Annotated in this window: 32 protein-coding genes and 1 pseudogene; 14 read left to right on the forward strand and 19 right to left on the reverse strand. The window is 72.3% G+C overall.

What is annotated here, in order from left to right; translation table 11 throughout:
* Nucleotides 1-138: 138 nt before the first annotated feature.
* The gene (locus DPA01S_RS11030) at nt 139-1,506 is read right to left on the reverse strand and encodes a polysaccharide pyruvyl transferase family protein (protein WP_061229487.1); all 1,368 of its coding nucleotides are present in this window, start codon (nt 1,504-1,506) and stop codon (nt 139-141) included.
* Nucleotides 1,507-1,598: 92 nt separating this feature from the next.
* Entirely contained in the window at nt 1,599-2,615 is a 1,017-nt protein-coding gene (locus DPA01S_RS11035; protein ID WP_061916225.1) for an NADP-dependent oxidoreductase, read from the reverse strand.
* A 66-nt stretch (nt 2,616-2,681) separates the two neighbouring features.
* Here DPA01S_RS11035 and wzm point away from each other — a divergent pair, with 66 nt between their 5' ends.
* The 4 genes from wzm (at nt 2,682) to DPA01S_RS11055 (ending at nt 6,105) form a co-directional block, all read left to right on the forward strand.
* A complete protein-coding gene (gene wzm / locus DPA01S_RS11040) occupies nt 2,682-3,569 on the forward strand; it encodes a galactan export ABC transporter permease subunit Wzm/RfbD (protein WP_061916228.1) in 888 nt (295 codons plus the stop codon).
* Between the two features lie 12 nt (nt 3,570-3,581).
* Nucleotides 3,582-4,400, forward strand: a complete 819-nt coding sequence (wzt, locus tag DPA01S_RS11045) for a galactan export ABC transporter ATP-binding subunit Wzt/RfbE (protein WP_061229490.1) — start codon at nt 3,582-3,584, stop codon at nt 4,398-4,400.
* On the forward strand, nt 4,390-5,367 hold the full coding sequence (gene glfT1, locus DPA01S_RS11050) for a galactofuranosyltransferase GlfT1 (protein ID WP_061229491.1): 978 nt from the start codon (nt 4,390-4,392) through the stop codon (nt 5,365-5,367). The genes wzt and glfT1 overlap by 11 nt, the downstream gene beginning before the upstream one ends.
* 129 nt (nt 5,368-5,496) lie before the next feature.
* Nucleotides 5,497-6,105 carry a TIGR03086 family metal-binding protein gene (locus tag DPA01S_RS11055; protein ID WP_061916231.1) on the forward strand — a complete coding sequence of 203 codons (609 nt, stop codon included), beginning with the start codon at nt 5,497-5,499 and terminating at the stop codon, nt 6,103-6,105.
* A 26-nt stretch (nt 6,106-6,131) separates the two neighbouring features.
* Here DPA01S_RS11055 and DPA01S_RS11060 read toward each other — a convergent pair whose 3' ends face one another.
* Complete coding sequence (locus tag DPA01S_RS11060; RefSeq protein ID WP_061229493.1) at nt 6,132-6,323, reverse strand: ferredoxin; 192 nt, start codon at nt 6,321-6,323, stop codon at nt 6,132-6,134.
* A 141-nt stretch (nt 6,324-6,464) separates the two neighbouring features.
* Between DPA01S_RS11060 and DPA01S_RS11065 the strand changes: the two genes are divergently transcribed.
* Complete coding sequence (locus tag DPA01S_RS11065) at nt 6,465-6,938, forward strand: PaaI family thioesterase (RefSeq protein ID WP_061229494.1); 474 nt, start codon at nt 6,465-6,467, stop codon at nt 6,936-6,938.
* A gap of 121 nt (nt 6,939-7,059) precedes the next feature.
* Entirely contained in the window at nt 7,060-8,262 is a 1,203-nt protein-coding gene (locus tag DPA01S_RS11070; RefSeq protein WP_007633392.1) for a TerC family protein, read from the forward strand.
* A gap of 33 nt (nt 8,263-8,295) precedes the next feature.
* Here DPA01S_RS11070 and DPA01S_RS11075 read toward each other — a convergent pair whose 3' ends face one another.
* On the reverse strand, nt 8,296-9,297 hold the full coding sequence (locus tag DPA01S_RS11075) for a hypothetical protein (RefSeq protein ID WP_061916234.1): 1,002 nt from the start codon (nt 9,295-9,297) through the stop codon (nt 8,296-8,298).
* A 141-nt stretch (nt 9,298-9,438) separates the two neighbouring features.
* Here DPA01S_RS11075 and DPA01S_RS11080 point away from each other — a divergent pair, with 141 nt between their 5' ends.
* The gene (locus DPA01S_RS11080) at nt 9,439-9,984 is read left to right on the forward strand and encodes a CPBP family intramembrane glutamic endopeptidase (protein ID WP_061916237.1); all 546 of its coding nucleotides are present in this window, start codon (nt 9,439-9,441) and stop codon (nt 9,982-9,984) included.
* Nucleotides 9,985-9,998: 14 nt separating this feature from the next.
* Here DPA01S_RS11080 and DPA01S_RS11085 read toward each other — a convergent pair whose 3' ends face one another.
* The 3 genes from DPA01S_RS11085 to DPA01S_RS11095 form a co-directional block, all read right to left on the reverse strand.
* Entirely contained in the window at nt 9,999-11,870 is a 1,872-nt protein-coding gene (locus DPA01S_RS11085; protein ID WP_061916240.1) for a glycosyltransferase, read from the reverse strand.
* Between the two features lie 69 nt (nt 11,871-11,939).
* The gene (locus DPA01S_RS11090; RefSeq protein WP_061916243.1) at nt 11,940-13,835 is read right to left on the reverse strand and encodes a DUF6541 family protein; all 1,896 of its coding nucleotides are present in this window, start codon (nt 13,833-13,835) and stop codon (nt 11,940-11,942) included.
* Nucleotides 13,836-14,010: 175 nt separating this feature from the next.
* Nucleotides 14,011-14,577, reverse strand: a complete 567-nt coding sequence (locus DPA01S_RS11095) for a GtrA family protein (protein WP_369691785.1) — start codon at nt 14,575-14,577, stop codon at nt 14,011-14,013.
* Between the two features lie 334 nt (nt 14,578-14,911).
* Between DPA01S_RS11095 and DPA01S_RS11100 the strand changes: the two genes are divergently transcribed.
* The 7 genes from DPA01S_RS11100 to DPA01S_RS11130 all read left to right on the forward strand — a co-directional run bounded on the left by DPA01S_RS11100 (nt 14,912) and on the right by DPA01S_RS11130 (nt 27,722).
* A complete protein-coding gene (locus DPA01S_RS11100) occupies nt 14,912-15,094 on the forward strand; it encodes a hypothetical protein (RefSeq protein WP_061916246.1) in 183 nt (60 codons plus the stop codon).
* Nucleotides 15,095-15,189: 95 nt separating this feature from the next.
* Entirely contained in the window at nt 15,190-16,587 is a 1,398-nt protein-coding gene (locus DPA01S_RS11105) for a lipase family protein (RefSeq protein WP_061916249.1), read from the forward strand.
* Nucleotides 16,588-16,732: 145 nt separating this feature from the next.
* A complete protein-coding gene (gene dprE1 / locus DPA01S_RS11110) occupies nt 16,733-18,181 on the forward strand; it encodes a decaprenylphosphoryl-beta-D-ribose oxidase (protein WP_061916252.1) in 1,449 nt (482 codons plus the stop codon).
* A gap of 50 nt (nt 18,182-18,231) precedes the next feature.
* Nucleotides 18,232-18,993 carry a decaprenylphospho-beta-D-erythro-pentofuranosid-2-ulose 2-reductase gene (gene dprE2, locus DPA01S_RS11115; protein WP_061916255.1) on the forward strand — a complete coding sequence of 254 codons (762 nt, stop codon included), beginning with the start codon at nt 18,232-18,234 and terminating at the stop codon, nt 18,991-18,993.
* Between the two features lie 2 nt (nt 18,994-18,995).
* The gene (locus DPA01S_RS11120; protein WP_061916258.1) at nt 18,996-20,939 is read left to right on the forward strand and encodes an arabinofuranosyltransferase; all 1,944 of its coding nucleotides are present in this window, start codon (nt 18,996-18,998) and stop codon (nt 20,937-20,939) included.
* Nucleotides 20,940-20,962: 23 nt separating this feature from the next.
* Complete coding sequence (locus DPA01S_RS11125) at nt 20,963-24,340, forward strand: arabinosyltransferase domain-containing protein (protein WP_061227888.1); 3,378 nt, start codon at nt 20,963-20,965, stop codon at nt 24,338-24,340.
* A gap of 22 nt (nt 24,341-24,362) precedes the next feature.
* Nucleotides 24,363-27,722, forward strand: coding sequence for an arabinosyltransferase domain-containing protein (locus tag DPA01S_RS11130; protein ID WP_061916261.1), 3,360 nt, complete (start codon nt 24,363-24,365; stop codon nt 27,720-27,722).
* Between the two features lie 363 nt (nt 27,723-28,085).
* On the opposite strand, the gene DPA01S_RS11135 is transcribed toward DPA01S_RS11130, so the two are convergent.
* The 12 genes and pseudogenes from DPA01S_RS11135 to DPA01S_RS11185 all read right to left on the reverse strand — a co-directional run bounded on the left by DPA01S_RS11135 (nt 28,086) and on the right by DPA01S_RS11185 (nt 47,833).
* Nucleotides 28,086-29,579, reverse strand: coding sequence for an acyl-CoA carboxylase subunit beta (locus tag DPA01S_RS11135; RefSeq protein ID WP_061916281.1), 1,494 nt, complete (start codon nt 29,577-29,579; stop codon nt 28,086-28,088).
* A gap of 56 nt (nt 29,580-29,635) precedes the next feature.
* On the reverse strand, nt 29,636-34,717 hold the full coding sequence (gene pks13, locus DPA01S_RS11140) for a polyketide synthase Pks13 (RefSeq protein ID WP_061916264.1): 5,082 nt from the start codon (nt 34,715-34,717) through the stop codon (nt 29,636-29,638).
* Nucleotides 34,718-34,802: 85 nt separating this feature from the next.
* The gene (gene fadD32, locus DPA01S_RS11145) at nt 34,803-36,749 is read right to left on the reverse strand and encodes a long-chain-fatty-acid--AMP ligase FadD32 (RefSeq protein ID WP_061227885.1); all 1,947 of its coding nucleotides are present in this window, start codon (nt 36,747-36,749) and stop codon (nt 34,803-34,805) included.
* A gap of 174 nt (nt 36,750-36,923) precedes the next feature.
* Nucleotides 36,924-37,889, reverse strand: coding sequence for a cutinase family protein (locus DPA01S_RS11150; protein ID WP_061227884.1), 966 nt, complete (start codon nt 37,887-37,889; stop codon nt 36,924-36,926).
* 191 nt (nt 37,890-38,080) lie between these two features.
* Nucleotides 38,081-38,572 (reverse strand): DUF732 domain-containing protein, encoded by a 492-nt coding sequence (locus DPA01S_RS11155; protein WP_061227883.1) that lies wholly within the window; start codon nt 38,570-38,572, stop codon nt 38,081-38,083.
* Nucleotides 38,569-39,339, reverse strand: coding sequence for an LGFP repeat-containing protein (locus tag DPA01S_RS17670; protein ID WP_371441673.1), 771 nt, complete (start codon nt 39,337-39,339; stop codon nt 38,569-38,571). The genes DPA01S_RS11155 and DPA01S_RS17670 overlap by 4 nt, the downstream gene beginning before the upstream one ends.
* Nucleotides 39,340-39,468: 129 nt before the next feature.
* A pseudogene (locus DPA01S_RS17675) lies at nt 39,469-40,530 on the reverse strand (alpha/beta hydrolase); the annotation flags it as partial.
* A 241-nt stretch (nt 40,531-40,771) separates the two neighbouring features.
* Complete coding sequence (locus tag DPA01S_RS11165) at nt 40,772-41,896, reverse strand: alpha/beta hydrolase (RefSeq protein WP_061916266.1); 1,125 nt, start codon at nt 41,894-41,896, stop codon at nt 40,772-40,774.
* Between the two features lie 194 nt (nt 41,897-42,090).
* Nucleotides 42,091-44,172: an arabinofuranosyltransferase AftB family protein gene (locus DPA01S_RS11170; protein WP_083324402.1), complete on the reverse strand. Its 2,082-nt coding sequence runs from the start codon at nt 44,170-44,172 to the stop codon at nt 42,091-42,093.
* Nucleotides 44,173-44,188: 16 nt separating this feature from the next.
* Nucleotides 44,189-45,226, reverse strand: coding sequence for a decaprenyl-phosphate phosphoribosyltransferase (locus DPA01S_RS11175; RefSeq protein ID WP_061916269.1), 1,038 nt, complete (start codon nt 45,224-45,226; stop codon nt 44,189-44,191).
* A complete protein-coding gene (locus DPA01S_RS11180; protein ID WP_061916272.1) occupies nt 45,223-45,840 on the reverse strand; it encodes a phosphatase PAP2 family protein in 618 nt (205 codons plus the stop codon). Before DPA01S_RS11180 ends, DPA01S_RS11175 begins: the two co-directional genes overlap by 4 nt.
* Nucleotides 45,833-47,833, reverse strand: a complete 2,001-nt coding sequence (locus tag DPA01S_RS11185) for a glycosyltransferase (RefSeq protein WP_061916275.1) — start codon at nt 47,831-47,833, stop codon at nt 45,833-45,835. The genes DPA01S_RS11180 and DPA01S_RS11185 overlap by 8 nt, the downstream gene beginning before the upstream one ends.
* Nucleotides 47,834-48,084: the final 251 nt, after the last annotated feature.

Raw genomic sequence — 48,084 nt, forward strand, 5'->3', positions numbered from 1 at the left:
GGACTCAACGTCGCCCAGCCCGCCCACCGCCGCATCACAGACGGTGACACCCGCCCATACGCAGTCACGAGGTCAGACAGTAGACCTCGGCGCCCCCGATGAACAGTAGGTGTTCGCGCCCGGTGATCCGCCTGCGTATCACCGCAGCGTGCGGCCCACGACCCCCGCGTAGATCTCCTGCGCCAACCGCTCCGCGCCCTCCACGAGCGCGGCGACGGCGGCCGGATCGACGCCACCCGCCGCGGGCACCCCGGAGACGACGGAGCGCGGGTCCTCGTCCGCCGCCACAGAACTCCACCGCGACCCGGCGGCGAGCAGCGACCCGTGCTTGACGTCGTAGTAGGCCGACCCCGACCGCAATGCCACCCCGGAGGCCCCGCGGGCCGCCGCGAAGAGATGCGGATGGAAACGGGTGGTCAGCCAGACTTGCCCAGGCCGGGCGGGCAGACCCGTAGCCCACAGTTCCTGGAACGGTACGAAACGCGCACGGGCCAACCGCAGGTCAGCCAGGGCGCGGCCCACCTCGTCGTCGTCGCTGTCTCCGCCCCGTCCACCGTCGGCACCGGACGCGGCCGCGGCGCGCGCACACACCCTGTCCCACACCACCCGGTCCCCACCGGGGATCGACTCGACGACGGTGATCCGCTCGCCCGGCACCGCCCACGCGGCGAGGATCCGCGCGACGGTGGCGGCGAGGACCTCCGGCTCCACCAGGTCGGACTGGGCGCAGAGCACCAGGTCGCGGCACGCGTCCGGGTCGGGCGAGTAGACGGGGTGGTCGCCGGCCTCGACGACACCCGCCGCCGACAGGGCGAGCCAGCCGTCGTCGGCCACGTGGCGGACCGGCACCCCCGTGCCCGCGAGGAGCTCGAACGAGTCGGCGTCACGGACGGTGACCAGGTCGTAGTCGCGCAACGCCCCCGCCAACCGTCCGGCGTCCCCGCACGGCACGAACCCCTGACCGGTGGCCACCACGCGCGCGCCCGCCGCCCGGCCGGCCTCCCCCGCCGCCGCGACCACGCCCAGGTGATGCGGCCACAGGTCGTTGACGAAGCCGCCGCCGATGAGGTGGACCACAGACGCGCTGCGTAGCAGGTCGATTCCCGTGGCCAGCGCCGGACGCAGCCCGGGGTCGCCCATCGCGGCGCGGCAGAACCCGATCGCCTCGTCGGCGCCGGTGTGCTCGGAGGCCAGGCGCCACAGGGTGTCGGTGAAGAGCACGTCCGGGTGCTCGGAATGGTGCAGGACCGCCGCCTGGCCGGGCGTGTGGCAGTCCACCACGACGGGCGTCCCCGGCAGTGCGTGCCGCAGGTAGCGCAGCCACCCCGCCAACAGCTGCTCGTCGCCGTGGTTGGGGTGGCCGGCCGGAGCGACGAGGTACACGGGCCGGTGGCCCTCCCGCGGCCGGCCCCACCGCGCGTCCGCGGTGGCGCGCACGGCGTCGAGCCGGCGTCGGGCCCGTCGTCTCAGGCGGGCGGCGGGCGCGGCTCGGCGAGTCGGCGTCATGACGTCAACCCTGCCGCACCCCCGTGGGGCCCCGCCGCCCGGGTCAGACCGCCGCCGGCCGCCGGACCGGACTGGGGGTCAGATCGGTGGGATCAGATCCGCACGAGCATCTTGCCCACGTTCGCGCCCTTCATCAGATCGAGGAACGCGTCGACCGAGTTGTCGATGCCGTCGACGACGGTCTCGTCGAACACGATCTCGCCCGAGGCGACCCACGGGCCGACCTTCTCCGCGAACTCCTTGAACAGATGCATGTACTTGTTCACCGTGAAGCCCTGCAGGGTGAGGCCGCGGGTGATGGCCTGCCACATGTTGTCCGGCCCCGGCGCACGCTCGGTGGCGTTGTACGAACTGATCGCGCCGCACAGGGCCAGTCGGCCCCCGTCGTTCATCAGGTCGAGCGCGGCCTCGAGGTGGTCACCGCCCACGTTGTCGAAGTAGACGTCGATCCCCTCGCCGTTCTCGCTGCCGAAGTGCTCGCGCAGGAGCTTCCGGACCGGGCCTTCCTTGTAGTTGATCGCCGCGTCGAACCCGTAGCGCTCGACGCACGTGGCCACCTTCTCCGGGCTGCCGGCCGAGCCGACGACCTTCGAGGCGCCCATCAGCGTGGCGATCTGCCCCACCGCCGAACCGACCGACCCGGCCGCGCCGGAGACGAACACGCTCTCGCCGGCCTGGAACCGGCCGATGTGCAACAGCCCGACGTACGCGGTGAGGCCCGTGGTCCCCAGGACGCCGAGATACGCCGAGATCGGCACCCCGTCCATCTCCTGCACCACGCGGAACTGCCGGGCGTCGCCCTGGGCGACGTCGCGCCACCCGTCGTTGTGCAGGACCACCGCGCCGACCGGGTGGTCGTCCGAGCGGGACTCGACGATCCTGCCCACGGCCGCGCCGGTCATGGTCTCGTCGAGCTCGAACGGCGGGATGTACGAGCGTCCCTCGTTCATCCGGCCCCGCATGTAGGGATCCACCGAGATGAACTCGTTGGCCACCCGGACCTCGCCCTCGGCGAGCTCGGGGAGGTCGACGGTGACCGTGCGGAAATTGTCGTGGGTCGGCCATCCGGTGGGACGGCTCGCGAGCTGGATCTGCGTACTGGTCGTCATCTCTCCTGTCTACGCGCCCTCGCGGCGGGGCTGCCACCGGCGGAACCTCTAGTACGCTGAGCCCTCGTGCAGGACCAGTCCCTTCCCGATCCGACCTCGGCGACGCTCCCCGACGAGCGCGTGCGGGGCGAGATCGTCAACGACTCCCACACCTTCCGCCGGGCCGTGGCCGACCTGCGCCAGGGGCTGAGCCAGCGCGAACTGTGGCTGTCCCTGGGCTGGCAGGACATCAAGCAGCGCTACCGCCGCTCTACCCTCGGCCCGCTGTGGATCACCATCGCCACCGGCGTCATGGCCGTGGCGCTCGGCCTGCTGTACTCGATCCTCTTCCAGATCCCGCTCGCCGACTTTCTCCCGCACGTCACCGTGGGCCTCATCATGTGGGGCTTCATCTCCGGCTGCATCAAGGAGGGCGCCGAGGTCTTCATCGCCAACGAGGGCCTCATCAAGCAGCTCCCCAGCGCCCTGAGCGTGCACGTCTACCGGCTGGTGTGGCGGCAGTTCCTGTTCCTGTGCCACAACCTGGTCATCTGGGTGGTGCTCATGGTGGTCTTCCCGCGGCCGCTGGGCTGGGAGCTCCTGCTGTCCGTGCTGGGGCTGGCGGTGCTCATGGTCAACGGTGTGTGGGTGTCCATGCTTTTCGGCATCCTCGCCACCCGGTTCCGGGACATCGCCCCTCTGCTGGACTCGATGGTGCAGCTGCTGTTCTACATGACCCCCATCGTGTGGACCACGCAGACGCTGTACGAGCAGGGCGGGCAGATCGCCGACCGCGCCCGCATCGCCGAGATCAACCCGCTCTACCACTACCTGGAGATCGTCCGCGCGCCCATGCTCGGCCAGTCCGTCGACGCCTACCACTGGTGGATCGTCCTGGCCTGCACGGCCGTCGGGTTGCTGCTGGCGTTCGTGGCGCTGCGCCGGTTCCGCTCCCGAGTCCCGTACTGGGTGTAGGAGGTACATCCCATGAGCTCCGTCGCGCCCACCCCCGGCGGCGTGTCCATCGACTGCGTGGACGCGTGCGTGGATTTCCCGATCTTCGACGCCAAATCGCGCTCCCTCAAGAAGGCGGTCCTCGGCTCCGCGGGGGGCGCGATCGGCCGGAACGCGTCCAACGTCGTCGTCGTCGAGGCCCTCAAGGACATCACCCTCTCCCTCCGCGAGGGGGACCGCGTGGGCCTGGTCGGGCACAACGGTGCCGGCAAGTCAACGCTGCTGCGGCTGCTGTCCGGCATCTACGAACCCACCCGCGGCGCGGCGCGGATCCGCGGCCGCGTGGCGCCCGTGTTCGACCTGGGCGTGGGCATGGACCCCGAGATCTCGGGGTACGAGAACATCATCATCCGCGGACTGTTCCTCGGCCAGACGCGCAAGCAGATGAAGGCCAAGGTCGACGAGATCGCCGACTTCACCGAGCTCGGCGACTACCTGGACATGCCGCTGCGCACCTACTCCACCGGCATGCGCGTGCGGCTGGCCATGGGCGTGGTGACCTCGATCGACCCCGAGATCCTTCTGCTCGACGAGGGCATCGGCGCCGTGGACGCGGAGTTCATGAAGAAGGCGCGGGTCAAGCTCGCCGACCTCGTCTCCCGCTCGGGCATCCTGGTCTTCGCCTCCCACTCCAACGAGTTCCTCGCGCAGCTGTGCGACTCGGCCATGTGGATCGACCACGGTCGCATCCGCCAGCGCGGCAGCATCGAGGAGATCGTCACCGCCTACGAGGGCCCCGAGGCCGGCCGCTCGATCGGCGAGTACATCGGCAGGATGCGTCATGAGAGCTGAGGGCGGGGCCGCCGCGGGAGACGCGGGCCGAAAAGCGGCCGACGCCCGCCGGGTCGTGGCCGTCGTGGTCACCCACCGCCGGCTCGAGCAGCTGCGCGAGTCCCTGGCCGTCGTGTGCGGCCAGACCCGCCCGATCGACCACCTGGTGGTGGTGGACAACGCCGACGAGCACGCCGTACGCGAGCTCGTCGAGTCGCAGCCGGTCGAGGCCACGTACATCGGCTCCAAGCACAACCTCGGCGGCGCGGGCGGCTTCGCACTGGGCATGCTGCACGCGCTGGCCACCGGCGCGGACCTCGTGTGGTGCGCGGACGACGACGGCCGCCCCGAGGGCCCCGACGTCCTGGCCACGCTGCTGCACTGCATGGACCGCCACGGCCTGGCCGAGGTCTCGCCGGTGGTGTGCGACCTCGCCGACCCCGACCGACTGGCCTTCCCCCTGCGGCGCGGCGTGGTGTGGCGGCGTCGGCGCTCGGAGCTGTTCACCGGAGCGGGCGCGGCCGGCGACGGGGAGACCACCGAGGACCTGCTGCCCGGCATCGCGTCGCTGTTCAACGGCGCCCTGTTCACCGCCGAGTGCCTGGACCGCGTGGGCGTGCCCGACCTGCGCCTGTTCATCCGCGGCGACGAGGTCGAGGTGCACCGGCGCCTGGTCCGCTCGGGGCTGCCGTTCGGCACGTGCCTGACCACCGCGTACCTGCACCCGCAGGGCTCGGACGAGTTCAAGCCGATCCTCGGCGGCCGCATGCACACGCAGTTCCCCGACGACCCGGTCAAGCGGCACTTCACCTACCGCAACCGCGGTTACGTCCTCACCCAGCCCGGCAACCGGCGGCTCATCCCGCAGGAGATCGTGCGATTCGGCTGGTACTTCCTCGTCTCGCGGCGTGATCCGGCGGGGTTCCGCGAGTGGCTGCGCCTGCAGCGCATGGGCGCGGGCGAGCGGTTCGAGAAGCCCGGCGCCTGACCCGCGAGAATCCGCTACCCCGACTCCGGATCCGCTACGCCCTGAGGGGTAGCGGATCCCGAGGGAAGGTAGCGGATTCGGGGGGCCGGGCCCGGGTGCCCGAGTGCCGGCATGCGGCAGGATGGGGGCATGACCGACTGGATCGCGCTGCAGTCCCGCGCCGCCGACCTCTACGACGAGGTGCTGCCCGCCGTCACCGACTGGGACGCCGCCACCCCGTGTAGCGACTGGACCGCGCGCGAGGTGCTGGCCCACGTGGTGGACGAGCAACTGTGGGTGCCGGGCCTGCTCGCCGGCGGCACGGTCGACGAGGTGGCCGACGACCTCGAGGACCGCCTGCGTCGCCTGCGCGACGCCTCCGGTCCCGAACTGGTGGAGGACTGGGAGTCGGTCACAGCGCCGGTGGGGGCGGCGTGGCGCGGGACGTGCGCCGGCGGCGCGGACACGGAGGTGCATCTGTCGTACGGACTCGCTCCCGCGAAGCACTACCTCGCCCAGCAGGTGTTCGACCTGGCCGTCCACGCGTGGGACATCGCCTCCTCGCAGGGCATGGACCTGCACTGGGGCGACGATCTCGAGCGGGCCGTGGTGGAGTTCGTCCGGACCGACCTCGCCGAGAACCCGGCGCCGGAGCTGTTCGACCCGGCGGTCCCGGGCTTCGACGGCCCGGACGTGTCGGCGCGGGACGAGGTGCTCGCGCTCACCGGCCGCGATCCCTCGGCCTGGCCGGCCCGGTAGGTCGCGGGGCCGCGGCACCGTGCCCTTCAGGCCTCGCGCAGAGCCGCCATCGGGCACTTGGCGACGGCCTTGCGGGCGCGCTTCTCGTGCTCGGAGGGGATGTCGTCGACCAGCAGGCGCACCACCTCGTCGTCGTCATCCAGCGCGAACACCGCCGGCGCCAGTCCCACGCACACCGCCTGTCCCTCGCACCGGTCCGGATCCACGATGATCCTCATGTCACGCCTCCCCGCCGAGGGCCCCGGGCCCCGTAGTCGATGGTTGTGGCCCTGAAAGTAGACAAAACACGGTGCCGTGTCCAGAGAATGAGCCAAATTGCCGGGAACCGAACTGACTCCCCGGTAAGTTACTATCGGTCGATGCCCAAGACCCTGCTGCACCGCTACACCTCGAGCCCCCTGGCGTTCCCCGTCCTGGCCTCGCTCTACCCGCCGCTGCTGGGGTCGGGGATCCGCATCAGGCACGTCGCCCCGGACTGGACCCGCGGCGAGCTGAACATGCACGTGGCGCCGTGGACCGCCAACACCAACGGCACCGCGTTCGGCGGCGCGCTGTTCGCCGCGACCGACGTCCTCTACGGGGCGCTGCTGTCCGGGCAACTGGGCGGCGGCTACCAGGTGTGGACCAAGAGCGCGACGATCGACTTCCGCTCCCCCGGCCGCGGCCGACTCCGGTGCGTCGTCGAGGTGCCGCACGCGGAGGCGGACTCGATCCGCGAACAGCTGACCACACGGTCCAGCACCAGCGTGGTCCACACCGCGGTCGTGACCGACAGCCGCGGCAGGACGGTCGTCGAGGCCCGGCACACGATGTTCATCCGACGCCGCAAGTAGCGCCGCCACCTGCGCGAACGTATCCGTGCCGACGGGCGGCGAGCATCCGTCGGGGGGTCGACACCGCCGCGCGCGGGTAGGATGATCCGGTCAACCGGCCCTCCCCGGAAAGGAAACCCCGTTGGGAGCCACCCCGCTCGCATGGTCGTTGTCAGTCGGCCTGATCGTCGCACTCCTCCTGTTCGACTACTTCTTCCATGTGCGCAAGGAGCACATTCCCACGATCAAAGAGTCGGCCATCTGGTCCTCGCTCTACGTGGGCGTCGCGGTCCTGTTCGGCTTCGCCGTGTGGATCTTCGGCGGCACGGACATGGGTATCGAGTACTTCGCCGGGTACCTCACCGAGAAGGCGCTCTCGGTGGACAACCTGTTCGTGTTCCTCCTGCTGTTGACGAGCTTCAAGGTGCCCAAGGCGGGTCAGCAGAAGGCGCTGCTGTTCGGCATCGTCTTCTCGATCATCGCCCGCACCGCGTTCATCTTCGTGGGCGCCGCACTGCTCAACCAGTTCAGCGCGCTGTTCTACGTGTTCGGCCTGTTCCTCATCGTCACCGCCGGCCGCCTGCTGGCCGAGGATGACGAGGACGACGACGAGGTCGACAACGTCATGGTCCGGTTCGCCAAGAAGGTCATCCCAGCGACCGATCACTACGACCACGACAAGCTGTTCACCGTCGAGAACGGCAAGCGCGTCATGACGCCCATGATGATCGTCATGGTCGCCATCGGCGGCACCGACATCATGTTCGCGCTGGACTCGATCCCCGCAATCTTCGGCCTCACCCAGAACGTCTTCATCGTCTTCACCGCCACCACGTTCTCGCTGCTCGGCCTGCGCCAGCTGTACTTCCTGCTGGAGGGCCTGCTCGACCGGCTGGTCTACCTCAAGTACGGCCTGGCGGCGATCCTGGGCTTCATCGGCGTCAAGCTGGTGCTGCACGCCCTGCACGAGAACAACCTGCCGTTCATCAACGGTGGCGAGCACGTCGACGTGGTCGAGGTGCCCACGCTGCTGTCGCTGGGCGTGATCGTGGTGGTGCTCGTCGTGACCATCGTGGCGTCGCTGGTCAGCCCCGCCGGCAAGGCCCTCACCGTCCTGGGCAACCTCAAGCGTTACTCGCGGGAGTACCTCAACAAGGACTTCACCGACGACCCGGTCGAGCGCGCCCGGCTGTGGAGCAAGATCCTCGAGAACGAGGACAAGCTCGGCACGATCGACCGCAAGTACTTCGGCAGCGAGGGCGACGTGTGGGAGCTCGAGCAGCTCCTGCGCCGGGTCTGGGACGAGCAGGGCCGCTACGAGAAGGCCACCGACTACACCCGCTGATCCGCCGTACCCACGGCATCCCGGCCCGCGGCCTCAGCGCCGCGGGCCGGACCACATCCCGTGCGGGTCGGCCGCGGGGTCATCGGCCGGCGGGTAGCGGACCTCGGACGACGGCCACCGGGCCCGCAGCACGGCGGCCGCGCGGCGGCCCGCGCCGGTGTCAGTCGCGCTGTAGTCATCCGCGGCCGGGGCCGCGATTCCCGGGGCGGCGGCTCCGTGGACCACGATCACCGTCCACCCTGCGTGCGACAACTGCTCGCGGTACCGCTCGGCGCCGCGACCCGGGTTCGGTGGCGTCGCGGAGTCCGCGGCGGTGAAGACCACGCAGCGGGCATCGGGATCGGCCAGCGGCAGCTCCACCGTGAAGTGCCCCATCCGCATGGTGTGCCCGTGCCGGAAGCCTTCGAGCCCTGCCGCTCGGAGCTCCAGTCGTACCCGCGTCGAGACGGCCGAACCCGACCGGGGGTCCGCCGCGCGGGCGACGGCTACGAAGTCCCGGGCGCCGCGGCCGGAGGGGTGCTCGAGCGCGCCCGCCAGCTGGCCCGGCAGCTCGGGCACCATCGCGCACAGCCGCTCCACCGACACCACCGCATCCTCGAACCCGAGGTCGCCGGCCAGGTCCCGGCAGGTCCGCAGCGGGGTGGTGACCCGCAACCCGTCGATCTCGGTGACAGCCGACGGCGGCAGGGTGCCGTAGCGGTAGATCCGACCCGGGCGGGACCGACGCGTCGAGGGCAGCCAGATCTCGGGTGGCGCATCCGCGGGCACCGAGTCGTCGCCCCACAGCAGGGCGGCGCTGCGGCCGCGCAGCACCCCGTCCGGCCAGGTCCGCGCCAGGGCGATACTGCGGAGCCGGAGGTCGTCGGGCTGGTCATCGCGTCGGTACATCCCGTGCCAGATCCGCTCGTACCGGTCGCGGTCCCGGGCGTCGGAGACGGCGGCTGCCAGCTCGGCCGTGGTGAGCGGGCCCGGCGGCAGCGCGAGGACGTCGGCCGGGGGCGCCGGCGCGGTCGGGGTCGAGGTCGGAGTGTCCATGCCACCTACTCTGCCCCGACGCCCCGCCGCGTTCCGGCTGTCCGCGGGTCCGGGGCTGGCCAGATGTGGAATTCGGGGCGGCTGTGGATCAGCCACCGCGATGCCGGTCTGAGGGGTCCGCTCGGAACCTAGGCTGGACCGGTGATCGAGTTCGCGCTCTTCTGCGCTCCCGCGGTGCTCTACGTGGTCGTGCAATCGCGTCGGGGCGACCGGTCACCCGCGGCCGCGCTCGACCGGATCGGTGCGCGATGGGGCGCGCCCTCGGCGTACGGGTGGGCGCTCCTCCTGCTCATCCCCCTGGTGGCGGCGAGCTGGTCGGCGATCGCGCTGATGCCCGCCGAGGTGGTGGACGATCCCGGCGTCACGGTCGCCCGGGTCACCTCGGCCGGGGCCGTCGTCGGCGTCGCGCTGCGGGCGGTGGGCGAGGAGGTGTTCTTCCGCGGGCTCCTCGGCGGCGTCCTCGTGCGTCGACTCGGATTCGCACGGGGCACCCTGCTGCAGGCGGCCGCGTTCGTCGTCCCGCACCTCGCCCTGCTCCTGATCGACGCCGGCCTGTGGCCGATCGTCGTCATCCAGTTCGCGGCGGGCTATGCGCTGGGGTGGCTCCGGCACCGGACCGGGACGTTCGTGCCCGGTGCCGTCGTCCACGTCGTCGCGAACGTCGTGGCCGGACTCGTCACCGCCTGAACGCGGCGGCGCCGCTACACCCCGTAGAGCCGCGCCCAGTTCTCCCGGGTGGTGAGCTCGGCCTGGGCCGCGCGCCACCGCCGCTGCGCGGCGGGCGCCTCGCGGACGAACCGGGCGAGCAGCGCCGCCAGCCGCTTCTGCAGCTCGGAGACCCGCGCCGGATCGACCTTCCGGTGGTGCACGCCGGTCTGCGAGGCGTCGGTCACGTAGACCTCGTCGAACAGCGACACGTGCCACCAGGCGGCGTCCTCGTACGGGATCGCCACGACGCCGCGGCGCTGCCGACCGAGCTTCTGGGTGAGCAGCCGCTTGGCCAGCACCTGGTCCTCGCGGTCCTCGCGCGGGATGCCCACCTTGCGCTCGACTCTGATCCCCGCGGGGAGCGCCTCCACGGCGAGCTTGGCGGTCTCGGGGTACTCCGCGCGCTCGGCCCGGATCGCTGCGAGCGCGGCCTGCCCGCCGTCGCCCACCCCGCGGGAGCCGTCGGGCCCGTCGAGGAACGCCTCGATCCCCCGCATCCGCGTGGCCGCCAGCCCGTACTGCATGCCCACCATCGCCCGAAGGACGCTGCGCCCGAGGTTCTTGGCCATGCTCTTCGGGTCGATCCCCTGCCGGATCGCGGCGGTGACCAGCGAGTTCCGCTGGGAGAAGAACTGGCCGAAGTCGTCGCCGTCCTTCCAGTAGAAGTCGGCGTGCCACACGGCCGCGCCCTGCAGCGTGCACGTCGGGATCCCGGCCTGACGGCACCGGAGGCCGTACTCGATGTCGTCCCACTGGAAGAAGTACGGCATCGGCAGGCCCACCTCCTCCACCGCCTCGCCGGGGACGAGGCAGGACCACCAGGCGTTGTACTCGGCGTCGATCCGCCGCTCCTGCCGGTTCTCGACCACCGACTCGTCGCGCAGCGCGTACTCGTCGGCGTCGAGGCCGCCGCGGAGCTCGTCGAGCTGCGTGCGCTCGGCCGAGACCAGCAGGTAGTCGGGGTTGTACAGGTACAGCATCTGCGCCCCGACCAGCATCGGCTCGCGCGTCACGGCGGCAAAGGCGAACAGTCGCAGGACCGTCTCCGGCTCCACCCGGACGTCGTCGTCCATGAGCAGTACGTCCACGGGCCCGGCGGCGCCCGGCGCGGTGGCCTCGAACAGGCCGCGGCTGAAGCCGCCGGCGCCGCCGAGGTTGGGCTGGCGCAGGTAGTGCAGCCGGTCGCCGAACTCCTCGGCCGCGTGTTGGAACGGCTCGCGGGTCTCCACCAGGTCGGTGCCCTGGTCCGTCACGTAGAGGTCGTCGACGAGGTCCGCGACGAGGGGATCCGAGGCCAGCGAGTCCACGGTGGCCGCACAGTCGTCCGCCCTGTTGAACGTGCAGATCGCCACGGCGGCGCGGCGGGCGGGCCTCGTCGTCGTCGTACTCCACACAACCTCCGACACGGTCGCCGGCGCGTCCACGGCGTGCAGCTCCAGCCACATCGCGCCACCGTCGGTGAACGCGTCCACCGGCACGTGCAGCACCGCCATCCCGTCACCGTGGTGGCGGACCACGTCCACCGTCCGCACGTGGGAGCCGATGTCGGAGGCGCGGACCAGCACGTCCAGCTGCCCGGTCGTCTCCACGGACACGCGCACGGTGAGCTCGGTGACCGAGGTCCACCGCTGCCAGTAGGAGGCCTCGAACCGGCCGAAGTACGTGTTGGTGTCGACGATCGCGCCGGCGTCCATGTGCAGCTCGGCGCGGGTACGTCGCACGACCCCGCGCACGATGCGCGAGTACAGGTCGTCGTTGACCCACCGGCGCGGGCCCGAGAACAGCGTGCGCTGGAGCAACAAGTCGCGCTCGGGCTGCGGGGCGGCGGTGTCGGTGCCCGCGGCGGTCACGGTGGTGGCGTCCATGAGGCGATGCGCTCCTGGTGGGGTCGGTGCGGGGACACGGCCCGTCGGGGCCGCGCGGCGGCGGGCCGCTCAGGGCCCGGTCGCGCCGTCCAGGCTAGTCGCCGGCCCGGCGGCGGCCGCGTCGACGACCGGTGAGTCGGTGTTCGGGGGCTGCACGGGCGGGGTGACCGGGGGGATCCCCGGCGGCGGCAGCAGCGGCGGGTGGTCCGCGGGCACCGGCAGAACCTCGTACAGCCGGGCGCCGGAGTTGCCCTCGACGAGCCGCAGGTGGGGGTTGAGGTCGAGCCCGATGAACCCGCCCGGCCGCCCCGGCCCGCCCACGACGCCGGTGCCGACGATCACCCAGCGCACGTCCTGCCGCAGCACCTCGTGCGTGACCGACGGGTCGAAGCCGTAGCGGTTGATCGAGGTGTACAGGATCATGCGGTCGGCGCCGACCTGCCCGACCGGGTCGTCGGCGAGCGGCGCGCCGAACACCACGGGCACCCCGTGCAGCGCGTACGCCCACGCGGTGCCGTCGAACGGGTCATTGAGGACCACGCCGCCCTCGTGCCGCTCGGCGAGCGCGTCGAGCACCGCGCGTTCGCGGGCGTTGACCGCCGGGCCGTCGCCGTAGCCCCACACCCGCAGGTCGCGGGCCAGGACCGCGTGCCCGGAGACCGTGAGCAGCCCCAGCACGGCCACCACCACGACGCCGGTCCGCGCGGCCGGGCGGCGGGCCGAACCGAGCGGGACGAGCGCCCGCACGCCCGCGCCGGCCAGCACGGCCGACGGCAGCACCAGCAGGGAGGCGAACCGGTAGAAGTCGTCCCACCAGAAGCCGGTGAACACCCGCACCCAGTCGCCGTGCACCGCCGCGGCCAGCACGTACAGCGCGCCGTAGACCACGAGCGCGGCGGCGGGGGCGGCGAGCGGGCGACGGCGCCGCGGGTCCACGACCGCCACCGCCAGGCCCACGAGCACCGCGACCGCCATCCCGATCGAGGACAGCGCGGTGGGCCCGAGGTCGAACACCCCGGCCACCGCGCGCGGCACACCCACCTCGCGCGGCCACGAGAACCCGGCGAGCGACTCGGTGGTCCCGGCCGAGACCATGGTCACCGACCACAGCACGTACGGGGCCGCCGCGACCGCGGCCAGCGCGAAGCCGCCGAGGACCGCGAACCTGGGCCGCGCGCCGGGCGCGGCGACCACCCCGGCGACGGCCTGGGCCGCCAGCGGGATCGCCGCCGCGAGCGCCACCGACGGGTGCACCGACCACGCCCCCGCCATGCCCGCCCCGAGCAGCGCCGCGTGCGCGAGCACACGCGGCCGCCGCGCGGCGAGCTGCTCGCCCAGCAGGACCAGGCCCGGGATCACCGCCACGCCCAGCGCGAACGGCAGCACCGGGCCGCGGCCCAGCGCGAGGTACGGGAAGGTCCACGCCGCGCCCGCCACGACCGCCGCGCCGACCGCCGCGAGCCGCGACCCGCCGCACAGCCGCCCCGCCAGGACCGCGACGCCCAGCACGAACACCACGCCGGTGACCGCCGAGACCGCGTTGAGGGCCTCCGGCAGCCCGCCGCCCACGCCCAGCAGCAGGGACGCCAGCGCGTGATAGGTGTCCGGGTAGAAGAAGTGCGGGTTGGCGGGCTGGCTCACCGGCGCGAGGTCGGTGAGACCGGCCCGCCCCGTCTCGGCGATGAACCGCGTGGCGCCGCCGTGGAAGATCGCGTCCCAGCCCTGCGGGATGGCCGTGAGAGCGCGGGTGGCGACGAGGACCTGGACCGCCGGGACGAGGGCCAGAGCGACGACGACGAGGTCGACCACCCCCGGGCCCGGCCCGCGACCGCGCACCTCGTCGTCGTCATCGGACCCCTCGCCCCGCCGCCACGTCCCCCGGTCGGCGACCCGGGCGGCGATCCCGAGCGCGGCGGCGGCGAGCAGCCCACGAGGGCGGTCACGCCCGCCGAGGCGAGGCCCCACCGCACGTCGGCGGCGGCCGTGACCGCGCACCCGACCGCCACCACAGCGGTGGTCAGGGCGGGGCCCGCGGCGAGCGCGTCCCGCCACCGCGCGCCGGCGGCCAGGCAGATCAGCGCGCCCGGCACGACCAGCAGCGCCAGCGCGGCGGCGAGCAGGAGCGCGACGGACATGCCGGTCAGCGGACCCGGAAGATCACAGTCCGCTGGACGATGAAGTTGGTGACGGTCGCGACGCCCTGGGCGATGACATACCCGATGGTCGTGGCCCAGAAGGTGCTCCAGTCCAGTCCGTGGAAGAACGGCACGAGGACCATGAACAGACCCCACTGCACGCCGAACATGAGGGCGTACAGGCACATCGTGGCGATGAACCGCGCCCGCGACGGCTCGGCCCGGAACGTCCACCGGCGGTTGATGCCGTACGCGGTGAGCGTGCCCGCGACGAACGACAGCGCCTTGGCCGGGCCGTAGCCCAGACCGGCCAGCATGAGCAGCTGCAGCAGGCCGTAGTCGACGACCGCCGAGAGCACCCCGGTGAGGAAGAACCGCACGATCTGCGTCTTGAGATCGGCGCCCTCCCGCGGGTCGGACTCGTGGTGCGACTCCAGCGGGTCCACCGCGCCGCGCAGGGAGTCGAGGACGGAATCGACAGGATCGGCCGGATCGGTCGGGTCGGCCGGATCGGTCGGGTCGGCGGAGTCGCTCCTGGCGCCGGCGTCTCTCGGGGAAGAACTCACCAGCACAGGGTAGGCCGCGGCTCCGACGAGTGAACATCCACACAGGGGGCTTGTGCGGCCCCGGCGGGCGTGTCATCCTTTCTCCATCGCGGGCACACCAGCCCGTTTCCGGTCGAACCGGCCGGCGACACCTCCGCCGACCCCGTCCGACCCCGCTGGAGCGATCCGCTCGCGGCACACCCCATCTCTTCTCGGCGCCCACGCCACGAGGTCCGCGCCTTCTTTCCCGGGTGAGCCGCCGTCGCTTCCACCCCCACGCACCCGAACGACCCCCCACGTCGTCCCGCCCCGGCGGTGACGCGCCGGGCCCGTCGTCCTTCCACGACCAGGAGTGAGTCCCATGTCGCAATACCGCAGCCCCGCCATGAACAACGCGCCGACCGCGTTCTCCTACACGCCCACCGGGCGGGCGATCCCGCCGTCGTCGCCGCTGCGCACGCCCAACCATCGCCCGGCGTCGCCGTCGTACACGCCCACCGGACGCGTCGTCCTGTCGACGCCCGCCACCCGCGGCTCCGCGTAGGACGAGCCCACCCCCGACCCCGCGGTTCGCGCGCGCCGGTCACCCCCGGCGCGCGCGACGCCTCCGCCGCCGACCGCGCCGTATACCGTGAGCGCATGAGGTCGCGGCGTCCCCTCCGTCCCGGCCGCGCGGTCGCGGCGGCACTCCTTGCGCTGACGTGCGCGCTCACCGCGGCGCCCGCCGGAGCCGCTCAGCCCACCGGTGCGGCGTCGTCCGCGGTCACGGTCCCCGACCCGTTCGCCGCGCTCCGGCCCGCGCCCGAGCACGAGCGCACGCCCGAGCGCTACCTGCCCAGTCCGTCCCCGGACCCCTGGTACTCGTCGCCGCCGACCGTCGACCCCGCGACCGCCCCGGGGACGATCCTCGCCACGCGAGAGGTGACGATCCCGCCGCACAACGTCCGCAACTTCGGCCGCGGCTGGCAGGTCCTGGTCCAGAGCACCGACTCCCACGACCGCCCGCAGCAGATCGTGTCCACGCTCATCGAGCCGGCCACCCCGTGGCCCGGGCCCGATCCGCGGCCGCTCGTGTCGTTCAACGTCACGATCGACTCGCTCGGCCTGACGTGCATGCCGTCCCACACGCTGCCGCACACGCTCAACCTCGAGCTCCCGCCGTTCCTGCAGATCCTCGCCGACCGCGGCTACGGCCTGGTCGTCACCGACTTCCAGGGGCCCAGGGCGGCCTACGCGGCGGGGCGCGCCAACGGCCGCGCGGTGCTCGACGGGATCCGCGCAGCCCGCGCCTTCGTCCCACCCGGTGAGGCCGGCCCGCTGTTCGCCGACTCGCGGGTCGTGCAGGTCGGCTACTCCGGCGGCGGCATCGCCACGGGCTGGGCCGCCCAGCTGCAGCCCGTGTACGCCCCCGAGCTGACCGGCGTGCTCGTCGGCTCATCGGTCGGCGGCGTGCCCTCCGACTACTCCGACCTGTTCGACACCATGGACGGCACCATCGCCTCCGGCCTCTACCGCGCCGCCGTCCTGGGCCTGGCGCGCGAGTACCCCGAGCTGTACCCCCTTCTCAACGCCACCGGCGACGTGATCGCGCACCACCTCCGCGATGCCTGCGCCGCCGCCAACACCGCCGGGGGGCTCATCCCCGCGCCGCTGTCCGCCCTGACCGACGTCGATCCCCGCACGGACCCCACGGTCGCGGCCGTCCTGGCCCGCAACCGCCTGGGAACCCCCGACCCCGCCCATGGCGCTGACCCGCGGGAGGTACCGACCGGGCCGGTCCAGGTCTGGCACGGTGACGCCGCCGCGCCGATCGGCCCCGGACCGGGGTCCTCGCGGGGGCCGGGCGACCCGTTCGTCCCCGAGTGGACGGCCCGTCGGCTGGCGGACGAGTGGTGCGCGGCCGGTGCCGACGTCGAATACACGCCGGTGCCCGGCGAGCACATCCTCGCGGCCTACACCGCGGTCGGCCCGGCGCTGGACTGGGTCGACGACCGGGCACGCGGCGTCCCCTTCGACTCCGGCTGCCGGCCCGACTGACCGGCGCGGCCCGAGAGGGCGGGTCCTCGGCGAGCGAGCGGCCCTCGTCGTCGTCGTCATCTCTCCCTCATCTCCCCGTCGGCCGCGTCACACCCGGGCGCGGCGACGCGGCGGCCGGGCCCCGCCGGGCGGTAACCTCGACCGCGTGAGCACCGCGCAGAACACCCCACCGGCCCCGACCGCGCTGGACACCGAGCTCCGGCGCCTGACCGGCTGGGGCCGCACCGCCCCGGCGTTGAGCCACGTGCTGACCCCACGCTCGGTCGACGAGATCTCCGCGGCCGTCGCGGCGGTCAACGACTCCAACGCCTCCTCCCCAGCCCACCTGCGGCGCGGCGTGGTCGCCCGCGGCCTCGGCCGCTCGTACGGCGACAGCGCCCAGAACTCCGGCGGACTCGTCGTGGACATGAGCCGGTTCAACCGCATCCACGAGCTCAATGCCGAGAAGGCGCTGGCAGTGGTCGACGCGGGCGTCAACCTCGACCAGCTCATGCGGGCGGCCCTGCCGTTCGGGCTGTGGGTGCCGGTCCTGCCGGGCACACGGCAGGTGACCGTCGGCGGTGCGATCGGCCACGACATCCACGGCAAGAACCACCACTCCGCCGGCTCGTTCGGCAACCACGTCACGCGCATGGAACTGCTCGTCGCGGACGGCCGCGTGCTCACGCTCGAGCCGAGCGGAACCGCCGACGACCCCGACGGAACGCTGTTCTGGGCCACCGTCGGCGGCAACGGCCTCACCGGCATCGTGCTCAAGGTGTGGATCGCGATGACGCGCACGGAGACGGCGTTCTTCCTCGCCGACGACGACCAGACCTCGAGCCTCGACGAGACGATCGCCCTGCACACCGACGGGTCGGAGTCGAAGTACACCTACTCGTCCGCGTGGTTCGACGCGATCAGCGCGCCCCCCAAGCTCGGCCGGGCCGCGGTCTCGCGCGGGTCGCTGGCCACGCTGGCCCAGCTCGAGGAGTACGCGCCCAAGCTGGCGAAGAACCCGCTGGCGATGGACGCCAAGCCGCTCATCACGTTCCCCGACGTGTTCCCCAACGGGCTGGCCAACAAGTACACCTTCGGCCCCATCGGCGAGGTCTACTACCGGCTCGGCGGGACGTCGCGGAACCAGATCAAGACGTTGCCGGCGTTCTACCACATGCTCGACCTGTTCTCGGAGTGGAACCGGGCCTACGGATCCAAGGGGTTCCTGCAGTACCAGTTCATCGTCCCGCCCGGCGCGGTCGAGGGCTTCAAGGAGATCATCGGCGACATCCAGCGGTCCGGGCACTATTCGTTCCTCAACGTGTTCAAGCTGTTCGGACCCGGCAACCAGGCGCCGCTGTCCTTCCCCATGGAGGGCTGGAACGTGTGCGTGGACTTCCCCATCAACGACCGGCTCAACAGCTTCGTCAACCACCTCGACGCCAAGGTCATGTCGATGGGCGGGCGGCTCTACACGGCCAAGGACTCGCGCGTCCCGGCCGGGCGGTTCCACGCCATGTACCCGGAGATCGACTCGTGGATCGCCACCCGCCGCGGCATCGACCCCCACGGGGTGTTCGCCTCCGACATGGGCCGGCGGCTCGAACTGCTCTGAGCGGGTGAGCGCCCCCAGCGGTGTCGGGGCCCGTCGGTAGACTCCTGCCCATGATCAATGCCGTCGGCGTCCCCCAGACCCTGCTCCTGCTCGGTGGAACCTCCGAGATCGGCCTGGCCATCTGTGCCGAGTACCTGCAGCAGGGACCGATGCGCGTGATCCTGGCCTGCTTGCCCGGGGACCCGGGTGTGGACGACGCCCGGGCGGAGATGAAGGCCGCCGGCGCGAGCGCCGTGGAGGTCGTGGACTTCGACGCCGCGGCCACCGACACGCACCCGGCCGCGTTCGAGACGATCTTCGGCGGCGGGGACGTCGACGTGGCGATCGTCGCGTTCGGCCTCCTCGGGGACAACGAGGAACTCTGGTCCGACCAGCGCAAGGCGGTCCAGATCGCGCAGATCAACTACACCGGTGCCGTCTCGGTGGGCGTACTGCTCGCCGAGCGGATGAAGAGCCAGGGCTTCGGCCGGATCATCGCCATGAGCTCGGCCGCCGGACTGCGGGCCCGCCGCTCCAACTTCGTCTACGGCTCCACCAAGGCGGGTCTGGACTCCTTCTACACCGGTCTCGGGTACGCGCTCGACGAGCACGGAGTGGACGTCCTGGTGATCCGCCCCGGTCAGGTGCGCACCCGGATGTCAGCGCACGTCAAGGAGGCGCCGCTGACCATCAACAAGGAGGAGGTCGCCCGGATCGCGGTGAAGAACGCCGGCGCAGGCAAGGGCGCGGTCTTCGCGCCGGCCGCGTTCGGCGGGGTCATGGCCGTGCTCACGCACGTGCCGCGCCCCATCTTCCGCAAGCTCCCCTTCTGAGAATGCCGCCGGCGCTACGCGGGCCCGGTCTGGCCGGGGCGGCGACGCTGCTCGCCGCAGCCGTCACCGCCGTGGTCCTGGTCGGCTTCTCGCTCGTCTCCTTCCCGGCCTACGGCAACTCCAACGTCCTGCGTGCCCTGACCGTGGTCTGTCAGACCGCCGCGATCGCGCTGGTGGCGGCGGGGATCCTCGCCGCGCGCGCCGGGGAGCGGCCGGGGGGTCGGCCCGCGCTGGTGCGGCTGGGCAAGCTCGCCGCCCCCACCGGGTCGGCCCTGCTCGTGGCGGCCACGCTGGGCATCCCGCTCGCGGCGTCGCGGCTGTACCTGCACGGCGTGAGCGTGGACCAGGAGTTCCGCACCCAGTTCCTCGGCCGCTCGGCCACCTCGCTCGGGCTGCCCGACATGGCGTACATCGACCTGCCGTCGTTCTACCCGTCGGGGTGGTTCTGGCTGGGCGGGCGGTTCGCGAACCTGGTCGGCCTCGAGGGCTGGGCGGCGTTCAAGCCGTGGGCGATCCTGTCGCTGGCGGTCGCGGCCGCGCTGGTCACCGTGCTGTGGACGCGGATCCTGCGCACCGACCTCGGCGCCGCGGTGGGCCTGGTCTCGACCTCGATCGTGCTCGCCTACGGCAGCCCCGAGCCGTACGGCGCCGTGGTGGCCCTGTTCCTGCCGCCGGTCCTCATCCTCGCGTGGCACGCGGTCAGCCCGACGGCCCGCCACGCCGGCCGCGGCGCCACCGTGGCCACGACCCTGTTCCTCGGGGCGTCGGCGTGCACCTACACGCTGTACACCGGCCTGGCGGCGGGCACGGTCGTCCTCATGGCGCTCGTCGCGACCGTCTCCGCGGTGCTCGCCGCGCGGCGCGGTCGACGCGTGATCCCGCTCTGGCTGCCCGCGGCCCGGCTCGCCGTGATCGGGTCCGGGTCGATCCTGATCGCCCTGCTCGTGTGGGCGCCCTACCTGCTGGCCGCGCTCCGCGGCGAGCCCGCAGACTCCGGCACCGCCATGCACTACCTGCCCGAGGCCGGGGCGCGGCTGCCGCTTCCGATGACCGCGGGCGGCCTGACCGGCTGGGTGTGCCTGGCCGGCCTGGTGTGGATCATCGCGCGGGCGTGGACCTCGCGCCGCGCGCAGGCGCTCGGCCTGGGCGTCGTGGCCGTCTACCTGTGGAGCCTGGCCTCGATGGCCGTCACCGTCCTGGGCACCACCATGCTGGGATTCCGGCTCGAGCCGGTGCTCATCCTCCTCCTGGTGGTGGCCGGGGTGTTCGCCGTCGTCGACGTCGCCGGGCTCGCCGTCCGCGCGGCCGGCCGTCAGGCCGGTGAGCCCCGGCCCGCCGCGGAGGCCGCCGACCGTCGTCGGCGCGCCGGCGCCGTGGTGGGTGTGCTGGCCGCCCTCGCCGTGCTCGCACACGCGCAGGGCATCCCCGACCACCTGCACGACGAGATCCGGCTGGCCTACACCGACACGGACGGCCACGGCGAGCGGGCCGACCGCTACCCGCCCGGCCCCGAGTCCCACTACGCCGAGGTCGACCGCGTCATCCTGGAGTCGTTCCCCGGCCGTGACCGGACCGACCTCGTCGTCGCCAGCACCGCCGACGCGTTCCTGGCCTACCACCCGTACTTCGCCTACCAGGCCGTCACCTCGCACTACGCCAACCCGCTGGGGCGGTACGCCGACCGCAACGCGTCCATGGTCGCGTGGCAGGACGCCACCAGCGGCGACGAGCTGTTCGCGATGATGCGCTCCACGCCGTGGCGCGGCCCCGACGCGATCGTCACGCGCCGGTCGGGCGACGGCTTCACCCTGCGCCTGGCCGAGGACACCTACCCCAACGACCCCAACGTCCGCCGCTTCGGCGTCACCATCCCCGGCGAGGCCGTCGAGGGGGACCACTTCGAGGTCCACGACGTGGGTCCGTTCGCCGTGATCACGGTGCGGTGAGGAGGCTGTGCGGTGATCAGGCGATGACAGCGGAGCGAACGGGAACCGTGGGACGGGGCGACGACGACGAGGTGCACGACACCGACGTCGAGCGTCCCCTCGGTCTGCACCCGTACCCCGGCATGGACCGCGACCGCCGGTGGGCGGTCATCACCGGCTTCCTCGGGGCGGTCCTGGCGATCCTCGCCGGGTTCCTCCCCGTGCACCAGGACACCACGCGGGTGCAGTGGACGGCCGGGCCCGACTACGCCTCGGTCACCGCCCCGCTCGTCTCCGGGCGACCGCTCGACCTCACCATCACCGCACCGTGCGCGCCGCTGGCGCAGGTCCCCGAGAACACGATCGTGTTCTCCACCCTGCCGGAGGGCGCCCCCGGGCGGATCTCCGACGGGCTGGTGGTCCAGCGCGCCGAGGACGCGGCCGGCGACCCGGTCATCGAGGTGGCGGTACGCAACATCACGCTGCTGTCGGTGCCGCTGTCCACCCTGCGTGACCCCGCGTGCGAGACGCTGAACGTGCGCGCCGAGACGGGCATCCTCGTCGCCGAGTTCACCGGCCTCGAGCGCGACCCCGACGACGCCGACGACGCGGTCCGCGCCGCCGTCCCGGGGACCATGCGCCCGCAGGTCACCGGGGTCTTCACCGACCTCACGCCCGTGACCGCGCCCGACGGCCTCGGCGAGTCCACGGTCGAGGTCACCGTCGACTCCCGGTACTCCTCCAGCCCCACCGCGCTCAAACTGGTGCTCATGGTGATCGGGGTGCTCGCCACCCTCGCCTCCGTGGTGTTCCTGCACCGCCTCGACGGCATCGACGGCCGCTCGCACCGCCGCTTCGTCCCGCGGTCCTGGTCGCGACTGTCCGGGGTCGACGGGGTCGTCATCGGCGTCCTGGGCTTCTGGCACCTCGTGGGCGCCAACACCTCCGACGACGGCTACCTGCTCACCATGGCCCGCTCGGCCGGGCCCAGCGGGTACATGGCCAACTACTTCCGCTGGCTCGGCTCCCCCGAGTCCCCGGTCGGCTGGTACTACGAGATCCTGCGCGTGTTCGCCGAGATCTCCACCGCCAGCCCGTGGATGCGGCTGCCCACCCTGCTGTGCGGCATCCTGTCGTGGCTCATCATCAGCCGCGAGGTCGTGCCCCGGCTGGGCCGCCTCGCCCGCACCTGGCGCGGACCGCGCTGGACCGGCGCCGCCCTGTTCCTGGCCTTCTGGATGGCGTTCAACAACGGGCTACGGCCCGAGCCGGTGATCGCGCTCGGCGCCCTGCTCACGTGGTCGCTGGTCGAGCGGTCCATCGCCACCCGCCGGCTCGTGCCCGGCGTCGCGGCGATCGGCGTGGCCGCGTTCTCCCTCGGTGCCGGCCCCACCGGGCTCATGTGCGTCGCGGCGCTCGCGGCGGGCGCCCGCGAGTTCCTCAGCATGGCCCGGCGGCGCGCGCGGGTGGTCGGGTGGGCCCCGATCCTCGGCCCCGTCCTGGCCGTGGGTCTCGCGCTGCTCTACACCGTGTTCGCCGACCAGACGCTGGCCGCGGTCCTCGAGGCCACCCGCATCCGCACCGAGCTCGGTCCGAGCCTGCCCTGGTACGGGGAGAAGGAGCGGTGGGAGGCGCTGTTCGGGGTCTCCGCCGACGGCGGTGTCGCCCGCCGCTTCCCCGTCCTGCTCATGCTCATGTGCCTGGTCCTGGTCACCGCCGTCATGCTGAGGCGGGGGAAGATCCCCGGCGCGGCCGCCGGGCCCTCGCGCCGACTCATCGGCGTCCTCGCGGGATCGCTGCTGTTCCTGGTGTTCACCCCCACCAAATGGACCCACCACTTCGGGGTCTTCGCCGGTCTGGCGGGTGCGCTCGCCGTCCTCGCCGTCATCGCCCTGCGCTCCTCGACGGTCTCGCTCAATCGGAGTCGCTGGCTGGTGTGGGCGGCGCTGTGCTTTGTCGTCGGCCTGTCCACCGCCACCAACAACACCTGGTGGTACGTCTCCGACTACGGCATCCCCTTCTCCGACTCCTTCCCCGCCGTGGGCGGGGTCCAGGTCCAGTACGTCGCGTTCATCGGCGCCCTGGTGTGCCTGCTCATCGCCGGACTCATCCACTCGGGCCTCGTCCCCTCCGAGCCCGGCGCCGCCCTGTGGCGCCGCGTCCGGCGCGCGGCGCCGTTCCTGCGGACGCACGCCGACACCCCCGCCGCCCGCCGCCGCGCCGACGGCCGGAGCCGCGGGATCGGCGGCACCCCGCTGACGGTGGTCGCGTTCTCCGTGGTGATCTTCGAGCTGGTCTCCGCGGTCACCGCCGTGTTCGTCCAGAGCCCCGCCTACAGCGTCGGCCGCGGCAACATCCGCGCGCTGTCCGGTGAGCCGTGCGCGCTGGCCGACTCGGTGCTCGTCGAGGAGGACTCCAACGACGGCCTGCTCAGCGCGGTCGGCGCCGGGCCCGAGATCTCCCTCGGCGCGGGCGTCGTCAACGGCTTCGCCCCCAACGGCCTGCCCGACTCCATCACCGTCGACAGCGCGGAGGCCTCCGGCGCGCTCGCGACCTCCGAGTCCGGCGAACGCGACCCCGGCGACGGTGTGGACGCCGGCACGACCGGCGGCCGCGGTGCCGTCACGGTCAACGGCTCCACCGTCGCGCTGCCGTTCGGTCTCGACCCGGACACCACCCCGGTCCTGGGCTCCTACCGGCGCGGCCCGCAGGTCGCGGCCGAGCTCACCTCGGCGTGGTACGAGCTGCCCGCCCGCAGTGCCAACCGCCCGCTCCTCGTCATGGCGGCCGCCGGTCGCATCGGCAACGGCGCCCTGCGCATCGAGTACGGGCGCCCCGGCCGTGTGGGCGCGACCGGGCCCACCGACTTCGAGGTCATGGGCTCCACCACCCCCATCGACGTCGGCCCCGCGCCCGCCTGGCGGAACCTGCGCATCCCGCTCGACTCGATCCCCGAGGACGCCCAGGTCGTGCGCGTGGTGGCCGCGGACGGCAACCTCGACCCCGACCAGTGGCTGGCCGTCACCCCGCCGCGGAACCCGCGGCTGCGCACCCTTGACGAGGTCGTCGGCCACACCGACCCCGTGCTCATCGACTGGGTCGTCGCGCTGGCCTTCCCGTGCCAGCGGCCGTTCGTCCACAACGGGGGCGTCGCCGAGATCCCCCGCTACCGGATCCTCGCCGACCGCGAGTCGTCGTCCGCCGCCAACTGGTGGCAGAGCGCCGGCGGCGGCGGCCCGCTCCTGTGGACCAGGCAGACCGTCGAGGCCATCACCGTCCCCACCTACCTCGACCACGACTGGGCCCGCGACTGGGGCTCGCTGCAGCGGTTCGAACCCCTCGACCCGGACGCCACTCCCGCCGAACTCCTCCGCGGAAGCGAGGTGCGTTGGGGCTGGACCACGCCGGGTCCGATGAACTGATCGTCGCCTAGAATCGGCTGTCGTGTCAGACTCCTCCCCGGAACCGTCCCCGGCTCATCCCCCGGCTCCCAGTCCGGCCTCCGGCGCGATCGCCGCCGACCCGCGGGTCGCGAGGCTCCGGCTCATCGCCATCGTCAGCGGCCTCGTGGGCACGCTGTGCTTCCTGGCCCTGCCGTTCCTGCCGGTCTCCCAGACCACCTCGACCGTGCAGTGGCCGCAGAACGGGTCGGTCGGCTCGGTCACCGCGCCCCTCATGGCGCACTCGCCCCAGCGGTTCACCGCCACCGCGCCGTGCGACCTGGTCGGTGGGCTGCCCGCCGACGGGGGGATCCTGCTGTCCACCGCCCCGGCGGGTGGCGAGGAGGCCGGTGACCGCGCCCTGTTCGTCCGGGCCTCCGCCGACACGGTCGACGTGGTCTCTCGCAACCGCGTCATCGTCTCCGCGCCCCGTGACCGGGTCGAGGCCGGCGACTGCACGCAGCTCAGCGTCGTCGCCGCGCCCACCTACGTCGAGGCGTCGTTCGACGGCATCGACGGTGCCGCGCGCCGTGTCGACGCCGACGACCTGCGCCCCATGGTCGTGGGCGTCTACACCGACCTGCCCGCCGACACCGCGGTGCCCGAGGGCCTCGACGTCACCGTGCAGGTCGACTCCCGCTTCACCACCGACCCCACCGCGTGGAAGTGGGCGGCGATCGTCATCGGGCTGCTGTCGACCGCCGTCGCCCTGTGGGCGCTGCACGCGCTGGACCAGACCGACGGTCGCCGCGCACGCCGCTTCCTGCCGCGCGGCTGGTTCCGGATCCGCCCGCCCGACATCGCCGTGATCGGCACGCTCGGCGTGTGGCACTTCGTCGGCGGCAACACCTCCGACGACGGCTACATCCTGTCCATGGCCCGAGCCGCCGATCCCGCCGGCTACATGGCCAACTACTACCGCTGGTACGGGGTCCCCGAGTCGCCGTTCGGCTCGCCCTACTACGACCTGCTGACGCTGTTCTCGCACGTGTCCACCGCGAGTCCGTGGATGCGGCTGCCGGCCCTCCTGGCGGCGATACTGTGCTGGCTCGTCCTCAGCCGCGAGGTCCTGCCCCGCCTCGGACGCGCCGCCCGCACCACCCCGGTCGTCGTGTGGAGCGCCGCCGCCGTCTTCCTCGCCTTCTGGATGGCCTTCAACAACGGCCTGCGGCCCGAACCCATCATCGCGCTGGGCGCCCTCCTGACCTGGGTCTCCGTGGAACGGGCCATCGCCACCCGGCGGATGCTGCCGTTCGCGATCGCCGTCATCATCGCGTCGTTCTCCCTGGCCACCGGTCCCACCGGGCTCATGGCCGTCGCGGCACTGCTCATGGGCCTGCGGGCCGTCGTGCGCACCGTCGTCATCCGCGGCCGCGTGATCGGCTCGTACCTCGCGCTCGTCGCGCCCGTCCTCGCCTCCGGCACGATGGTGCTGATCTGCGTGTTCGGCGTGCAGACCCTCGCCGCCGTGCTCGAGGCGATCCGGGTCCGCGGCGAGATCGGTCCCAGCCTGAGCTGGTTCGAGGAGTTCGTCCGCTACTACTACCTCATGATCCCGACGGTGGACGGCTCGCTCGCCCGTCGACTGCCGGTCCTGCTGGTGCTGCTGTGTCTCGCCGTCGTCGTCGGCACCCTCCTGCGCCGCGGCAAGGTCCCGGGCGCCGCCTCGGGCCCGGTCTGGCGCCTGGTCGGCGTGGTCGTGGGCACGGCCTTCTTCATGATGTTCTCGCCCACCAAGTGGACCCACCACTTCGGTGTCTACGCGGGCATCGGCGGCGCGATCGCCGCCCTCGGAGCCCTGGCGATCTCCGCGTCCGCCGTCCGCACCGCCCGCAACCGCACACTGTTCCTCGGCGTGATCCTCCTCGTGGTGGCGCTGGCGTTCGCCGGCCCCAACGGCTGGTGGTACGTCTCGAGCTACGGCATCCCCTGGTGGGACAAGGCGCCGAGCATCCGCGGCATCGACGCCGCCACCGTCCTGCTCGTCCTGGCGGTCCTGACGTTCGCCTACGCCGGGTGGCAGCACCTGCGTCGTGACTACACCGGCGACAAGGCGCCCCGGACCACCGAGGGCCGACGCCGCGTGCGGACCTTCGCCGCCGCACCGATCGCCGTGGTCGCCGGCCTGCTGGTGATCTTCTCGATCGCCTCGTTCGCCAAGGGCGTCCACAAGCAGTTCCCGGCGTACACGATCGCCGAGGGCAACCTCTCCGCGCTCGCCGGGAACCCCTGCATGCTCGCCGACCGCGTCCTCGTCGAGCCCGACGCCAACGCCGGCATGCTCACCCCGCTCGACGCCACCCCCTTGCCCGACGGGACCATCGACCCGCAGGACCGCGCCGCGGCCATCGAGGCGGGTGGCAACACCGGGTTCACGCCCGACGGTGTCGCCCCCGACCTGTCCGCCGACGCGGTGGTCGCCGACCCCGGCGCCGCGAACACCACCTCCGAGCCCGGCGGCGGCCCGTCGGTCAACACCGGTGAGAGCGCGGGCACCGGAGGCGGCCGGGGCGCCGAGGGTGTCAACTCCTCGACCGTCGCACTGCCCTTCGGGCTCGATCCCGCCACCACGCCGGTGCTCGGCTCGTTCCTCGTGGGCCCGCAGCGGGAGGCCAGCCTGGAGACGGGCTGGTACCGCCTGCCGGAGAACCGGGAGTCGCATCCGCTGCTGGTCATCTCGGCGGCGGGTCGCATCGGCCGCTTCGACGCGGACGGCATCTACAGGTACGGCCAGAGCGTGGTCGTGGAGTTCGGCCGCTCGGCGGAGGCCGGCGTCGAGACGGTGGGCGAGCCGGTCGTCCCGTTCGACATCGGCCCCGCCCCCACGTGGCGGAACCTGCGGGTGGACATGCAGGACGCCCCCGCGGACGCCGACGTGATGCGTGTCCGGGTCGACGACAACGACCTCACCCCCGATCAGTGGGCAGCGATCACGCCCCCGCGCGCTCCCGAGCTCGTGACGGTCCAGGAGATGGTGGGATCTGACTCGCCGGTCCTGCTGGACTGGGCGGTGAGCCTGCAGTTCCCGTGCCAGCGTCCGTTCGCTCACCACGCGGGCGTGGCCGAGTTGCCCGAGTACCGGATCCTCCCGGACCGTCCGCTGGCCGTCAGCGCCACGAGCACCTGGATGTCGTACGAGGCCGGCGGGCCGCTGGGATGGGTGGAGACCGCGCAGCGGGCGCGGACGATCCCCTCCTACCTGCGGCACGACTGGAACCGGGACTGGGGTTCGATCGAGGCCTACACCCCGCTGGGCACGTACCAGGAGGAGCCGCCGGCGCCAGCCGAGGTGACCACCGGCACCGAGACCCGCTGGGGCTGGTGGCAGCCCGAGGGGCCGATCTTCGTGACCGACCCCGAGTGACCCGCTCAGCGCGCGGGACCGCGCCGGCCTGACGAGGGCCCGCCGGTCCGATGAGGGCCCGCCGGAGGCAGCAGCCACCGGCGGGCCCTCGGTCGTTGGCGCGGCCCCGGCCTGAGCCCTCGTCGCCAGGACAGCCGCCCGCCGACATGGCGTCTCGCGCGCACCGCGGTGACGGCGAGACGCCAGGTCGAGGAGCGGCTGCGGCCAACGCGGGCAGAAGCGGGAGCGAGACGCCAGGTCGAGGAGCGGCTGCGGGGCGGCTGCGGGGCGGCTGCGGGGCGGAGAAATGCGGGACGGGCGGCCCCCTCGTCGGTGGGCCGCCCGTCGGTGCGCTCGTGCCGTTGGCGCGCTGTTGCTATCGGATCACAGCGGGAAGATGGCATGCTTACGCGGAAGCTCGACCCGCGTCTTGTCCCGGAGCTGCTCGAGCGCACTACGCAACACCAGCCGCGTGTGCGAGGGCTCGATCACCGCGTCGATGTAGCCCCGCTCGGCGGCCGTGTACGGCGTCGCGATGAACTCGTTGTACATGTCGATGAGCTGCTTGCGGAGCTTCGGCCCCTCCTCGGGACCCGCCTCCTCGATCTGACGGCGCTGCAGCAGATCGACCGCGCCCTCGGCGCCCATCACCGCGATGCGAGCGGTCGGCCACGCGAAGTTGAGGTCACCGCCCAGGTTCTTGGAGCCCATCACCGCGTAGGCCCCGCCGTAGGCCTTGCGCACGACGAAGGTCACCTTGGGAACCGAGGACGCCGCCACAGCGAAGCCCATCTTGGCGCCACGATGGATGATGCCCAGCTTCTCCTGCTCCACACCCGGGAGGTAGCCGGGGGTGTCCACCACGAAGACCAGCGGGATCGAGTAGGCGTCGCACAGCATCATGTGCCGGGTCGCCTTCTCGGAGGCGTCGATGTCCAGCGCGCCGGACAGGTGCAGGGGCTGATTGGCGATCACGCCCACCGGCTCACCGTCGACGCGCGCGAAGCCCGTGATGATGTTGGAGGCGAACTGCCCCGACGTCTCCATGAACTCGCCGTCGTCGAACATCCGGATCAGCACGTCGTGCATGTCGTACGCGGCGTTGTCCGAGTCCGGGATGATCGTGTCGAGCTGCAGGTCCGACTCCGTGGTCTCCGGCTCGAGTCCCGGGTTGATCCGCGGGGCCTTCTCGCTGGCCGACGACGGCAGGTAGCTGAGCAGATTACGCACGTACATGAACGCGTCGTGCTCGCTGACGGCCACGTGGTTGACGTTGCCCCGCTTCGCCTGCTCGAGCGCGGACCCGAGCTCGTCCATCGTGACGTCCTCGCCGGTCACCTGACGGATGACGTCGGGGCCGGTGACGAACATGTACGCCTGGTCCTGGACGGCGACCACGAAGTCGGTCGTCACGGGCGCGTACACGGCACCGCCCGCGCACTTGCCGAGCATGATGGAGATCTGCGGCACGTGGCCCGACGCCGGGTACTGACGGCGGCCGATCTCCGAGTAATACGCGAGCGAGGTGACGGCGTCCTGCACGCGGGCGCCGCCGGAGTCGTTAATCCCGATGATCGGGCAGCCGATCTTGATCGCGAAGTCCATGATGGCGCAGACCTTCTTGCCGAAGCCCTCGCCGACGGACCCGCCGAACACCGTGTTGTCGTGCGCATACACCGCCACCGGGCGACCGTCGATGGTGCCGCGGCCGGTCACCACGCCGTCGCCGAACGGGTTGTCGGGGTTGCCCGGCGCCTTGGCCAGTTGGCCCATCTCCACGAAGCTGCCCGCGTCGAGGAGTTCGGCGATCCGCTGGCGGGGAGGCGTCTGACCCGCAGCGTCGCGGCGGGCCTTGGCCCGCTCGCTGCCCGGATCCATCGCCTGCTCGGTCTTGACCCGCAGTTCAGCGAGCTTCTCCGCGGTCGTCTTGGCCGTCACGCGTTCGTTCCCTTCCGTACGCCCGCGTCGAGCTCCGTGAGCCGACGCGCCAGATGCTTACCGACCGTACCGACCACGGGCTCGTCGACCATCGCGAGGTGGTCCCCCTCGAGGTGGACCACCTCCAGATCGGTCACCACGGCGGCCCAGCCGCCGTCCGGGTCGATGCGCTCGTAGCGCGGCTCCAGTTCGATCGCCCCGTCGTGCATCCGCTCGGCCCGGTACAGCACGAACGGCACCTCGGCGCCGACGCCGGCCCACGAGCTCATGTCCGCGCTCTGCAGGATGCGGTTGTCCACGAAGCTGGCCCGCTGGTGCTCGATCACGCCGCCGCCCATCGCGTTGGCCTCGGCGCCCAGCACCCCCATCAACATGTCCAGCACGCCGTCCTCACCGTGCTCGGCGAGGAAGTCGCGCGGCACCTCCACGTCGAGCCCGTAGGTCCGCTTGGCGAACTCCGAGTAGCGCTTCCAGCGCGCCTCGGCCTCGTCGAGCGTGTCCGGGATCGGCTCGGACGGCTGCACGGTGTCCAGCAGGACCACCAGCGACACCTCGTCGCCCGCGGCCCGCAGCTGGCGGGCCACCTCGACGGCCAGCGCGCCGCCGAAGGACCAGCCACCCAGCGCGACCGGGCGGCCCGCGGCGAGCTCGCGGATCCGGTCGAGATAGGTCGCGGCCCGCGCCTCCAGCGGGCCCTCGACGCGCTCGACGCCGTACACCGGGGTGCCCTCGCCGAGGCGCTCGACGAGCGGCTCGTAGACGAACGACGATCCGCCGGCCGCGTGGAACAGGAACAGCGGCGTGCGCCCCTCCTCCCCCTGCGCCAGCACGCGGATGTTGCCCTCCACGGCGACCTCGGTGAACGGGCGCAGCAGATCGGCCACCTCGGCGATCGTCGACGCGCCGGCCAGCTGATCGGCGGTGATGTCGCCGCCGGATCGCTCGGACAGTCGCCGGGCCAGCGCCTCGCGGGTGGCCTCGTCGATCGAGGGCAGCGCGCCGGTCACGCCGGGCGCCGCAGCGCCGGTGACCACGGCCCACGCGCCGAACGCCATGCGCTCGGTGTCGTCACGCGGGGCGACCGACACGGCATCGCCGGCCGGGGCCGCACCGTCGGAGCCGGCCGCGCCGTCGGAGTCAGCCGCACCCGAGCCGTCGGCGGCGTCGCCGTCGCGCAGGGCCGCCACGTCCACGGCGCCCTCACCGCGGGCCTGCTGCGCGGCGATCTCCCCGACCTGCTCCGGGTTCTCCACCGCGAACCGGACCATCTCCGCGACGTCGTTCAGCGACGCGTCACGCATGGCCTGCAACTCGAGCGGCGGGATGGAGAACTCGTGCTCGACGCGGTTCTTGATGCGCACGGCCATGAGCGAATCCAGGCCGAGATCGAGCAGTGCCAGCTCCCTCGGCAGGTCGTCGGGGCTGTACCCCATCGAGGAGCCGACGATCCGGGCGAGCCTGTCGCTGATCGACTCGCCGGAGGCGGGGTCCCAGCGGGTGTCGGCCTCGTCGTCGTCGTCGTCCTCGCCGACCACCGGCGCGTCGGACTCGTCCGACTCGAAATGCGGCATCTCCGGCGCCGTCGACGGATCGATCGGCGCGCCGCCGCTGACCGCACCGGAGGCGACCATCACGAACGACGCGGACTCCTCGTCCGACCGGGCGTGGACCTGCAGGGACGCCCCACCCGGGTGCGGGGTGAGGGTCGTGGTGACCGACCCCGAGGCGGGCAGGACGCCGGGCCGGTCGACGGCGGTGAGGGTCGCGCCCTCGATCACCGCGGCGGCCGCGGCGGACATCAGTGCATCCACGCTGGGCACGACCTCGGCGCGGACCTGCCACGCGTGGCGGCCGTCGGGCAGCGCGACGTACGACCCCGGCATGCGGCCGTCGCCGGACCCGCCGCCCGCGGTGACCTTGGGCCACAGGGTGCGGCGCTTCCACGCGGTGCCCGGCACCGGCGCGTACCGGTCGGGGCCGGTGACGTAGCCGTGGATCATCTCCACGACGCTCGGCATGTCGATCGTGTGCCCGTGGACGTACAGCTGCGCGATCGCGTGCAGGAGCGTGTCGGCCTCGGACTCCTTGCGCTTGAGCGTGTGCAGGAGGTTCGGCTCCATGAGACCGGCGTCGAAACACGTGGCGGCCACCGACATCGCGGCCACCGGGTTGGGGGCCAGCTCGAGGAACGTGACGTACCCGGCGTCGACGGCCTTGCGCACGGCGTGGGTGAACCACACCGAGTGGCGCATGCCCTTGACCCAGTACTCCTCCGCGTGGACCGGCTCGTGGCCGGCGCGGTAGAAGGTCTCGCGGTCGACGGAGGAGAACAGCCCGGAGGTGAGTTCGCGCGGCTCGAGGCCGGCGATCTCCGCGGCCAGCTCGCCGAGGAGCATGTCGACGTCCGAGGTGTGCCCGGCACCGCGGACCTGCAGCTGACGGGCGAACTTGCCCTGCTCCTCGACCCACGCGACGAAGTCGGCGACGGGCTTGGCGCGGCCGCCGACCGTGGTGTGGGTGGGCGCGGCGTAGACGGCGGGCTCGATGGAGGCGAACTGCGGGTTGTCGGCGATGATCTGCGCGATCTCCTCGGCCGAGTACTCGACCAGCGCCATCGCGCCGGCCTCCTCCTCCGAGACCTGCCCCTCGGCGTCGCCCATGAGGCGCGAGCGCACGGTGATCACGCGCACCGCGTCCTCGAGGCCCAGGCCACCGGTCGCGTAGGCGGCGGCGACCTCGCCCATCGAGTGGCCGATGACGGCCTCGGGCTTGGCGCCGAGCGCGCGCAGCGTGTCGACGAGCGCGACCTGGATGGCGAAGATACCGACCTGGGAGTTCTCGAGCTCGTAGGTCTGGGAGTCGTCGAGGATCAACTCGGCGATCCGGTAGCCGGCCTCGAAGTCGATGAGCTCGTCCACCGCGTCCAGGCACGAGGCGAACAGCGGGTTGGACAGGTACAGCTCCTTGGCCATCTTGCGGTGCTGGGAGCCGAAGCCGGAGAACACCCACACGTCGCCCGTGCCGGCGGGGGCGTCGGCGCTGAACACGCCGGGGCCCGGGTCGCCGGCGGCGAGTGCGCGCAGTCCGGCGACGAGCTCGGCGCGGGTGTGGCCGACGACCGCGCCGCGCGAGCGGCCGTGGTTGCGCGTCGCCAGGGTGCGGGCGACGGCGCCGAGGTCGATCGAGTCGTCCTGCGCCTCGAGCCAGTCCGCGACCTGGGCGGCCGTGGCCTTGCGGCGCGACGGCAGGGACGCGGACACGACCAGCACCGTGGCCGGAGGGCCGGGAACAGCGGTGCCGGTGGTGGCGAGCTCGTCGGCGTTGCGCGCGACGGCGTCGGCCACGCAGCGGGCGACGTCGTCGTCCGTGGCCGTCGCGGTGGTGGTCGCGGCGTCGGTGGTCGCCGTGGTCGGGTCGGTGTCGGCCGGGGCGTCGGTGGAGGTGTCGGACGGGGCGTCGACGACGACGTGGGCCGGCTGCGGCCGGTACTCGGCCACCACGACGTGCGCGTTGGTGCCACCGAAGCCGAAGCCGGAGATGCCGGCGACCGCGCGGCCGCTGTAGCGCGGCCACGGGGTGGTCTCGGTGACCACGCTGAGCCGGGCGGCGTCGAAGTCGATGTACGGGTTGGGGCCCGCGTAGTTGATCGTGGGCGGCACGGCGTCGTGCTGCATGCCCAGGATGATCTTGGCCAGGCCGGCGGCGCCGGCGGCGGACTCCATGTGCCCGAAGTTGGTCTTGGCCGAGCCCAGGAGCGTGGGCCGGTCGGCGTCGCGGCCGCGGCCGAGCACCTGGCCCAGGGCGGTGGCCTCGATGGGGTCGCCGAGGATCGTGCCGGTGCCGTGGGCCTCGATGTAGTCGACCTCGCGCGGGTCCACGCCGGCGTCGGCGTAGGCCTGGCGCAGGACGGAGACCTGGGCGTCGGGGTTGGGGGCGGTCATGCCGTTGGAGCGACCGTCCGAGTTCACGGCGGAGCCCTTGATGACGGCGAGGATCTCGTCGCCGTCCCGTTCGGCCTCGGACAGGCGCTTCAGGATGAACACGCCCCCGCCCTCGGCGCGGCAGATGCCGTTGGCGTCGGAGGAGAACGCCTTGATGCGCCCGTCGGGGCTGAGCGCGGCGCCGGTCTTGGCGAAGCCCATGGTGGCGGCGGGCGCGAGCATCATGTTGACGCCACCGGCCACGACGAGGTCCGACTCGTGCAGGCGCAAGGAGTTGACGGCCTCGTGGATCGCGACCAGCGACGTCGAGCAGGCGGTGTCCAGCGTCATGGACGGGCCGCGGAAGTCGAACGTGTACGAGATCCGGTTGGAGATGATCGAGTTGGAGGCGCCGGTGACCGCGTACGGGGACGCGGCGGCGGAGTCCGACGTGAGCAGGACCTGGTAGTCGCTGGACGACGAGCCCATGAACACGCCGACCTCGCGGCCCTTGAGGTCACTAGCCGGGATGTGGGCGTTCTCGAGGGCTTCCCAGGTGAGCTCGAGCGCGAGCCGCTGCTGCGGGTCGACCATCTCGGCCTCGCGGGGGCTCATGCCGAAGAACTCGGCGTCGAAGTCCTTGACCTCGGTGTCGTCGAGCCAGCCGCCGCGGTTCGGCGCCTCGGCCAGGACCTGCTGGACGTACGCGTCGCCCGCCCACTCCGACCAGCGCGAGTCCGGTCGGGGGCTGGTCGCGTCACGGCCGGAGGCCAGCAGGTCCCAGGTCGCCTCGGGGCTGTCGGCGCCGCCGGGGAAGCGGGTCGCGAGGCCGATGACGGCCACGTCGAACTCCATGCCCGCGCCGCGCTCGCGGAACGTGTGCAGGTCCGTGGGCTCGTCGGCCTCCACCGGACCGTTGACCACGTACTCGGCGAGCGAGGCGATGGTGGGGTGCTGGTAGGCGACGGTCGCGTCCAGCGGCCGGCCGATGAGGTCCTCGAGGTCGGCGGACAGGGACACCGCGTCGCGGGACGACAGGCCGTACTCCTCCAGCGAGCGGTCGTCGGTCACCTTGGAGATGTCGAGCCCGGTGGCCCGGCAGACCCAGCCCCGCATCCATTCGCGGAGCTCCACTACCGTCATCTCGCTCTGTGCCATCGTCGTGGCTCGCCTTTCCTGAAGGTGTCGTCCGGTGTTCCCGTGCGCCGGGGCCGCCGTGCGCCGTGAACCGGCCCGGCGGACGCTACTGCGCCGGCAGGTCCGGGAATGCGGTCTGCTGGTGGCCCCCGCGCAGGGTGCCGTCCACGTACGCCGCCTTGCAGGCACGGCGGGCGATCTTGCCGCTGGACGTGCGGGGGATGGACCCGGCGGGAACCAGGAGAACGTCCTGGGCGGTGACGCCGTGTCGCGCGGAGATCGCCGACCGGACCGCGTCCGCGATGGGACCGGGGTCGGCCTTGCCCGCGCCGGGCGCGCGCTCACCCACCACGACCAGCGTCTCCGAGGAGTCATCGGCGGCGATCTCCGCACCGTTACGCGCCTCGATCGGCAACTGGTTGGCCGGCACGGAGAACGCGGCGACGAAGCCGGGCCGCAGGGCGTCGGACGCGCTCTGCGCGGTGTTCTCCAGGTCCTGGGGGTAGTGGTTGCGGCCCGCGACGATCACCAGATCCTTGACGCGGCCGGTGATGTACAGCTGACCGTCCACGTAGGCGCCGTAGTCGCCGGTGCGCAGCCAGCGCGCGTCCTCGGGTACCGTCCCGAACTCGCGGACGGTCTTGGAGCCATCCTGCAGCCGCTCGACGAGCCGGTTGCCGAAGGTGGCCTCGGACTCCTCGGGGCGCCCCCAGTAGGCGCGACCGATGTTCGTGCCGTGCAGCCAGATCTCGCCGACCCGGCCCTCGGGGAGTTCGCGGCCGGTGCCGTCGTGCTCTCCCGTGGCCTCGTCGATGTTCGCCTCGACGATCGTGGCCCACTGGCTGGGGGCGACGTACCCGCACGCGACCTGGGGGATGGCGTCCTCGTTGCCCTCCACCTGCGACGGCTCGAGGACGGTCATGACGCCCCGGTTGAGATCCGTCCGGTCCACATGGATGACGATCGCCTCGTCATCTCGGCGCGGCGAGGACACGAACAGGGTCGCCTCGGCCATGCCGTAGGACGGCTTGATCACGGTGGGCGCGAGCCCGTAGGGGGCGAACGCCTCGTTGAATGCCCGCATCGACGCCGGGGTGACGGGCTCCGAACCGTTGATGATGCTCGTCACGCCGGACAGGTCGAGGGTCTCGCCCTCCCTGGGCAGGCCGCGGCGGGCGGCGTGCTCGAACGCGAAGTTGGGGGCGGCGGCGAACACCCCGTCGCCGCCGCTCGCGGCGCCGAGCTGGGAGACCCACCGGCCGGGCCGCTGCACGAACGCGCGGGGGCTCATCACCGTGATGGTGGCCCCGCCCATCGCGGGCAGGATGACCGTCAGCAGGCCCATGTCGTGGAACAGCGGCAGCCAGGTGACGCCGCGCGAGGCGCGGGTCAGACCCAGGCTGTCGAAGAGTTGCATGACGTTGGTGACCACGTTGCGGTGCGTGATCTCGACTCCGGCGGGCACCCGGGTCGAGCCCGAGGTGTACTGCAGGTAGGCGATGTCGTCGGCGCCGAGGTCCGGTCGGGACCAGCCGGAGCCGAGCTCGTCGGGGATGGCGTCGACGGCGACGGTGCGCGGACGCTCGCGGGCGGGCAGCTCTCGGAAGAGCTTCCGGACCCCGGCAGCGGATTCGGTCGAGGTGAGGATGACCGCCGGTGCGCAGTCGCCCAGGACCGCGTGGAGGCGGTCGTGGTGGCCCGGCTCATCCGGGTCGAACAGTGGCACGGCGATGAGTCCGGCCTGGATCGCGGCGAAGAACGACACGATGTAGTCCAGGCCCTGCGGGGCGAGGATGGCCACGCGGTCCCCCGGCTTCGCGACCTGCTGCAGGCGGGCCGCGATGGCGTAGAGCCGCTCGCCGAACCGCGTCCACGACAGCTCGTGCACCTCACCGTCACGGGAGGTCGAGTAGTCGATGTAGCGGTAGACCAGCCCGTCATGGGCGGGGTCCTGGCGCGCGGCGGAGACGTTGGCTTCGACGAAGTCGACAAGGGTGGTGCGATCAGGGATGACGATCGCCCCTCCGGCGTCGTGATACTGCTCGAACTCCACGTTGCTCCGTTCCGATCCGTCCTACGTTGGTCGACGTCGTCGACCACGGATATGCCGGGTGCACTGACGACAAGCTTTGTCGATCCTACAGCGTGCCTCAGGGCACATCCGAACTCCGAATCGTCGCTTCGCCAGGCGTGTCGCCCCGCGGGCGCCGGGAGCAGGGCGTGACGGTCACTCGTGGGCGATCTCCGGAGCGGCGTCGACGAGCTCGCTGACGTGGCCGATCGTCCACTCGGGGACGGTGGTCCCGGCGATGACGTCCGGGTTCGTGGCGTACATGGCGTGGATCGCGTTGTTGGCGACGAACTCCTGGAACCGGGCGGCACCGTCGACGACGTTGAGCGGGGCGTTGCAGATCAGGTCGCGCGAGTCGCAGATCTGGGCCGTGCGGTCGTCCAGTTCGCCGAACCCGCCCGGGCGTGGCCCGGTCATGGTGGCACCCGCGATGAGCTGGGTCAGGCCGGTGGCCGGCTGCAGGGCGATCTCCATCCCCTGGCCGTTGCCGGGGGACAGCCCCGGCGACTGGCCCTGCCCCGGCAGGCGGCGGCCGTCCGCGATGAGGACGGAACCGAGCATCCGGTCGGCGGGAACGGGACCGTTGCCGTTACCGATCTCGCTCGTCAGGTCGCCGGCGATCACCGCGCCCTGGGAGAAACCCAGGAGGACGAACGAGGTGAGGGGGCAGTGCTCGTGTGTGGCCGCGAGCTCGGCGCGGGCACGCTCGGTGCCCTCCGCCCGGCTCTGGTCGTAGGTGACCTGGTTCGGCTGCTGCGGGTTCCGGAACTGCGCCACGTAGGGGACGGTGAACACCTCGAGGCGCTCGTCCGGGTACTGCCGGCTCAGCGGGTCCGTGATCGTCCGCAGAAGCGCGTTGGGCAGGAAACCCGGATTGTGCGGATCGTCGGTGGGGCTGCTCTCCCATGTCCCCGGCACGGCGATCATCTCGACGTCCGGGCAGTCGGCGGGCTGGGTCTGCTCGGTCTCGTCCGGGCCGGGCAGCGGGCCGTCGGGGCCGGTCGGCAACCCCCGGTTGCCGAGCCACCACCCGATGCCGAGCACGAGCAGGACGATCACGACGAGCGCCCCCAGCGAGCAGCCGAGACGGCGGCCTCCCCCACGACGCGTTCCGCGAGCCACGATACGAACTCCTTCCCGACCTCCCACACGACTGTGGCGTGTGGCCGACGACCGGTTCAACGCCCCGCGGTCCGCGCGGGTTCCTCAGGTGCCGGGCGAGGTGTCCGGGCTCACCCGGAGCGGCCGCCGCCCGCCGACGACCGCCGTCGTGCTGTTCGAGCCGCGCGGGCGGCAGTGCACTGGGCGGGCCGCTACGGGCAGAGTTGCCCGGCCGAGGCGTCCACGACGACCCGGGACAGTTCGTCGACCTCACGGTCGGAGTAGCCGCCCGCCGAGATCTGACCGGCCACCGCGTCGGCGATCGTCGTGGTCTCGTCCGCGGCTCCGCCGGTGGTGCGGATGCGGCAGATGGTGTTGCCGGCGGCGACGAGCGAATCCGACAGGTCGGCGGTCTCGATGCCCTCCTTCTCCAGTGCGGAGAGGTAGCCGCGCTCGCGCGCACCGATGGCCGGCGCGGTGTACCCCGGCGCATCCGGGGGGACGGGGGCCGGCGCCTCCGTGTACCGGCCGGAGTCCTCCGTCGCCGGGACACGGGAGGCGCCGGCGGAGCCGCCGCCCGGCGGCGGGGCGAGCGTCTCGGAGTCCGGCACGCCGGAGACCGTCGAGTCCCCTCCCCCGCACGCGGTGAGCATCCCTCCGGCGACGAGCAGCGCGGCGCCGAGCGAGAGCGCACGGGACCTCACGAGATCTCCGCCCGGCCACCGGACACGGTGATCCGACCGCCCTCGAACTCCATCACCTGGCCGCCGGAGGTGTTGCGCAGCGGGCCGGTCGGGTAGCCGAGCCGACCGCGCTCGTAGTCGACCGTGCCCCAGGCGTCGAACACCGGGCCGCGGGGGACGACGTGGGCGCCGGTGCGCGGCGACCAGTAGATCGCGCCGCCCTGGAACCGGCTGAACGCGCCGCGTCGGGTGTCGAGGGCGATCTCGTCGGTCACGGGGTAGCCGAGCTCGGAGTTCTCCGCCCCGGCCTCGCGGTAGGCCTTGAGGATGTCCCCCTCGACGACCTTCGGACCCGTCTCCTCCGACCAGTAGACCGTCCCGCCCTGGAAGCCCTGGACGACGCCCGGCTTGTTGGGGTTGGTGATCTCGTCGGTGGTCGGGTACCCGAGGTCGCCGCGCTCCGCGCCGCGCTCCTGCCACATCGCCCGGATGCCGCCGCGGACCGCGTGCGCGCCGGTGGAGGGCGACCAGTAGATGACGCCGTTCTGGAAGGTGGAGAACCGGCCGCGCCCGTCCGGGGTGGTCGTCTCCCCGGACGTCGGCAGCCCGAGCACGCCGTCGGGTCCGCCCTCGGCCTGGTAGGCGGCGCCGATCGCCCCGAGGACGGAGTGCGCCCCCGTGGCCTGCGACCAGAACACGCGGCCGAAGCGGAAGTCGGTGGCCTTGCCGCCCCGGACGTCGTACTCGCCGGTGAGGCACGGCCCGAGTCCGGGCTGCCGCTCGGCCACGCGGGCGATCTCGCCCGCCGCCGCGCACGGCTTCTCGACGTTCTCGATGCCCACCGCGGTGGCGAACTGCGGCCACGCCTGGGTCATCTCGAACTGCCAGTACGGCCACGTGTGGGTACCGGACGGGCGGAAGTTCGCGGTGACCTCGACCCCCTCGGCGCGCGCCTTGTTGACGAAGGTCTGGGTGGTCATCCGCGAGAGGAGCTCGAGCCCGTACCCGGGGAAGTTGGTCGGGATGTCCGGTAGGCCGGACGGCTGGTCCCATGGGCCGGTGTTACCGCTGCCCGCGGAGACGTAGACGCTCTGCCCGCGCATCTTCTCGGTGTGGAGTTTGGGGTCCTGCTCCTGCCACCGGTCCGAGCCGAGCGGACCCCACATGTTCTCGGCCGGGTAGCCGCCGGCGTCCTGCATGGCCACCTTGATGGCCTCGGGCATGCCGAAGCTGGTGGTGTCGAGGAAGCCCGAGTAACTGGCCGCGAACTGGAAGTGCTCGGGGTAGCGCTGCGCGAGCATCATGGCAGCCGTGCCGCCCATGGACAGCCCGGCCACGCCGTGCTTGTCGCCGACCCGCCAGTCCCGCGCCAGCAGCGGGGGCAGCTCCTGCATGAGGAACGTCTCCCACTGGTAGGCCGAACCCTTGGCGTCGGAGACCCAGTCGGTGTAGAAGCTCGACTGGCCGCCCACCGGCAGGATGACGATCGCGTTCTTGGCGTCGAAGAACTGGGAGACCTTGGTCTCGAGAGTCCAGCCGCTCGCGTCATCGCGGGCCCGGAGCCCGTCGAGCAGCAGCAGGGACGGGTAGGTGCGGCCGGGGTCGGCGTTCCACTGGGCGGGGAGCAGGAGCTGCACCTGCACCGCCTGCTCCATGGCCGGCGACTGCACCCACAGGGCCACACGGTTGGCCGACTTCCACTCGACCTTGTCCAGTCGCACGCCGGAGGGTGGCGCCGCGGGCACGCGCAGGCTCGGCGCGTCGGGCGCGCCCGCCGGGTCGGGCGCGGCGGTCGTCGACCGCGGCTGAGCGGTCTGCGCGGGGCTGCTCTGCGCCGGGGTCGGACGGGTCGGGGTCTCCTGCGCCGCGGCGACGGGCGGCAGGACGAGGCCCGACCCCACCACCGACACCACGAGGGGAGCCGCGAGGAGGGACGCCCACCGGGAACGGGGGCTCGCGTGTGCGCTGGGGGTCGCCATGTGTTGTTCTCTTTCTTGCCGCGTCGTCTCGCCGGATCGTCTGGTGGGCGCGCGTCGCACCCGGCCCGCGTCACCCGTATAGGGGGCCCGGGTCCGCGGCGCGCCCGCGGGTTCCCCTCCCGCGGCCGAACCCGGTGGTCAGATGCGACCGGGGCCCCGCACAGAATCTACGCGCGGGGCCCCGGTGTGACGGGTGAGGACTCGCTGATGGGAGTCCGATTCGTCGGCTAACTCGGTGTGATCACCACGCGTGGGCGTCCATCACGTTCAGGATCTGCGCCGAGCGCGCCGCGATGAGGTCGTCGTTCCAGTAGCCCCACCCGTGGATGCCCGTGGTGCGGTACTCGAAGACGGCCTTGTTCGGGGCCGCGTTCATCGTGTTCTGGAACGCAAGGGTCGAGCCGCGGGACAGGCCCTCGAGGATGATGCCGTTGAACGTGTTGAACACGGCCTGCAGGCTCGAGGGCTGATCGTACTGGCCCGGGATCCCGGAGCCGGCGGTGACGTACATCGGGATGCCTCGCAGCTTGTCGGCGTTGAGCAGCGGGTCGTTGCGACCCCACGCCGGCGCGCCGGGCAGGCCCCACATGGCGAACGGGTCGCACTTGCACTGGTCGAACATCGCCAGCGGGATCATGGTGTACATGCCCGGGGCGGTCGGGTTCATGTAGCCGGAGAAGACCGACACCTGCTTGAACTGGTTCGGGTGGTTGGCCGCGAGCGTCGCGGCGGCGGAGCCGCCCATCGACAGACCGGCGATCGCGTTGTTGTCGCGCCGCACGCCGAAGTGGTCCGCCAGGTAGTTCGGCAGCTCGCGGGTCAGGAACGTCTCGTACTTGTACTCCAGCAGGTTGCCGCCCAGGTTGATGGGCCGCTGCCAGTCGGAGTAGAAGGACACCTGGCCGCCGACGGGCATGACCAGGGTGATGTTGTCCTGCAGGAAGATGCGCTGCGCCTGGGCGTCGTGGGTCCACGCGTTCCAGTCGTCACGCGCCCGCAGTCCGTCGAGCAGATAGAGACCGGCGTTGCCGCCGAAGCGCGCGGGCTGGACCTGCACCTTGATGTGCCGGTTCATCGCCGGGGACCACACGTGGCAGAGCTGGACCCAGGACGCGACGGGATCCCACTCGCAGCCCGGCCGCAGCCAATGGCGGAAACCGACCGGGTTCTCGTTGCCGCCGGCGGGCCGGAACGCGGGGGCGGCCGGCGGCGGGGCAGCCGAGCCGGCGGACCCGAGACTGGCAGAGGAACCCTGCTCGGTCGCCTGGGCGCCGGCCAGTGCCGGGGCGCCGACGAGGAGCCCTGCGGCCGTCGCCAGAGCGGTGAGCCCGGCGGCGAACCGGCGCCGGAGGGTGGAGTGGGACATTCGTTGGTTCCTTTGTTCGTTCCTGGTGCCCGCAGGGCATCGGTGACGTTCATCGGACCGGCCCCACCAGGGAAGGACCGGAACTGCGACATCGAGGTCATCGATACTGTCGCGCATTTTGGGACAGGTGTTACAGGTCGGGGACCGATTCGACCCCTGACTGTTACCGTTTCGAGACAACAGCGAGCGCCACCCTACCGAGTGCCCTGATACTTCTCCACCTCCTCAGGCATCGGTAAGCCGCACCTCTGCACCTCGTAAGCAGGGATTCTGTTGATCCGGTACTCGGCGAATGAGAATGCGTTCACCAGGTTGGACCATCGCCGCTCGGGGGTCAACGGGGCGGAGTACGACTCGATCAGCGCCTGCGTCGCCGGACACTGGAGCGCCACCTCGGCCTGGTTGACCCAGTTGACGTCGATCCACCGCGGGAAGTTGACCGGGTTCTCGATCACCTGCCTCTGCGCGAGCACCCAGTCGTACGGCAAGAACTTGTCGTGCCCGATCCGCCCGTCCTCCATCCGATCCGTGTGCGCGGCGAGCGGCGAGGCCAGGCCGACCGTGTCGTACACGCCCACGTCGAGGGGCAGGTTCATGCTGGTCATGCCCAGGTTGAGGAACACGACGGTCTTGACGGGGTCCTCGGGCAGTTCGAACGGCGCCAACCCGGGCATCGGGTGGTCGTAGGCGACGACGTCCCAGCGGTCCTGAAAACCCGGCACCGGCAGGAACACCGCCCCCGTCTCGTTGCGGGAGACGTCGCGCACGAGCGCGCGCATGCGCGGGAAGTCGAGGTAGTCGTCGGCGAGGAGCGGGTGTCTGTGCCCCGTGCGCTGGATGTAGAACTGCCGCTCGTCGACGATGCCGGCCGACGTGATGGACTCCGGCTCCTCGCGGAAGGGGTCCTCGACGACCTGGACGGTGACCGCCCATCCGATGACGACGAGCCACGCGGCCGCGGTCACGGGTACCGCCACCCGCCGCACGGAGGCGTCCGCGGACCCGCGGGCGGGCCCTACGGGCAGGGGCACCACCGCGACGGGCAGGAGAATCAGGAACAGGGACGGCAGCAGCACGCGGCCGTGCATGAAGTCACCGCCGACGCGGGTGACGTACAGCAGCATCACCAGGGCCACGACGAGGAACGCGACCGTGACGACCGGGGTGGAGCGGACCCGCCCCCGCAGGCGGAGCAGCCGGCCGCCCTCGTCGTCGTCACCCTCTCCTGACCCGGAATCCGCTACCGCCGGACCGGATTCGCTACCCCTGTGAAGGGAGCGGATCCCGAGTCGGAGTAGCGGAGGTCCGGACGACGCACCGGCCGTGCGACGTGGGGCCGTGCGGGCCCACAGGGCCACGAGGCCCGCGACGAGGACGGCGACGAGCGGCAGCAGCAGCACGTACGGCGCGAGCAGATCCCACAGGTACTCGGCGCCCTTGTCCCACTTCGCCCCGCCGGCGTCCTTGGCCACGGCCGTGAGCGGGTACGGCAGCGCGTAGTAGGACATCCGCCAGAGCTGGTAGACGACCGGCACCGTGCCCGCGATGACCACGAGCCAACCCAGGTGCCGCCACGACTGGCGGGACGCCGCCATCATCGCGAGGAACACCGCCGCCGCCAGCGCCATCTCGGGCCGCACGAGGGGCCCGAGGCCGGCGATGAACGCGATCGCCGCCGTCCCCGGCGCGGGCAGGCCGAAGCGGCCCTCGCGATGCGGGGACCGGGCCCAGAGCTGCAGGCCCAGCCACATGACGCCGATCCAGCAGATCACCAGCCCGGTCTCGAGTCCGGAACTGGCGAAGTCGCGGGCCGGCGGCAGCATGACATAGACGAGGACGCCGAACGGCAGGAGCAGCATCGGCCCGCCCGCCGGGGCGCGTCGGGTCCCGCGGTACATGACGCGGGCGCCCAGCATCGCGCACGCCACCGCCAGCATGCTCAGCGTGAGCGCCAGGCCCAGCGAGACCAGCTCGAGGCGGTAGCCGACGACCTCATGGGTGCCGTAGATGAGATAGGTCCACAACGTGGAGGTGTTGGACTCGACCCGCTCCCCCGCGTTGAACACCGGGCCGTTGCCGGCCACGAGGTTGCGGACCGTCCGCAGCACGATGAGACCGTCGTCGGCGATCCACCGCCGCTGCCATGCGCCGGCGAAGAAGATCGCCACCACCACGGCGAGCCCGGACCAGAAAACCGCGTCGCCCCGACCGCGTCCGACCACGTCGCGCGCCGAGACTCGGCGACCGCCACGGCTCTCCGCCGTCACCTCCGACATCGTGCGTCCGCCGGGATCACGCCAGCGACGGGACGATGTAGACCCCGATCACCACGGTCAGGACCCACAGCGCGGCGAGGACCTGCAGGACCCGGTCGCCCAGCGCGATGTCCTCGGGCTCGCCCGCCTGCGCGGCGTCGACGTCGACCGCGTAGCGCAGGACCGCGATGGTGAACGGCACGATCGAGATCTGAAGCCAGATCGCCGCGCCGGCCGGCTGGCTGGGGTCCGAGCCCCGGTCGTACGCCCACAGGGCGTAGCAGAGCACGAGCACGGTGGCCGAGAGCGTCCACACGAACCGCAGGTAGGTGGGGGTGTAGCTCTCCAGCGCCTTGCGGATCTTCGCGCCCGTCTTCAGGTGCAGGCTCAGCTCCGCGTACCGCTTGCCCGCCGCCATGAACAGCGAACCGAACGCCATGACGAGCAGGAACCACTGCGAGATCTCGACCTCGGCGGCCGCACCGCCGGCGACCGCGCGCAGCAGGAAGCCGGACGAGACGAACGCGATGTCGAGCACCGGCTGGTGCTTGAGCCCGAAGCAGTACATGAGCTGCAGCACGATGTACACGGCCACGACGATCGCCAGGGCCGGGTGCGCGAACAGCACGGAGATGACGAGCGCGGCGACGATGAGCACCACCGCCATCGCGTAGGCGAGGCCGACGGGCAGCACGCCGGCCGCGATGGGCCGGAAACGCTTGGTCGGGTGGGCGCGGTCGGCCTCGACGTCCATCGCGTCGTTGATGAGGTACACGCTCGAGGCGGCCATGCAGAACGCCACGAACGCGATGAAGACCGAGAACAGGACGCTGCCGTCGGTGAGCGTCTGCGACCCCGCCGCGGCGGGCGCCGCGATGACGAGGACGTTCTTGACCCACTGCCGCGGCCGGAGGGCCTTGACCATCCCGTCGAGCAGGTTCTTCGGGGGCGCGCCCCCGGACTCCTCGGCGGCCTCCTCGATGTCGTCGATCTCGTTGGCCGTGTGCGGTTCGGCGCCCAGGAGATGGTGTTCCGTCCCGCCCCGGGCGGCCGGCACTCCGGTCTGATCGGTCATCGCTTCTCCTCGGGAATCTGGGTGGCGCGCGGGCCCGCCGCGCCGTCGCGCAGTGCCCCGGGCAGGACCTGCTGGACCGCGTCCGAGGGCCAGACCGCGCGGGTGAGGGCGGCACAGCCCGCACCGACGGCGGCACCGGCGACCACATCCGAAGGGTAATGGACTCCGAGCACCAACCTGGACGCCAGCATCACCGGCACGAGCGCCGGCGCGACGGGCACCCCGGTCACCGCCCCCGCGAGCAGGGCGAACGCGGTCGTCGAGGTGGCGTGGGACGAGGGGAAGCTCAGTTTGGAGGGGGTGCCCACCCCCACGGCGACGGACGGGTGGTCCGGCCGGCGCCGACGCACGACGCGCTTGACGACGACGGACGTGGCGTGGGCGCCGAAGCTGCCGACGCCCACCATCGCCCAGCGACCCCGGCGGGCGGGATCGACGGCCATCCCGGCCGCCGCGATCGCCATCCAACCGAGGGCGTGCTCGCCGACGTGCGACAGCGTCACGGCCGCCTGACGCGACCCGGGCACCGCGAGCAGGCGCTTCTGCACCCCAGCCAGGAGCCGGACCTCGCCGGTGGGTACGGGGATCTCGACCGAACCCACGGGATCAGGCATCGAAGACACGGCTCCAGGCCTCCTTGGTCACGAGTTCGGTGTGGGCCTCGCGGTAGCGGCGCCGCATCTCGGGGAACCGCCGGTACAGCTCGCGGTGCAGCGCCGCCGACTCCTTGAACAGCGCGGCGGCCAGCTCGCGGTCGCGCTTGCGGTAGACCACCCCGCGGCCGTCGGCGGTGGTGACCGTGGCGCCGTCGACCCGGCTGAGCGAGTACCAGCGCGCCTCGATCGGCGGGAAGTTCGCCTGCGGCACCTCGTGGTGACGCTTGTCGTCCTTGCTCAGGGTGTGCGCGAGACCCCTGGCCAGCGCGACGGCCTTGCGGACCGGGCCGCGGGGCTCGGAGTGGATCCCGGCCGGGCCGCCCGACGGCGCGGGCAGGTCGACGGCCGACGGGATGACCACGGCGTCCGGGAACTCCGCGCGCATGGCCCGCACCTTGGGCAGCGCGGTGGGCAACAACTCGTACAGGGCCTCGGGGCCGCGGAGGAAGTCGCGGATCGCCTCGATCTGGATGGCCACCGTCGAGTACTCGAGGCAGACCAGGTGCTTGACCAGCGCCTTGAGGCTGGACTGCATGATCCCCTTGTGGTCGCCGTCGTGGTAGAGCGAGGCCACCACGAGGCGGTTACGCAGGTGGAAGTAGGCCTGCCAGTCGATCGCGTCGTCCTTGTCCGACCACGCCATGTGCCAGATCGCCACACCGGGCATGGTGACCGTCGGGTGGCCGGCGCGTCGCGCGCGCAGGCCGTACTCCGCGTCGTCCCACTTGATGAACAGCGGCAGCGGTTGGCCGATCTTCTCTGCCACGACGCGCGGGATGAGGCACATCCACCAGCCGTTGTAGTCCACGTCGATGCGGCGGTGCAGCGGCTTGGGGTTGTCGCGGTCCGTGAGCTGGTACGTGGAGAAGTCGTAGTCGTAGTCCGCGTGCGGGGCGGCGGTCCACATGAAGTCGTGAGCGCCCACCACCTCGCCCATCGTGTGCAGGTGGCTGCGCTCCTGCAGGTTGAGCATCTGCCCGCCGACCAGCATCGGGACGGTGGCGAAACGCCCGAACGCCAGCGCCCGCAGGATCGAGTCGGGTTCGATCTCGATGTCGTCGTCCATATACAGGATGTACGGCGAGTCCGTCAGCCTGCGCGCCTCGTACATGATGCGGCTGTAGCCGCCCGACCCGCCGAGGTTCGGCTGGTCGAAGATGTGCAGCCGGTCGCCGAGGAACTCCGCCGCATCCGCGAAGCCGGGCTCGTCGCGGACCTTCCTGTCGCCCTGGTCCGGCATGAGGACCGCGTCGATCACCGCGTCGACCTCGGGGTCGGACGTCAGCGCGCGCAGCGCGGCCACCGCGTCACCGGGCCGGTTGAACGTGGGAATCCCGACGGTCACGCGGCGGTCGTTGGGCACCTGCACGGCCGGGTCGGGTCGGCCGTCCGGGCCGGCGTCGGGGCGCGTGGCCGGGGCGTCGACGGCGGAGTACCAGCCGCCCGAGAGCAGCTCGACGTCCGTGTCGGAGGTGAGGTCGAACCAGATCCAGCCGCCGTCCTCGAACGGACCGAGGTCGCACACGAACTCGACCGTGGTGACCTGCCCGGCCTGACCCGGCTCGCCGACGACGTCGCCGGTGATCGCGATCCGGGAGCCGTCGATCTTCGAGCGGTACAGGTCGACGCGGCCGGCGCCCCGGACGGTCAGCCGCAGGACGACCTCGTCCAGGACCGTCCACCGGCGCCAGTAGGCCGCGGCGAACGCGTTGAAGTAGGTGGCGAAGGAGACCTCGGAGTCGGCGCCGATGCCGAGCGACGTCCGGGTGGACGAGTGGGCGCGGCGGGAGTTGGTGGGGGCCTCGTCGAGGTAGAGCGCGCGCACGTCGAGCGGCTCGCCGGCCCGCGGAAGAATGATCCGCTGGAGGCATTCCCGGCCACGTGGATCGGCGAGCGCGGCGACCGATCGCTCGACCTCGTCGACCAACTCGTGGTGGCCGTGATGTTCCATGTGTGCGTGTCCCCGTCCCGACGGCCGGGGCCGCCCTCGTCCACATTGCTGTGCCCTGTCGCACCTCCGCGCCCGCTGCGCCGCCGCCGGGGAGGCGCGGCCGCGGGACGAAAGCCGGGTCGATCGTACCCGTCGGGGCCGACGCACCCCGCCCACCACGCGCGGGGCCCACCCGCGCGCGCCCGCGGAGGCCCACCCCGGCGCCTATGCGGGCGCCCACCCGGACGGGCTCACCACCTAGGAGCATGGGT

Origin of the sequence: Dietzia papillomatosis NBRC 105045 (assembly GCF_001570845.1) — a bacterium.
Lineage (GTDB): Bacteria > Actinomycetota > Actinomycetes > Mycobacteriales > Mycobacteriaceae > Dietzia > Dietzia cinnamea.

What these genes read in the sequence shown, in the direction of transcription:
- DPA01S_RS11030 (WP_061229487.1), bottom strand. Translation starts at nt 1,506, where the DNA reads ATGACGCCGACTCGCCGAGCCGCGCCCGCCGCCCGCCTGAGACGACGG.
- DPA01S_RS11035 (WP_061916225.1), bottom strand. Translation starts at nt 2,615, where the DNA reads ATGACGACCAGTACGCAGATCCAGCTCGCGAGCCGTCCCACCGGATGG.
- wzt (WP_061229490.1), top strand. Translation starts at nt 3,582, where the DNA reads ATGAGCTCCGTCGCGCCCACCCCCGGCGGCGTGTCCATCGACTGCGTG.
- glfT1 (WP_061229491.1), top strand. Translation starts at nt 4,390, where the DNA reads ATGAGAGCTGAGGGCGGGGCCGCCGCGGGAGACGCGGGCCGAAAAGCG.
- DPA01S_RS11055 (WP_061916231.1), top strand. Translation starts at nt 5,497, where the DNA reads ATGACCGACTGGATCGCGCTGCAGTCCCGCGCCGCCGACCTCTACGAC.
- DPA01S_RS11060 (WP_061229493.1), bottom strand. Translation starts at nt 6,323, where the DNA reads ATGAGGATCATCGTGGATCCGGACCGGTGCGAGGGACAGGCGGTGTGC.
- DPA01S_RS11065 (WP_061229494.1), top strand. Translation starts at nt 6,465, where the DNA reads ATGCCCAAGACCCTGCTGCACCGCTACACCTCGAGCCCCCTGGCGTTC.
- DPA01S_RS11075 (WP_061916234.1), bottom strand. Translation starts at nt 9,297, where the DNA reads ATGGACACTCCGACCTCGACCCCGACCGCGCCGGCGCCCCCGGCCGAC.
- DPA01S_RS11085 (WP_061916240.1), bottom strand. Translation starts at nt 11,870, where the DNA reads ATGGACGCCACCACCGTGACCGCCGCGGGCACCGACACCGCCGCCCCG.
- DPA01S_RS11100 (WP_061916246.1), top strand. Translation starts at nt 14,912, where the DNA reads ATGTCGCAATACCGCAGCCCCGCCATGAACAACGCGCCGACCGCGTTC.
- DPA01S_RS11105 (WP_061916249.1), top strand. Translation starts at nt 15,190, where the DNA reads ATGAGGTCGCGGCGTCCCCTCCGTCCCGGCCGCGCGGTCGCGGCGGCA.
- dprE2 (WP_061916255.1), top strand. Translation starts at nt 18,232, where the DNA reads ATGATCAATGCCGTCGGCGTCCCCCAGACCCTGCTCCTGCTCGGTGGA.
- DPA01S_RS11120 (WP_061916258.1), top strand. Translation starts at nt 18,996, where the DNA reads ATGCCGCCGGCGCTACGCGGGCCCGGTCTGGCCGGGGCGGCGACGCTG.
- DPA01S_RS11125 (WP_061227888.1), top strand. Translation starts at nt 20,963, where the DNA reads ATGACAGCGGAGCGAACGGGAACCGTGGGACGGGGCGACGACGACGAG.
- DPA01S_RS11135 (WP_061916281.1), bottom strand. Translation starts at nt 29,579, where the DNA reads ATGGATCCGGGCAGCGAGCGGGCCAAGGCCCGCCGCGACGCTGCGGGT.
- pks13 (WP_061916264.1), bottom strand. Translation starts at nt 34,717, where the DNA reads ATGGCACAGAGCGAGATGACGGTAGTGGAGCTCCGCGAATGGATGCGG.
- DPA01S_RS11165 (WP_061916266.1), bottom strand. Translation starts at nt 41,896, where the DNA reads ATGTCCCACTCCACCCTCCGGCGCCGGTTCGCCGCCGGGCTCACCGCT.
- DPA01S_RS11170 (WP_083324402.1), bottom strand. Translation starts at nt 44,172, where the DNA reads ATGTCGGAGGTGACGGCGGAGAGCCGTGGCGGTCGCCGAGTCTCGGCG.
- DPA01S_RS11175 (WP_061916269.1), bottom strand. Translation starts at nt 45,226, where the DNA reads ATGACCGATCAGACCGGAGTGCCGGCCGCCCGGGGCGGGACGGAACAC.
- DPA01S_RS11180 (WP_061916272.1), bottom strand. Translation starts at nt 45,840, where the DNA reads ATGCCTGATCCCGTGGGTTCGGTCGAGATCCCCGTACCCACCGGCGAG.
- DPA01S_RS11185 (WP_061916275.1), bottom strand. Translation starts at nt 47,833, where the DNA reads ATGGAACATCACGGCCACCACGAGTTGGTCGACGAGGTCGAGCGATCG.